Source organism: Streptomyces sp. NPDC006624, from assembly GCF_040611555.1.
In the GTDB taxonomy this organism is placed as follows: domain Bacteria; phylum Actinomycetota; class Actinomycetes; order Streptomycetales; family Streptomycetaceae; genus Streptomyces.
This window is the reverse complement of sequence record NZ_JBEXOM010000005.1, coordinates 395911-451057: the sequence shown is the minus strand read 5'-3', so window position 1 is coordinate 451057 and position 55147 is coordinate 395911. Positions and strand designations below refer to the sequence as shown.

At 73.3% G+C, this 55147-nt stretch carries 56 protein-coding genes and 2 pseudogenes (2 of these 58 running past the window's edge); 30 read left to right on the top strand and 28 right to left on the bottom strand.

What is annotated here, in order from left to right:
- Positions 1–1572 carry the 5' portion of an AAA family ATPase gene (locus ABZY20_RS12780; RefSeq protein WP_356440637.1) on the bottom strand. The gene continues 1113 nt to the left of window position 1, outside the view, so the window shows 1572 of its 2685 coding nt (coding positions 1–1572); the start codon lies at positions 1570–1572; its stop codon lies beyond the left edge, outside the window.
- A 36-nt stretch (positions 1573–1608) separates the two neighbouring features.
- Here ABZY20_RS12780 and ABZY20_RS12775 point away from each other — a divergent pair.
- Together ABZY20_RS12775 and ABZY20_RS12770 are read left to right on the top strand one after the other, a co-directional pair.
- Positions 1609–2172 (top strand): annotated as a pseudogene (locus tag ABZY20_RS12775) (hypothetical protein); the annotation flags it as partial.
- Between the two features lie 309 nt (positions 2173–2481).
- Entirely contained in the window at positions 2482–3465 is a 984-nt protein-coding gene (locus ABZY20_RS12770; RefSeq protein ID WP_356440750.1) for a hypothetical protein, read from the top strand.
- 150 nt (positions 3466–3615) lie between these two features.
- Here ABZY20_RS12770 and ABZY20_RS12765 read toward each other — a convergent pair whose 3' ends face one another.
- Positions 3616–4224 carry a TetR/AcrR family transcriptional regulator C-terminal ligand-binding domain-containing protein gene (locus ABZY20_RS12765; protein ID WP_356440636.1) on the bottom strand — a complete coding sequence of 203 codons (609 nt, stop codon included), beginning with the start codon at positions 4222–4224 and terminating at the stop codon, positions 3616–3618.
- Positions 4225–4406: 182 nt separating this feature from the next.
- Here ABZY20_RS12765 and ABZY20_RS12760 point away from each other — a divergent pair, with 182 nt between their 5' ends.
- Entirely contained in the window at positions 4407–5219 is an 813-nt protein-coding gene (locus tag ABZY20_RS12760) for a phosphatase PAP2 family protein (protein WP_356440634.1), read from the top strand.
- Positions 5216–6163 carry a hypothetical protein gene (locus tag ABZY20_RS12755; RefSeq protein ID WP_356440632.1) on the top strand — a complete coding sequence of 316 codons (948 nt, stop codon included), beginning with the start codon at positions 5216–5218 and terminating at the stop codon, positions 6161–6163. The genes ABZY20_RS12760 and ABZY20_RS12755 overlap by 4 nt, the downstream gene beginning before the upstream one ends.
- Here ABZY20_RS12755 and ABZY20_RS12750 read toward each other — a convergent pair.
- Positions 6147–8204 carry a phosphocholine-specific phospholipase C gene (locus ABZY20_RS12750; RefSeq protein ID WP_356440629.1) on the bottom strand — a complete coding sequence of 686 codons (2058 nt, stop codon included), beginning with the start codon at positions 8202–8204 and terminating at the stop codon, positions 6147–6149. The genes ABZY20_RS12755 and ABZY20_RS12750 overlap by 17 nt on opposite strands.
- 188 nt (positions 8205–8392) lie before the next feature.
- Here ABZY20_RS12750 and ABZY20_RS12745 point away from each other — a divergent pair.
- Positions 8393–8773: pseudogene (locus ABZY20_RS12745) on the top strand (MFS transporter); the annotation flags it as partial.
- A gap of 77 nt (positions 8774–8850) precedes the next feature.
- Here the strand turns inward: ABZY20_RS12745 and ABZY20_RS12740 are convergent.
- The 4 genes from ABZY20_RS12740 to ABZY20_RS12725 all read right to left on the bottom strand — a co-directional run bounded on the left by ABZY20_RS12740 (position 8851) and on the right by ABZY20_RS12725 (position 11547).
- Positions 8851–9804, bottom strand: coding sequence for a hypothetical protein (locus ABZY20_RS12740; RefSeq protein ID WP_356440626.1), 954 nt, complete (start codon positions 9802–9804; stop codon positions 8851–8853).
- Positions 9805–10085: 281 nt separating this feature from the next.
- Positions 10086–10487 (bottom strand): peptidoglycan-binding protein, encoded by a 402-nt coding sequence (locus ABZY20_RS12735; RefSeq protein WP_356440625.1) that lies wholly within the window; start codon positions 10485–10487, stop codon positions 10086–10088.
- Positions 10488–10667: 180 nt separating this feature from the next.
- Positions 10668–11225 (bottom strand): NADPH-dependent FMN reductase, encoded by a 558-nt coding sequence (gene ssuE / locus ABZY20_RS12730; RefSeq protein ID WP_356440622.1) that lies wholly within the window; start codon positions 11223–11225, stop codon positions 10668–10670.
- A gap of 241 nt (positions 11226–11466) precedes the next feature.
- Positions 11467–11547: a putative leader peptide gene (locus ABZY20_RS12725; RefSeq protein ID WP_356440747.1), complete on the bottom strand. Its 81-nt coding sequence runs from the start codon at positions 11545–11547 to the stop codon at positions 11467–11469.
- Between the two features lie 480 nt (positions 11548–12027).
- Between ABZY20_RS12725 and ABZY20_RS12720 the strand changes: the two genes are divergently transcribed.
- From ABZY20_RS12720 to ABZY20_RS12655, 14 genes are all read left to right on the top strand, one after another.
- The gene (locus tag ABZY20_RS12720; protein WP_356440619.1) at positions 12028–12600 is read left to right on the top strand and encodes a winged helix-turn-helix domain-containing protein; all 573 of its coding nucleotides are present in this window, start codon (positions 12028–12030) and stop codon (positions 12598–12600) included.
- Positions 12601–12613: 13 nt separating this feature from the next.
- Positions 12614–13843 (top strand): acyl-CoA dehydrogenase family protein, encoded by a 1230-nt coding sequence (locus ABZY20_RS12715; RefSeq protein ID WP_356440616.1) that lies wholly within the window; start codon positions 12614–12616, stop codon positions 13841–13843.
- Between the two features lie 72 nt (positions 13844–13915).
- Positions 13916–14698, top strand: coding sequence for a sulfite exporter TauE/SafE family protein (locus ABZY20_RS12710; RefSeq protein WP_356440613.1), 783 nt, complete (start codon positions 13916–13918; stop codon positions 14696–14698).
- A gap of 143 nt (positions 14699–14841) precedes the next feature.
- Complete coding sequence (locus tag ABZY20_RS12705; protein ID WP_356440610.1) at positions 14842–14937, top strand: putative leader peptide; 96 nt, start codon at positions 14842–14844, stop codon at positions 14935–14937.
- A 201-nt stretch (positions 14938–15138) separates the two neighbouring features.
- Positions 15139–16209, top strand: a complete 1071-nt coding sequence (locus tag ABZY20_RS12700; protein ID WP_356440607.1) for an ABC transporter substrate-binding protein — start codon at positions 15139–15141, stop codon at positions 16207–16209.
- A 5-nt stretch (positions 16210–16214) separates the two neighbouring features.
- Positions 16215–17063, top strand: a complete 849-nt coding sequence (locus tag ABZY20_RS12695) for an ABC transporter ATP-binding protein (protein WP_356440604.1) — start codon at positions 16215–16217, stop codon at positions 17061–17063.
- Complete coding sequence (locus tag ABZY20_RS12690) at positions 17060–18022, top strand: ABC transporter permease (RefSeq protein ID WP_356440602.1); 963 nt, start codon at positions 17060–17062, stop codon at positions 18020–18022. The genes ABZY20_RS12695 and ABZY20_RS12690 overlap by 4 nt, the downstream gene beginning before the upstream one ends.
- 63 nt (positions 18023–18085) lie before the next feature.
- Entirely contained in the window at positions 18086–19417 is a 1332-nt protein-coding gene (locus tag ABZY20_RS12685; RefSeq protein ID WP_356440600.1) for an LLM class flavin-dependent oxidoreductase, read from the top strand.
- Positions 19418–19473: 56 nt separating this feature from the next.
- Positions 19474–20373 carry a TauD/TfdA family dioxygenase gene (locus tag ABZY20_RS12680; RefSeq protein WP_356440597.1) on the top strand — a complete coding sequence of 300 codons (900 nt, stop codon included), beginning with the start codon at positions 19474–19476 and terminating at the stop codon, positions 20371–20373.
- Positions 20374–20460: 87 nt separating this feature from the next.
- Positions 20461–20919, top strand: a complete 459-nt coding sequence (locus ABZY20_RS12675) for an Rrf2 family transcriptional regulator (protein WP_356440594.1) — start codon at positions 20461–20463, stop codon at positions 20917–20919.
- A gap of 461 nt (positions 20920–21380) precedes the next feature.
- A complete protein-coding gene (locus ABZY20_RS12670) occupies positions 21381–22487 on the top strand; it encodes an aliphatic sulfonate ABC transporter substrate-binding protein (RefSeq protein WP_356440592.1) in 1107 nt (368 codons plus the stop codon).
- Between the two features lie 153 nt (positions 22488–22640).
- The gene (locus ABZY20_RS12665; RefSeq protein WP_356440589.1) at positions 22641–22901 is read left to right on the top strand and encodes an SHOCT domain-containing protein; all 261 of its coding nucleotides are present in this window, start codon (positions 22641–22643) and stop codon (positions 22899–22901) included.
- 233 nt (positions 22902–23134) lie between these two features.
- Positions 23135–24001 (top strand): DUF5134 domain-containing protein, encoded by an 867-nt coding sequence (locus tag ABZY20_RS12660; RefSeq protein ID WP_356440586.1) that lies wholly within the window; start codon positions 23135–23137, stop codon positions 23999–24001.
- A gap of 267 nt (positions 24002–24268) precedes the next feature.
- Positions 24269–24679, top strand: coding sequence for a RidA family protein (locus tag ABZY20_RS12655; protein ID WP_356440583.1), 411 nt, complete (start codon positions 24269–24271; stop codon positions 24677–24679).
- 134 nt (positions 24680–24813) lie between these two features.
- Here ABZY20_RS12655 and ABZY20_RS12650 read toward each other — a convergent pair whose 3' ends face one another.
- The 5 genes from ABZY20_RS12650 to ABZY20_RS12630 all read right to left on the bottom strand — a co-directional run bounded on the left by ABZY20_RS12650 (position 24814) and on the right by ABZY20_RS12630 (position 30226).
- Positions 24814–26109, bottom strand: coding sequence for an MFS transporter (locus tag ABZY20_RS12650; RefSeq protein WP_356440580.1), 1296 nt, complete (start codon positions 26107–26109; stop codon positions 24814–24816).
- The gene (locus ABZY20_RS12645; RefSeq protein WP_356440577.1) at positions 26106–27212 is read right to left on the bottom strand and encodes a PLP-dependent cysteine synthase family protein; all 1107 of its coding nucleotides are present in this window, start codon (positions 27210–27212) and stop codon (positions 26106–26108) included. The genes ABZY20_RS12650 and ABZY20_RS12645 overlap by 4 nt, the downstream gene beginning before the upstream one ends.
- Positions 27213–27348: 136 nt before the next feature.
- Entirely contained in the window at positions 27349–27813 is a 465-nt protein-coding gene (locus ABZY20_RS12640) for a hypothetical protein (protein ID WP_356440574.1), read from the bottom strand.
- Between the two features lie 183 nt (positions 27814–27996).
- The gene (locus tag ABZY20_RS12635) at positions 27997–28539 is read right to left on the bottom strand and encodes a hypothetical protein (protein WP_356440573.1); all 543 of its coding nucleotides are present in this window, start codon (positions 28537–28539) and stop codon (positions 27997–27999) included.
- A gap of 253 nt (positions 28540–28792) precedes the next feature.
- Entirely contained in the window at positions 28793–30226 is a 1434-nt protein-coding gene (locus tag ABZY20_RS12630) for an MFS transporter (protein WP_356440570.1), read from the bottom strand.
- A gap of 152 nt (positions 30227–30378) precedes the next feature.
- On the opposite strand from ABZY20_RS12630, the gene ABZY20_RS12625 reads away from it, so the two are divergent.
- The 4 genes from ABZY20_RS12625 to ABZY20_RS12610 all read left to right on the top strand — a co-directional run bounded on the left by ABZY20_RS12625 (position 30379) and on the right by ABZY20_RS12610 (position 33335).
- Positions 30379–31026, top strand: coding sequence for a TetR/AcrR family transcriptional regulator (locus ABZY20_RS12625; RefSeq protein WP_356440567.1), 648 nt, complete (start codon positions 30379–30381; stop codon positions 31024–31026).
- Between the two features lie 127 nt (positions 31027–31153).
- On the top strand, positions 31154–32224 hold the full coding sequence (locus ABZY20_RS12620) for an aromatic ring-hydroxylating dioxygenase subunit alpha (RefSeq protein ID WP_356440565.1): 1071 nt from the start codon (positions 31154–31156) through the stop codon (positions 32222–32224).
- Positions 32221–32400 (top strand): hypothetical protein, encoded by a 180-nt coding sequence (locus ABZY20_RS12615; protein ID WP_356440563.1) that lies wholly within the window; start codon positions 32221–32223, stop codon positions 32398–32400. Before ABZY20_RS12620 ends, ABZY20_RS12615 begins: the two co-directional genes overlap by 4 nt.
- Positions 32397–33335 carry a PDR/VanB family oxidoreductase gene (locus ABZY20_RS12610; protein WP_356440561.1) on the top strand — a complete coding sequence of 313 codons (939 nt, stop codon included), beginning with the start codon at positions 32397–32399 and terminating at the stop codon, positions 33333–33335. The genes ABZY20_RS12615 and ABZY20_RS12610 overlap by 4 nt, the downstream gene beginning before the upstream one ends.
- A 31-nt stretch (positions 33336–33366) precedes the next feature.
- On the opposite strand, the gene ABZY20_RS12605 is transcribed toward ABZY20_RS12610, so the two are convergent.
- The 7 genes from ABZY20_RS12605 to ABZY20_RS12575 form a co-directional block, all read right to left on the bottom strand.
- The gene (locus tag ABZY20_RS12605) at positions 33367–34038 is read right to left on the bottom strand and encodes a GntR family transcriptional regulator (protein WP_356440558.1); all 672 of its coding nucleotides are present in this window, start codon (positions 34036–34038) and stop codon (positions 33367–33369) included.
- A gap of 42 nt (positions 34039–34080) precedes the next feature.
- Positions 34081–35082 (bottom strand): proline racemase family protein, encoded by a 1002-nt coding sequence (locus ABZY20_RS12600; protein ID WP_356440556.1) that lies wholly within the window; start codon positions 35080–35082, stop codon positions 34081–34083.
- A gap of 13 nt (positions 35083–35095) precedes the next feature.
- The gene (locus tag ABZY20_RS12595; protein ID WP_356440553.1) at positions 35096–35986 is read right to left on the bottom strand and encodes a dihydrodipicolinate synthase family protein; all 891 of its coding nucleotides are present in this window, start codon (positions 35984–35986) and stop codon (positions 35096–35098) included.
- Complete coding sequence (locus tag ABZY20_RS12590) at positions 35983–37374, bottom strand: FAD-dependent oxidoreductase (protein WP_356440550.1); 1392 nt, start codon at positions 37372–37374, stop codon at positions 35983–35985. The genes ABZY20_RS12595 and ABZY20_RS12590 overlap by 4 nt, the downstream gene beginning before the upstream one ends.
- A complete protein-coding gene (locus tag ABZY20_RS12585) occupies positions 37364–37678 on the bottom strand; it encodes a (2Fe-2S)-binding protein (RefSeq protein ID WP_356440547.1) in 315 nt (104 codons plus the stop codon). Before ABZY20_RS12585 ends, ABZY20_RS12590 begins: the two co-directional genes overlap by 11 nt.
- On the bottom strand, positions 37675–38829 hold the full coding sequence (locus tag ABZY20_RS12580; protein ID WP_356440544.1) for an FAD-binding oxidoreductase: 1155 nt from the start codon (positions 38827–38829) through the stop codon (positions 37675–37677). The genes ABZY20_RS12585 and ABZY20_RS12580 overlap by 4 nt, the downstream gene beginning before the upstream one ends.
- Positions 38830–38922: 93 nt before the next feature.
- Positions 38923–39582: a hypothetical protein gene (locus ABZY20_RS12575; protein WP_356440541.1), complete on the bottom strand. Its 660-nt coding sequence runs from the start codon at positions 39580–39582 to the stop codon at positions 38923–38925.
- Between the two features lie 237 nt (positions 39583–39819).
- On the opposite strand from ABZY20_RS12575, the gene ABZY20_RS12570 reads away from it, so the two are divergent.
- From ABZY20_RS12570 to ABZY20_RS12560, 3 genes are all read left to right on the top strand, one after another.
- Complete coding sequence (locus tag ABZY20_RS12570) at positions 39820–40479, top strand: helix-turn-helix transcriptional regulator (protein ID WP_356440538.1); 660 nt, start codon at positions 39820–39822, stop codon at positions 40477–40479.
- A gap of 32 nt (positions 40480–40511) precedes the next feature.
- A complete protein-coding gene (locus ABZY20_RS12565; RefSeq protein WP_356440744.1) occupies positions 40512–41042 on the top strand; it encodes a toxin-antitoxin system, toxin component in 531 nt (176 codons plus the stop codon).
- A gap of 156 nt (positions 41043–41198) precedes the next feature.
- Complete coding sequence (locus ABZY20_RS12560; protein WP_356440535.1) at positions 41199–41423, top strand: hypothetical protein; 225 nt, start codon at positions 41199–41201, stop codon at positions 41421–41423.
- Positions 41424–41470: 47 nt separating this feature from the next.
- Here ABZY20_RS12560 and ABZY20_RS12555 read toward each other — a convergent pair whose 3' ends face one another.
- Together ABZY20_RS12555 and ABZY20_RS12550 are read right to left on the bottom strand one after the other, a co-directional pair.
- Positions 41471–42130: a 4'-phosphopantetheinyl transferase superfamily protein gene (locus tag ABZY20_RS12555; protein WP_356440532.1), complete on the bottom strand. Its 660-nt coding sequence runs from the start codon at positions 42128–42130 to the stop codon at positions 41471–41473.
- Positions 42127–42984 (bottom strand): metallophosphoesterase, encoded by an 858-nt coding sequence (locus ABZY20_RS12550; protein ID WP_356440529.1) that lies wholly within the window; start codon positions 42982–42984, stop codon positions 42127–42129. Before ABZY20_RS12550 ends, ABZY20_RS12555 begins: the two co-directional genes overlap by 4 nt.
- Positions 42985–43245: 261 nt before the next feature.
- Between ABZY20_RS12550 and ABZY20_RS12545 the strand changes: the two genes are divergently transcribed.
- A complete protein-coding gene (locus ABZY20_RS12545) occupies positions 43246–44406 on the top strand; it encodes an ATP-grasp domain-containing protein (RefSeq protein ID WP_356440526.1) in 1161 nt (386 codons plus the stop codon).
- Here ABZY20_RS12545 and ABZY20_RS12540 read toward each other — a convergent pair.
- The 3 genes from ABZY20_RS12540 to ABZY20_RS12530 form a co-directional block, all read right to left on the bottom strand.
- The gene (locus ABZY20_RS12540; protein ID WP_356440523.1) at positions 44403–45023 is read right to left on the bottom strand and encodes a YrhB domain-containing protein; all 621 of its coding nucleotides are present in this window, start codon (positions 45021–45023) and stop codon (positions 44403–44405) included. The genes ABZY20_RS12545 and ABZY20_RS12540 overlap by 4 nt on opposite strands.
- A 62-nt stretch (positions 45024–45085) precedes the next feature.
- Entirely contained in the window at positions 45086–48166 is a 3081-nt protein-coding gene (locus tag ABZY20_RS12535) for a glycoside hydrolase family 38 C-terminal domain-containing protein (RefSeq protein ID WP_356440520.1), read from the bottom strand.
- A 55-nt stretch (positions 48167–48221) separates the two neighbouring features.
- A complete protein-coding gene (locus tag ABZY20_RS12530; protein ID WP_356440518.1) occupies positions 48222–49562 on the bottom strand; it encodes a 6-phospho-beta-glucosidase in 1341 nt (446 codons plus the stop codon).
- A 263-nt stretch (positions 49563–49825) separates the two neighbouring features.
- On the opposite strand from ABZY20_RS12530, the gene ABZY20_RS12525 reads away from it, so the two are divergent.
- Entirely contained in the window at positions 49826–50653 is an 828-nt protein-coding gene (locus ABZY20_RS12525) for a PaaX family transcriptional regulator C-terminal domain-containing protein (RefSeq protein ID WP_356440515.1), read from the top strand.
- Here ABZY20_RS12525 and ABZY20_RS12520 read toward each other — a convergent pair.
- From ABZY20_RS12520 to ABZY20_RS12505, 4 genes are read right to left on the bottom strand one after another with little or no spacing between them, the layout of a single operon-like run.
- On the bottom strand, positions 50644–51099 hold the full coding sequence (locus ABZY20_RS12520; protein ID WP_356440512.1) for a MaoC family dehydratase: 456 nt from the start codon (positions 51097–51099) through the stop codon (positions 50644–50646). The genes ABZY20_RS12525 and ABZY20_RS12520 overlap by 10 nt on opposite strands.
- A gap of 8 nt (positions 51100–51107) precedes the next feature.
- Positions 51108–52610, bottom strand: coding sequence for a long-chain fatty acid--CoA ligase (locus tag ABZY20_RS12515; protein ID WP_356440509.1), 1503 nt, complete (start codon positions 52608–52610; stop codon positions 51108–51110).
- 11 nt (positions 52611–52621) lie between these two features.
- Positions 52622–53497, bottom strand: a complete 876-nt coding sequence (locus tag ABZY20_RS12510) for an amidohydrolase family protein (protein ID WP_356440506.1) — start codon at positions 53495–53497, stop codon at positions 52622–52624.
- Between the two features lie 11 nt (positions 53498–53508).
- On the bottom strand, positions 53509–54426 hold the full coding sequence (locus ABZY20_RS12505; protein ID WP_356440503.1) for an SDR family oxidoreductase: 918 nt from the start codon (positions 54424–54426) through the stop codon (positions 53509–53511).
- Positions 54427–54612: 186 nt separating this feature from the next.
- Between ABZY20_RS12505 and ABZY20_RS12500 the strand changes: the two genes are divergently transcribed.
- Entirely contained in the window at positions 54613–55038 is a 426-nt protein-coding gene (locus ABZY20_RS12500; protein ID WP_356440502.1) for a MarR family transcriptional regulator, read from the top strand.
- An 82-nt stretch (positions 55039–55120) separates the two neighbouring features.
- Positions 55121–55147: the start of an MFS transporter gene (locus ABZY20_RS12495; RefSeq protein ID WP_356440500.1), read on the top strand. The gene runs 1299 nt beyond the window's last position; 27 of the gene's 1326 nt are visible here — the first part of the coding sequence; the start codon lies at positions 55121–55123; the stop codon falls past the right edge of the window.

Sequence of the window (55147 nt, the reverse complement as noted above, 5' to 3'; positions counted from 1 at the left end):
CATCCGGGCGGGCCCGGGCCGGAGCCGGGCCGCCTCCGCCTCGACGGTGCGGACGGCCTCGTCCAGCTGGTCGTTGTGCAGCAGCGCCTGGGAGAGCCGGAAGACGGCGTCCACCCGCTGGTCGCCGTCGAGGCCGGGCATGCCGAGCGCGCTGCGCAGATGGCCGATGGTGCGGGAGGGCGCGGTGAGGAAGGTGGCCTCGGCCAGTTCGAAGAGCACCTGGGGGTGCGATTCGGGCCGGGGCGGTTCCTTCAGGGCGCGTTCCAGGCAGCGGCGGGCGGCGTCCGGGGCGCCGACGGCGAGATGCTCGCGGGCCGCCTCGCGCAGCTGCCCGACGAGTTCCTCGTCGTCGTCCGGGTGGACTTCGAGGAGGTGGCGGGCGGCGACGGCGGCGCCGTGCCCCTCGTCGGTGACGATGCGGGCGGCGATGCCGTGCATGGCGGTGCGCAGGGCCTCGGGGATGGAGTTGTAGACGGCGGTGGCGATCAGCGGGTGGACGAACTCCAGGTCGCCGTCGGCGGTGCGGCCGGCCGTGGGGTCGGGCGCGGTGAGGATGCGGGCGGTGCGCAGCAGTTCGGCGCAGCGGCGGGCGTCCTCGGGCTTGAGGGTGGCGAGCTTGGCGACCAGGTCGGTCGAGATGCCGGTGCCGAGGATGGCGGCCGCCCAGGCGAACCGGGTGGCGTCGATGCCGAGTTCTTCCAGGCGGGCGACGAGGCCGCCGCCGCGGGCGGAGCGGTTCAGTTCGCGCAGTTCCCCGGCCCGGGCCTCGACCGGTTCCAGTTCGCTGTCCTGGACCTTGGCGAGGAGCTCGACGGTCTCGTAGGGGTTGCCTGCGGTGACGGCCCAGACCTCGCGGCAGAACGCGGCGTCGGCGTGCCGGCCGAGGGTGGCGCGGGTGAGTCCGGCCGTGGCGTCCGGGGTGAGGGCGCTGAGGGTGGTGACGGGGCCGTTGGCGGCGGTGGTGACGGCGTCGAGGTGGCGGGCGCCGGCGCCGGGGGCGTCCTCCGGGCGGCGCGTGACGACGACGAGGACGGACATCTCGTCCAGCCGCTCGGCGAGTGCGGCGAGCCAGCGCAGGGTCTCCTGGTCGGCCCAGTGGGCGTCGTCGATGAGCAGCACCAGCGGCCAGTCGCGGCGGGAGAGCCGGCGCACCGCGGCGACCAGACCGTCGCACACGCCCTGCGGGTCGGCCTGCCGGTCTCCGGGGTCCGCTATGCCGAGGGCGGGGCCGGCGATGTCGTACCAGTCGCCGAGGTACTCCCGGGCCTCCTCCGGCAGCATCGACACCAGGGCCGGCTGCAGCAGTTGCCGTACCACGTTGAAGGGGACGGACCTGAGGGTCTCGCCGCCGCGCGCCGACCAGACCGTGCAGCCGCGTGCCTCGGCGATGCGTCGGGTTTCGGCCAGCAGCGCGGTCTTGCCGAGCCCGGACTCGCCGCGGAAGACGAGCAGTCCACCGGTCGAGGAGCGGTCCGCGCACAGACCGTCGACCGCCCTTGTGACGGCGGCCACTTCCGCGTCGCGCTCCCACAGGGAAGCCGAGGCGGCGGCCGTGGGCCGTACCTGCGTCATCCCGCTACCTCCCCAAGTCGCCCGAACGACGTACAGATGTCGAGCGTAGCCCTCCGATTGCCTCAGTGGAGGATGCTCGCGGCACCTCTTGCCGTGACGGGTGACACGGGGTACGGCCGGACGACGCTCCCAACCCCTCACCAGCCTCCTTTCGGTCAACACCGCGCAAAGGAAAGGTATGTGACGCTCACTCACCGCTCATGCGGCCGCTCGGCGGCACGGCCGCCGGGCGCAGTCGCGGTGCCGGCGGGCGAATCCGCCGGCCCGTGCGGGCCGGGGGGCCACGGTCACCTCCGCGACGATCACCGCGGCGGCCCCGCGCCGGAGCGCGACCGCGGCCGAGGCGCTCGTGCGCGCGTGCGCGCCGTCATGCCCCGGCGTGCTTGTGCGCCCCTGCCGAAACGACGCTTTTCAGCCGCTTCGGTGCGGTGGGCGCCCGGCATGCGGCGCCAGGGCTGGAACAGTCGGTTCCGGCCCTCTCATGTCTCTTTCACCGACGCCTCATACGGTGGGGGCATGACGCAGGAGACACCTCAGGGGTGGTACCCGGACCCCGGCCAGCAGAGCGACGGGCCCGCCACGGAACGCTGGTGGGACGGCAGGGCGTGGACGGACCGCGTCCGCCCCAAGCAGCCGCCGGCGGCCTGGAGCCCTCCGGCCGGAGCGCCCTCGGCTCCGGCCCCGGCCCAGGAGCACCCGGCCCCGGAGGGGAACTCCGTGCCGGGGGCGGGCTCGGCACCGGAGGGCTCCGCACCCCGGGCGGACGCGGCACCGGTGGGCGATTCCGCGTCGGGGTCGGCACCGGCACCGGCACCGGAGGGGAACTCCGCGCCCAGGGCTGACTGGGCGCCGGGGGAAAATTCCGCACCCGGGCCGGCCCCGGCAGCGGGGAGTGACTCTGCGCCCGGCGTGGCCCCGGCCCGGTCCGGGGCCGACACCGCGGCGCCGGCCCCGGAGTCGGCATCCGCCGCCCATCCCGCCGCCGCACCCCAGCCGGGAGCGCCAGCGGCTCCCGGGTATCCGTCCGGCCCCGGACACCCCACTGGCGCCGCGCATCCGACCGCCTACCCCGCCTACCCCGCCCACGCCGGCTACCCCGGCTACCCCACCGCCCCCCAGCCCGGCCGGGGCCGAGGTCTGCGGACCGGTATCGCCGTCGCCGTGGCCGTCGTGGTTCTCTCGTGCGTCGGGGTCGGGGTCTACGCGCTGACCGACAACGGCGGCGGAGGGGGCTCGGCCACCTCTCAGGGGCCGGGCGCGCCCGGGGGCCAGGGCGGGCCGTTCGGCGGGCCCGGGGGCAACGGCGGATCCGGCGGAGACGGCGGTCAGAGTCCGCAGCCCGACCGGTCCGAGCCCCCGAAGATACGCAGCGGCTCCGTGACCGACACCGTGAACGGCATCAGCCTGCCGGTCCCGAAGGGCTGGTACGGCCAGCAGATCACCGCCGGCGCGCAGGTGATGTCCGACGAGTCCTACAAGTGCCCCGGCGACACCTCCTCGACCTGCACCGAGGGCGGCGCCTACTCCGCCCCGGCGCTCGCCCTCGGCACCCGGGGCGACACCCCCGAGGAGATCGCGAAGGCGGACATCGCGGCCAACGCCGAGGAGTCCTACGGCGGCAAGTCCTACGGCGGGATCACCTCGCATGACGTACTGGCGTCCAGGGCCGTGACCGTCGCCGGGCAGAAGGGCTTCATGGTGCGCTGGAAGGCCGTCACGAGCAAGGGCGCCGACGGCATCGTGGAGTCGCTCGCGTTCCCCTCCCCCGCCAACTCCCGGCAGATGGTGGTCGTCCGGTTCGGTGTCGACGCCGGCCAGGACGAGTCCGTGCTCGACGACATCACCGAGGGCATCAAGGTGTCCACGGGCGGCGGCAACGGCCAGGACGTCTGACCCCGCGCACCGCACGGCGATCGGCCGGGTGGGGCGCCCCCGCCGCTCACAGGGGCACCCCACCCGGCCGGGGGGTGCGCGCCGCCCCCGTCCCCACGGGTCGGCGCGGTCGGGTCGCCGCCGGTCATCCCGCGGACGGCGGCCCGGGTCTCATTTAAGGCCCAGTGCCGGGAGCACGGCGGCCTCCACGAACCGCACCAGGTAGTCCGGATCGGCGGGCCGGCCCTCCAGCACGGGCCGCAGCCGCAGCACGCCCAGGATCTGGGCCGGGATGTACTCCAGCGCCGGATGGCCGGCGGGCACCTCTCCCCGCTCGACGCCGCGCCGGATGATCTCCTTCAGCGCGGCGATCTCCGGTTCCACCACCGCCTCGCGCAGCGCGCGCTGCAGTTCGGGGTCCTGGCCGGCGGCGTGGGTGAGCGCGTGCAGGAGCTGGGTGTCCCGGCCCGACAGGTCGCCCGCCGCCCGGGCCGCCTCGCGCAGGTCGCCGGCGAGCGATCCGGTGTCGATGCAGCGCGTGCGCCGGTGCGAGCGCAGCGCGGCCGCCACGAACTGGGGCTTGGTCTTCCACTGCCGGTAGAGCGTGGACTTGCTGCAGCGGGTGCTGGCGGCGATCCCCTCCATGGTGAGCGCGTCGTAGCCGCACGCGCGGAGCTGGTCCAGCACGGCGTCGAAGAACTCCTGCTCACGCTCCGGCGTGATCTTGGAGCGGCGCGAGGTACCGGCCGGCTCGGGCCGGTCCGCAGCCTGCGACGTCATGCGGTGCTCCTGGCGTTCGTCGGGCGGCCGGGCCCTGCCCGGCCGGCGGTGTGCCGTTCGTCCATCGATACGCCAGTGTACCGGTACGCGCCCGTACCGGTACGCGTGCGTATCGGTACACTGACGTATCGGTACGCTCCCGTACCGATAGCAGCACCACTCGTCATCGAAGGGGCCGGGGGATGAATGCCCGTACCGAGCCTGCGCCGGCGGGGTCCGACGCGACAGCGCGACCACCGCTCGTCCGGGAACTCCTGCTCGTCGCGGGGTTCTTCCTGGCCTACAAGGCCGGCCGGCGGCTGGCCACCGGCCACACCGGTGACGCCTTCCGGCACGCGCACCGCGTGTGGGACCTCGAACGAGCCGTCGGGCTGCCCGGCGAGGGCGCGGTGCAGTCCCTGCTGCTGCACGGCGACGGACCGGTGCACCTCGCCAACACCTACTACGCCGCGGTGCACTTCCCCGCCACCGCCGCCTTCCTGATCTGGCTCTATCTGCGCCGCCCCGCGCACTACGTCTGGGCCCGCCGGGTCCTGGCCGCGGTCACCGCCGCCGCCCTGGTGCTGCACCTGCTGTTTCCCCTCGCCCCGCCGCGCATGCTCGCCGCGACCGGCCTGGTGGACACGGCGCGGGTGCACGGGCCCTCCGTCTACGGCAGTCCCGCGACGGACTCCCTGTCGAACCAGTTCGCGGCGATGCCGTCGCTGCACTTCGGCTGGGCGCTGATGGTGGCGATCGGGCTGATCGCCGCCACGCGTTCGCGGTGGCGCCCGCTGTGGCTGGCGCATCCGCTGCTGACGCTGCTGGTGATCGTCGGCACGGCGAACCACCTCTGGCTGGACGCGATCGTGGCGGCGGCCCTGCTCGCCGTCGCGCTCGCCGTGATCCGCCCGCCGCGCCGCACGGCGACCGCCGGGAGCCGCACGCAACCGGGCCCGGTGGGTCCGCTACCCGCTCCGCGGGACGCGGGGTCCCTGGCGGGGGCGGGCCGATGAGCGCCGGGGCGGTCGCCGTCGCCCTGTCGTTGGTCTCCGCCGTCGCCTACGCGGCAGCGGCGGTCGCGCAGGAGCGGCTGGCGGCCCGCTCCCCCGGCCCGGGTGCGCTGCGGCTGCTGTCGAGCGGCGCCTGGTGGTGGTCGGTCGGGCTGAACGCGGCGGCCGCGCTGCTGCACGTGGTGGCACTGAAGTACGGGCCGCTGACCCTGGTCCAGCCGCTCGGCGCGCTCACCCTGGTCGCGGCGGTGCCCCTGGGGGCGCGGCTGGCGGGCCGGCGGGTGAGCGCGGTCGAGTGGAAGGGCACCGCGCTGACGCTGCTCGGCCTCGGCGCGATCCTGGTCACGGCGTCCGGCCCGGCGCCGGACGGGGTGCTGAGCGTGCCGGAGGCGCTGGCGGTCGCCGGTGCCACCGCCGCCGTCATCGGAGTGCTGTCCCGGCCGGGCGCCCGGCCGGGGCTGCGGCACGCGACCGCGTCGGGTGTCGCCTCGGGGGTCGCCTCGGCCCTCACACAGACGGTGACGGTGGCGGCGACGGACCGCTCGGGTCCGCTGCTGAGCGTCCAGGTCGCCGGTGTGGCGCTGCTCGTGGCGGCCTTCGCGGCCGGCGGGCTGCTGTTGTCGCAGACGGCGTACCGGGGCGGTCTCGGCGGGCCGCTGGCGGTGGTGACGCTGGCCAACCCGCTGGCGGCCGCGGTGGTCGGCCTGTCGCTGCTGGGCGAACGCCTGCAGGGCGGTCCGGCGGGCGTCCCGCTGGCGCTCGCGGGTGCGGGTCTCGCGGCCTGGGGCGTGGTACTGCTGAGCAGGCCGCAGCCCGCGAGGGTCCCGGCGGACGACGGCCGTCCGGTGGCCGCCGTCCTGGCCCTGGAGACCGGCCCGGCGGCGGCCGAACCGGTCTGGGTGCCCCGGCCGCACGATCCGGGGCAGCTCACTACGGCCGGCCGGTGATGAGGGCCGGGTCACTCACCCCCGGCCTGCCGTTCTCGACATGGCCCGCGAACCGCCGCAGGAACGCCGCGTCGTCCTCGGCGGTCACGGTCAGGTCGTACCAGCGGTGGCTCGCGGCCAGGTCCACGGTCCGGCGCACGGTCGCGCCCGGGCGCACGGTGACCCTCGCGGGCCGTCCGCCGTAGCCGTCGGAGATCTTCAGACGGGCGCTGCGGGAGCCCTGGTTGGTGAAGGTCAGCTCGATGTCGTCGCCGGTGTGGCGTGCGGTGACCTCGCAGCCGGGCGTCCTGTTGGAGCCCTTGAAGAAGCGCACGAAGCCGTTCGGTCCGTGCACCGTCAGGTCGTACGACCCCGCGGAGTACGCCGAGTTCCAGGTGTCGGAGAGCGTCTTGCCGGCCTCCGTGGTGTACGTCCAGGGGCCGTCTGTGCGGTTGCCCGAGGTGACGTGGAAGGCGGCGCCCGCCTTCGGCCCGGAGGCGAAGACGAGCGTGAGCCTGCCGGCCGCCGCGTCGACCGAGGCGTCGACGTGCGGGGCGTACTTCAGCGGGCGGGAGCGGCGCAGGCCGGGCTCCTGGCGGGGCATGCGCGGGTCGGCGGGCGGGGCCGGCCGGTAGTCGGGGTGGCGTTCGCGGTCCTGCGGCTCGTAGGCGTCGGTGCCGGGCAGCGGGGCCGGGCGCGTGTCCTTGCGGGAGAAGTCGAAGGCGGCCGTCAGGTCCCCGCAGATCGCCCGGCGCCAGGGCGAGATGTTCGTCTCGCGCACGCCGAAGCGGCGCTCCATGAACCGCAGGATGGAGGTGTGGTCGAGGGTCTCGGAGCAGACGTAACCGCCCTTGCTCCAGGGCGAGACGACCAGCATCGGCACCCGGGGGCCGAGTCCGTAGGGGCCGGCCGTCTTCCCGCCGCCGCCCGGGAAGAGGTCGGGCGCGACGTCGACGGTGGACAGACCGCGGGAGGCGTCCTTCGGCGGCAGCGGCGGCACGACGTGGTCGAAGAAGCCGTCGTTCTCGTCGTAGGTGATGAACAGGGCCGTCTTCGACCAGACCTCGGGGTTGGAGGTGAGGGCGTCGAGGACCTGGGCGATGTACCAGGCGCCGTAGTTCGAGGGCCAGTTGGAGTGCTCGGAGAAGGCCTCGGGGGCGGCGATCCAGGAGATCCGGGGCAGCTCGCCTGCCTTGACGTCGGCCCTGAGCCGGTCGAAGTAGCCGTCGCCGTTCTTGACGTCGGTGCCGGTGCGGGCCTTGTCGTACCAGGGGTCGCCCGGCTGGGCGTTGCGGTACTTGTCGAAGTACAGCAGCGAGTTGTCGCCGTAGTTGCCGCGGTAGGCGTCCTCGATCCAGCCCCAGGAACCGGCCGCGTCGAGGCCGTCGCCGATGTCCTGGTAGATCTTCCACGAGATGCCGGCCTGCTCCAGGCGCTCGGGGTAGGTCGTCCAGCCGTAGCCGAGTTCGGCGTTGTCCAGGACGGGGCCGCCGCCGGTGCCGTCGTTGCCGGTGTACCCGGACCACATGTAGTAGCGGTTGGGGTCGGTGGAGCCGATGAACGAGCAGTGGTAGGCGTCGCAGACGGTGAAGGCGTCGGCGAGGGCGTAGTGGAAGGGGATGTCCTCGCGGGTCAGGTACGCCATGGTCGTGGTGCCCTTGGCGGGCACCCACTTGTCGTACGCGCCGCCGTTGTAGGCCTGCTGGCCGTCGGGCCAGGAGTGCGGCAGGCCCTCCAGGAACTGCATGCCGAGGTCGTCGGCGTCCGGGTGGAACGGCAGGATCTCCCGGCCTTCCTTCTCCTGGTGCCAGACCGGTTTGCCGTTGCCGAGGGTGACCGGACGGGGGTCGCCGAAGCCGCGGACGCCCCTCAGGGTGCCGAAGTAGTGGTCGAAGGAACGGTTCTCCTGCATGAGGACGACGATGTGCTCGACGTCCTCGATCGACCCGGTGCGGTGGTTGGCCGGGAGCGCGGCCGCGCGCTGGATGCTGGCGGACAGCGCGCTGAACGCCGTGGTGGCGCCCGCGAGTTGGAGGAAGCGGCGCCGGTTGACGTCGGACATGAAGGACAGACCTCTCATCCTGAGGTGCGGGACGGCCGGAGCGTGACGGAAGCTGCGCGGAAGGAGTGTTTCAGGGACACCAAACGGCAAGGAAGGGGCCGGTGACCCTCGTGTGAAAGTCGCCGGTACGCGAGGTGTGCCGAGGCGTTCCAGGGGGAGGGTGCGGGCGTGAGAAAGACGCAGACGGCTTCCTCGCCGACAAAACGGCCGTCGCCGAGCAGGTCTTCCCGGCGAGCGCGGACGGCTCGCTGGTGCCGCCGCTGTCGGCGTTCGCGGTGTTCGCGGTGGGCTTCTTCTTGCGTCCGGGGGGCGGGCTGCTGATGGGCGCGGTGGCGGACCGGCACGGGCGGCGGACCGCGCTGACGGTCACCATCCTGCTGATGGGCGGCAGCGGCCTGCCGGTCGGGCTGACCCCCACGTACGCGACCGCGGGCATGTCGGCACCGGTGCTCCTCGTGCTCGCCCGGCTGCTGCAGGGCCTGTCGGTGGGAGGTGAGTTCGCGGCCTCGACGACCCTCCTGGTCGAGTCGGCGGCGCCCGGCCGGCGCGGGGTGTTCTCCAGTTTCCAGTCGTCGGTGGTGTACCTGCGACTGCCGGAGACGGCTCACACGGAGCTGCGGCGGTGAGCGGGGCGGCGGGCGGCGGGTCAGGAGGGCGCCGGCCGGCCGGACTCCGCCGCGCGCTCCTCGTCCTGCGCGCTCTCCTGCCTGCCGGGTGGCGGCCCTTCGTAGTGCCCGTCGCCGGCCGGGCCGGCGGTCGGCGCGCCGGACGGCGGCGCGGCCGCGCCCTCCCTGACGGCCGTCCGCTCCGGCTCGGTCACGGCCTCCGTGGGCCGGCCCACCTCCGACAGCGTCATCTGGGCGCGGTCGTCGACCAGCCGGGTCACCAGGTGCTGCGCGGCACCGAAGGCGGCCGCCCAGCCGAGGACCTGGGCGCGGCTGTCCAGGTCGCTCAGGCCGGGCACGAACGCACCCCTGATCAGCAGCAGGCCGAGGAAGGCGGACAGGGCGCCGGTGGGGAACTTCAGCACGGCCGACGCCAGGGGCAGCATGTACGGGGAGTCGGTGCCGCGGATGCGGCGCAGTGAGGCGATGACGGTGAGCGCCGCGCCGGCGAGCCCGGCGATCTCCACGGTGAGGATGTCCCGCGGGTCGGCCAGGCTGCTGGCGTCGGTGCCCGCCGACACGTCGTGGTGCTCGGCGGTGGGACAGACGACGGTGACGCTGTCGGCGGCACCGGGCCTGTCGGGCGTGAAGCACAGGCTCAGCGAGCGGGGCGAGAACCAGCCGTAGAGGGCGAGGCCCGCCACACCGAGCAGGACGAGGACGGTCGCGGTCCACAGGATGTTGCGCAGGCTGCGCACCCGGGCCAGTTCGTCGTCCAGGGCGTTGTAGGCGGCGTCGAGCGCCCGGACCATGAGGTCCCGGTCGGTGGGCGTCATGCCGCCGGAGGTGATGGCGCGGAACCTGCGGGCGAGCCTGACGCGGCGCGGGTCGTCGGGGTCCAGATGCTCCTGGACCAGCGCCATGACGTCGCTGGCGCTGCCGGCGGCTTCCTCGTCGGAGACGAGTTGCAGGAGCAGCACTTCCGCACTGCGCACATTCGACCAGACGCCCTCACGGGCAGCCGAACCGGACCACGGTCTTCGCCATCCGAAATCCTCGTCGGCGGCCCGGCGGGCCTTCTCCAGATGCCTCCGCATTCCCTCGATGAGCGTCATCCGGCCCTGGGGGCAGGGCCCGCTGCTTTCGTGCTGCAGTTGCGCTTCGAGATAGGCGATGCGGGTTTTCGCCCGGGCGCGCCACGCGGTCCGGGCCGGCCCGTCGCGCGGCCGGGCCGGCTTCCGGTCACGCGCGGGGGCCGTCCGGCCGCCGGCTCCGATCACCGGTAGACGGCGGGTACATGCAGCTTCTCCCAGGACTGCGGACCCGGGTCGCCGTCAGCGTCCTCACCCCGGTAGCCGAGCTTGTGCTGCCACTTGGAGTAGGACCTCCGGTCCGCCTCGCTCCACTGGGAGTCGGGGCCGCCGGAGTAGGCCGAGCAGTTCTCCTCGATGAGCCGGTAGCCCATGGCCTCGATGATCGGACTGCTCACGGACGACTGGAAGAAGTCGGAGCCCGGGAACGGTTCGTAGTCGCCGTACATCTCCGGGGCGGCCACGCGGATCTGCTGGCCGGGGAAGATGACATCGGGATTCTTGATCTGGGGATTCCACTCCAGGATCTGGTTCAGCGTCACACGATGTTTGGCCGCGATACCACCGAGCGTGTCGCCGCGTTTCACTACGTAGAATTCTGCCCTCTTATTCATATGTCCAGAATAGGTGAATCACGGGGGATGAAGAAATGCAGGGCTTCGTTTCGGTTTCATTCTTTTCTCTTGCACTTCTTGAGGGGGAAACGGCCCGGAGCCGTATGCGGCGGTGAGGGCCGGTGCGTCGGGCGGCGGTCACGGCCGGCGCTCTCAACCGCCGGCCGCCAGCAACGCCGTGCGGCCGCCCAGTGCGCGTGAGAAGCGGTCCGTCACCTCGGCCAGGGCCGCAGCCGAGCCCGGCGCGACGGTCAGCGTGCCGTCGTCGCCCACCGCGAGGTCCCGGTCGAGGGTGAACCAGCCCGGGACGATGTGCGCGGCACCCATGGAGCTCAGCACGGGGCGCAGGGCGTAGTCGATGGCCAGGACATGGGCGGTGGAACCACCCGTGGCCAGCGGAAGGACCGTCTTCCCGGCCAGCGCGTACTGCGGCAGCAGGTCCAGCAGTGCCTTCAGCAGCCCGGAGTAGGCGGCCTTGTAGACGGGGGTGCCGACCACGACCCCGTCGGCCTGCTCGACCAGAGCGGTGGCGCGGACGATCGCCGGGTGCCGGAAGTCCGCGCCGAGAAGGGCATCGGCGGGGAGGGTGCGCACGTCCAAGGGGATCACCTCGTGCCCCTGCGCGGCGAGACGGGCGTCCAGTTGGCGCAGCAGTCGTGCGGTGCGGCTGGTGGCGGAGGGACTTCCGGAGACGGACAGGATCGTGGCCATGGGGAGACCTTTCGGTGCTGGGCGTGGTGCGGGCAGCGAAGGAGGCGGGCGGCACCGGGCCGAATGTGGGAACGCCGGACGAGGTCGTCGCCTGTGAAGTCCTCGCGGAAGGACCGGCGAAGGAAGTCAGATGGAGGCAGGGAACGACGGTCGCGGGACCTGTTCCGTCACGGGAGAAGAAGGCCCGGAGGGGAATGCACGGGGGAGACCGGCAGGAGGGCCGGAGCTCTTCTCGGGGTGCTCAGGCCTGGCAGCGACAGCAGGAGCTGGCCACACGCCCGAGGTCGACGTGGCGTCGCCGCGTGAGGTCCTGTCGCTTCATGGCGCCGATCCAAGCAGCGGGAGTCCGGCCGGTCAAGAACTCCCGTACGGCGTTCCACATGCTGAGAGCCGGCTTCACGAGGCGCTGACCGGAGGTTTCCCCGAGCCCGGCGAACGACGTCAACGCCTCCTCACCGTCGCACGGTTGAGGACCTGCGGGGCCCACCTTCGCCGCCCCCGAAGCGCCGGACCGTCGGATCACACCCCCTCCCCCGATTTCCTACCGTTTCACTAGGAAAGCCTTGACGGGGCCACGGCACGGTGCGCAGGATGATGCACATGTCCCGTACGCAGCAGCGACTCGTTCGTCGTCGGCATGTCGACTTTGGTCACGTCGTCAGCGCCGCCTGCTGTCACGCGTAAGGCACGCGACCCACTCGTCCGCCCGTGCCGCTCCGCTGCTCCTTTCCCCGTCGACCAGTCGTCCGCGTCTTCGTTCAGCGCGCCTGACGACCCGACACACCTCTGAGGGACAACCGCCATGACCACGGCATTCCAGACCGCCCAGCCCACTTCCCACGATCCGACACCGTCCGGGACGCGCCGTCTCCGCCTGGTGGGCGAGACCGCTCACGACGGTGCTGACGGACGCGCCGCCGCGCCGCTCGTCGGATACCTCCTGCTCGTCCCCGAAGGCACCGATCCCGCCGAGCTGTTCGTCGAGGACAGGCCGCGGCCCGAGATCCGGCCGGTCCTCGCCACGGACCCGCCTCCCGCCCGGCCCGCGGAAGAGGACGCCGTCCGCATCGATCCCGTACGCCGGACCGCCGAGGTGGACGGACGTGAACTCGACCTGACCTACCTGGAGTTCGAGCTGCTGGCGCGGCTCGTTCGGCATCCGCACCGGGTGCACTCGCGCGACGGGCTGGTGAGCGCCGTCTGGGGCTACGACCACATCGGCGACGGCCGCACCGTGGATGTCCATGTCGCCCGGCTGCGCCGCAAGCTGGGCAGGGCTCACCGGCACCGGATCGTCACCGTGCGGCGCGTGGGCTACAAGTACGTGCCCGACCGGGCCGAGAGCGCCGGCACCCCACCGCGCGACCAACCGTGAGGAGACCACCCCCATGGGCGTTGCCACGGCGCCGTCCGGCCCCGCCCCGGAATCCGGCCCGGCCGGGCCCGGCCGCGCGCACTGGCTGCGCGTGGCCCGCGAGGCGGCGGACGACCTGGCCACCGGCGCGGTGGCCCGGGAGCAGGCGGGCAAGCCCCCGTTCGACGAGGTGTCCCGGCTGCGCGAGGCAGGGCTGCTGACGCTGCTGCTGCCCGCCGAGCACGGAGGAGGGGGCGCCGACTGGCCCACCGCCTACGCGGTCGTGCGGGAGATCGGCGCCGCCGACGGCGCGATCGGGCAGCTGCTGGGCTGCCATTACTTCGTGTCGTGGAGCGCCCGCTTGCTCGCCGAGCCGGCTCGCGCCGCGCGGGTCGAGCGGCTGTCCGGGTCGGAACGGTGGTGCTGGGGCGGCGGCTTCGCCGGTCAGGAGCCGCCCCTGACCCTGTCCGGGACGGCCGGGGGCCAGGTGCTCGACGGCCGGCAGAGCCATGCGACCGGGGTGCTGGTCGCCGACCGTCTGGCGGTGCGGGCCGTGCGGGCCGGCAGCGGTGAAGCGGTGGCCGTCATGGTCGATCCCGCCCGGCACGGGGTGCGGATCGACGCGGACGCCGACCCCTTCGGGCAGCGGCTCGCGGCGGGCGGCAGCGTGGAGTTCGACGCCGTGCCGGTGGCCTCCGGTGACGTCCTCGGGTCCCTGTCCGCGGACGAGGAGGCCCTGTCGCCCTCGGCGGCCCTGGCGTCCCCGGTCGGGCGGCTCGTCTCCGTCCAGCTGCTCCTCGGCATGGCCGAAGGGGTGCTCGCCGAAGCCCGTGAGTACAGCAGGACGGGCCACACGCCCTGGCATCCCTCCTGGCCGGCCGGCACTCCCCACGACCCGCAGGTGCTGGCCTCCTACGGGGAGCTCACCGTCCTCGCCCGCTCCGCGTCCGCGCTCACCGACCAAGCCCTGGAAGCCGTGCACGGCGGGCTGACGCGCGGCGACGACCTCTCGTACGACGAGTACGCGGAGATCTCCGTGCTCGTGGCCGTGGCCGAAGCCGCCGCCTCCAGAGCCGCGCAGGAGTCCACGACCCGTGCCCTGGACATCATCGGCACCCGCTCCGCCTCCGCGCGGCTCGGCTTCGACCGCTTCTGGCGCAACGCCCGGACCCACACCCTGTACGAGCCCGTCGCACCCCGGCTCCGCGAGGTCGGGGACTACTTCCTCAACGGCGCGCACCCCCCGTTCACCCTGCCCGCCTGACCCGGTGGAAGTGATCGGCTGTGGCGGGGAGGGCCGCCCCTCGGGCCGGGCCGGTCGCATCAGGGAGCTGCCGTGACCTGGCCGACGGGGCTCGCCGGTTTCACCGCCGGCCTGCTGATCGCGATGGTGACCGCGCCGGTGGGGGTGTCGGGCGCGGTGTTCCTGCTGCCCGTGCAACTGAGCGTCCTGGGGGTGCCCGGTCCGGCGGTCACGCCCACGAACCTGCTGTTCAACGTGGTGGCGGGACCCGGCGCCCTGCTGCGCCACCGCCGCGCGGGCCTGCTGCGCAGCCCGCTGACCCGTCTCCTGGTGGGCGGCACGCTGCCCGGAGTGGTCGTCGGCGCGATGCTGCGGGTGTTCGCCGTGCCGGGGGCGACGGCCTTCCGTCTCCTGGTCGCCGCACTGCTGATGCCCCTGGGCCTGTGGCTCGTCGCGCGCACCCTGCGGCCCGCCCGGCCGGTCCCGTCCGGGGACCTCTCGCCCCGGGCCGTCACCGGACTCGCCCTGGTCGTCGGGGTCGTCGGCGGGATCTACGGGATCGGCGGCGGATCCGTCCTCGGCCCCGTCCTGGTCGGCCGGGGCATGCCCGTCGCCCGGGTGGCGCCCGCCGCCCTGGCCTCCACGTTCGTCACCTCCGTGGCCGGTGCCGCGACCTTCGCGCTGCTGTCGCTGACCGGCTCCGGCGGCATCGCCCCCGTGTGGGAGCTGGGCCTGGCCTGCGGCATCGGCGGGCTGATCGGCGGCTACCTCGGGGCAGTGGTGCAACCGCGCCTGCCCGAACGCGCGCTGCGACTCGTCCTCGGCGCCCTGGCCACCCTCCTCGGCGCGTTGTACGCCGTGCAGTCCCTGCTGTGACGTCGGGGCCGGCAGACCGGCGTCTCACCACAGCCGGGCCATTGTGAACGCCGTACTGCACCCGCATGTCGGACTGTTGAGAACATGAGACGGATACGCAGGCCGCATTGACCGGGCAGGAATGCGCTGCGAGTCTCGTCGTCGTGAGCAATTCCGAGAACCTCGCCGCGCGCCTGCACGTCGACCTGCGACGTCAGGCCAGTGCCATCTGTGCGCGGTCTCTTCGTCGCGGATTCTGAGCGCTCCTTTCCCGGAAGGCCCGCGCACACGCCGGGAAGATCTCCTGGCCTCACTTCTCCTCCCTCATGGAATGCGTGCCGCGCGCACGGCTGACGTTTTCCGGTGCCCTTTTCGCCTCTTCCACCGCCCAGCGGAACAGGCGGGCCCGGAAATCCTCCCCGCATTCCTGCCCCTCCATCGATCTCGAACAGGACCAGCCCATGGCCACGACGGCATCGAACCGACGCCAGTTCCTCTCCCTGCTCGGTCTTTCGGCGGTCGCCGTCAGCTGCGGTACGACCGCGACCGGAGCCCCCGCCGGCGAGAGCGGGACCAGGACCCTCCGCTACCAGGGCTGGGCGGGTCAGGTCATCCTGCCGGAACTGGCCGAAGACCTCGGCTACTTGGAGGACGTGAAGCTGGAGTGGGTCGGCAACACCATCAGCGGCCCGCAGGACATCCAGTCGGCGGCCACGGGCCAGACCGACTTCGGCGGCGCCTTCAACGGCGCGGTCGTCAAACTGGCCGCGAACAACGCCCCCGTCAAGGCCGTCATCAGCTACTACGGCGCCGACAGGTACGCCTACAACGGCTTCTATGTCCTCGAGGACAGCCCCATCCGCTCGGCCCGGGACCTGATCGGCAAGAAGGTCGGGATGAACACCCTCGGCGCCCACTCCGAGGCCATGCTCGACATCTACCTGCAACGGGGCGGTCTGTCCCGGGCGCAGATCGGCAAGGTCGAGCCGCTCGTGGTGCCCCCGGTCAGCACCGAGCAGACCCTGCGCCAGAAGCAGATCGACGTGGCCGTGCTCGGCGGCATCCTGCGCGACAAGGCCCTGGCCACCGGCGGCATCCGCCCGCTGTTCACGGACCACCGGCTGCTCGGCTCGTTCAGCGCCGGCACGTACGTGATGACGGAGCGCTTCCTGCGGCAGAACCCCGGCACGGCACGGACCTTCGTCACCGGCGTGGGGCGGGCCATCGAGTGGTCCCGCTCCACGCCGCGCGAGGAGGTGATCGCCCGGATGACGGACATCGTCACCAAGCGCGGCCGCAACGAGGACACCGCTCCCCTGCGCTACTGGCGCTCCTACGGCGTCGCCGAGACGGCGGGACGGATCACCGGCGAGGAACTCCAGCTGTGGATCGACTGGCTGGCCAGGCGCGGCGACATCAGGAAGGGCCAGGTCAGGTCGTCGGACCTCTACACCAACGAGTACAACGCCGCGGGCAGGGGCGACGCGGCGCCGTCCCCGGCGTCCTCCTCCGCCTCGAAGAGCGGGAGCTGATCCCCATGCCGGACCCCACCACCCGAGCCGCCACGCCCAAGATCGTGTTCGAGGACGTACGGAAGGACTTCACCGTCAAGGACCGCAAGGGCGCGGGGCGGACCACCCGGTTCACCGCCCTCGACGGCATCGACCTGGAGATCGCGGCCGGCGAGTTCACCGTCCTGGTCGGCCCCAGCGGCTGCGGCAAGTCGACGCTGCTGGAGCTGCTCGGCGGTCTCGCCCGGCCCACCGCCGGACGGATCCTGCTGGACGGCGTCCCCGTGACCGGCCCCGGGCTGGACCGCGGCATCGTCTTCCAGCAGTACGCGCTGCTGCCGTGGCGCACGGCGCAGGGCAACGTCGAGTTCGGCCTGGAGGCCACCGGCGTCCCACGGCGTCAACGCGCAGCTCAGGCACGGGAGTTCCTCGACCTGGTCGGTCTCACGGGGTTCGAGGACCGCCATCCGCACGAGCTGTCGGGCGGGATGCGGCAGCGGGTGGCGATCGCCCGCAGCCTCGCCTACGACCCCGACGTGCTGCTGATGGACGAGCCGTTCGCGGCGCTGGACGCCCAGACCCGGGAGTCGCTGCAGGACGAGCTGCTGCGCATCTGGCAGCGCACCGGCAAGACCGTCGTCTTCATCACGCACGGCATCGACGAGGCCGTCCGCCTCGGGCAGCGCGTCGCCGTCATGACGTCCAGGCCCGGCCGGATCAAGCAGATCGTGCCGGTCGCCCTCGGTGCCGGTACGGCCGCGGACGACCCTCGCTCCAGCCCGGAGTTCGCGCGCCACCGCCACGAGATCTGGTCGCTGCTGCACGACGAGGTGGCCAGAGCACAGCAGTTGGAGAAGGAGGAGGCTTCCGTATGAGCCCCGTGACCGGCACGACGTCCGAGAAGACCACGGCCGCGGACTCCGCGCACACCGCGGGGCCCGTCCGGGCCCCCTCCCCCACCGGACCCGCCGCTGGTGCTCCTGCCGGAGCGCCACCGGCGAACGGACGCCGGGTCGCCTCCGCGTCGGCCCGGATCCGGCGGACCGCCCACCGCGCGGTCCGCCGGCTGCCGTACCTGCTGCTGGGCGCGGCGACCAGGTCCGCGGCGATCGCGGCCCTGTTGCTGCTGTGGGAGACCGCGCCGCGGCTCGGCCTGGTCGACCGGACCTTCCTGCCGCCGTTCGGTGACGTCGCCCGCGCCTGGTGGGAGCTGGCCGCGACAGGCCGGCTGGCCGACGACGCGCAAGCCAGCCTGGTGCGCTCCTTCAGCGGATTCGGTCTCGCCGTGGCCCTCGCCGTGCCGCTGGGGCTGCTGATCGGCTGGTACCGGCCGGTCGCCGATCTCCTCGGCCCGCTGCTGGAGGTCTTCCGCAACACCGCCGCGCTGGCCCTGCTGCCGGTGTTCGTGCTGCTCCTGGGCATCGGCGAGACGTCGAAGATCGCCCTCGTGGTGTACGCGTGCACCTGGCCCGTCCTGCTGAGCACGATCAGCGCGGTCCGCACCGTCGACCCGACCCTGCTGAAGCTGGCGAAGTCGATGGACCTGTCGGCGCCCCGGCTGTTCCAGAAGGTCGTCCTGCCGTCCGCGGTCCCGGTGATCTTCACCGGTGTCCGGCTGGCCGGAGCGGTGTCGATCCTGGTGCTGGTCGCCGCCGAGATGATCGGCGCCAAGGCGGGCCTCGGCCATCTGATCAACGCCTCGCAGTACAACTTCGCGATCCCACAGATGTACGCGGGGATCATCACGATCTCCGCCGTCGGCGTGGCCTTCAACCAGTTCCTGGTGGCCCTGGAGAAGCGCCTCAGCTCCTGGCGCGTGCCCGGCGGCGGCTGACGCCGGACCGTAGCGCCTCCCCTGCCCCGCCCCTCTCGCCCGCCTCCGTGATCCGAGGAGACCATGAGCCCGCCCCGCCCCCGTCATCTGCACCTCAACGCCTTCCTGATGAACGCCGGCCACCACGACGCCGCCTGGCGGCATCCGCGCACCCGGCCCGAACGCGTCACCGACCTGCGCTACTTCCAGCACCTCGCCCTGACCGCCGAACGCGGCCTGCTGGACTCCGTCTTCCTCGCCGACGGCCTCGCCCTGGGCGACCGGGTCCGGTACAACGCGCTCGGCGGGTTCGAACCGCTCACCCTGCTGTCCGCCCTGGCGGCGGTCACCGAGCACGTCGGCCTGATCGCCACCGTCTCCACCACCTTCAACGCGCCCTTCCACACCGCCCGGAAGTTCGCCTCCCTGGACCACCTCAGCGGCGGCCGGGCCGGCTGGAACATCGTCACCTCCGGCAGCGTCGAGGAGGCCGGCAACTTCGGGCTCGACGAGCATCTGGAGCACCGGCTGCGCTACGACCGGGCGCGAGAGTTCGTCGACGTCGCCACCAAGCTGTGGGACAGCTGGGAGGACGACGCGATCCTGCTCGACCGTGAGCGGGGCGTCTACGCCGACACCGGCAAGGTGCGCGCGATCGACCACCGCGGTGAGCACTTCGCGGTCCGCGGCCCCCTGAACGTGCCGCGGGCCCCTCAGGGCTACCCGCTGCTGGTGCAGGCCGGCTCGTCGGAGGACGGCAAGGAGTTCGCCGCCCGGTACGCCGAGGCCGTCTTCACCGCCCAGCAGACCCTCGCCGACGCCCAGGCCTTCCACAAGGACCTCACGTCGCGTCTGCCCCGCTACGGGCGCACCGAGGACGAGCTGCTGGTGCTGCCGGGCATCGCCCCCGTCATCGGCTCCACGGAGGCGGAAGCCCGCGCCCTGGAACAGGAGTTGACCGACCTCCAGGTGCCCGAGTACGGGCTCGCGCAGCTGTCCGGGATGCTCGGCACCGACCTGACCGGGCTGCCGCTGGACGGGCCGCTGCCCGAGCTGCCCGACGAGCGGGACATCAACGGCAACAAGAGCCGTTTCACGCTCGTCGCCGAACTCGCCCGGCGCGACGGCCTCACCCTGCGCGAGCTCATCGCACGGCTGGGCGCCGGACGCGGCCACCGCGTCCTCGCCGGAACCCCGGAGCAGATCGCCGACGAGCTCGAGGAGTGGTTCACCGAGGGCGCGGCCGACGGCTTCAACATCATGCCGCCCCATCTGCCGGGCGGCCTGGAGGACTTCGTCGACCACGTCGTGCCGATCCTGCAGCGGCGCGGCCTGTTCCGCACCGAGTACACCGGCCGCACCCTGCGCGAGCACTACGGCCTGGCCCGCCCCGCCAACCGGCTGGCGGCACCCTGAGGGGCGCGCCCTCCCGCGCCGCCCCCACTCACCCACCTCCCGAAAGGAACCCGCCCATGACCACCGGCACCGGCTTCGACATCCGCAGGATCGGCGGCCGTATCGGCGCCGAGATCCTCGGCGTGGACCTCTCCGCCGCGCTCGACCCCGCCGTCGTCACCGAGATCAACTCCGCGCTCCTGGAGCACAAGGCGCTCGTCTTCCGCGACCAGCACCTCGACGACGCGGGCCAGCTGCGTTTCGCCTCCCTCTTCGGCGAGCTCACCACCGCGCACCCCACGGTGGCGTCCGTCGAGGGCGAGCCCAGGATCCTGCCCGTCGACGGCGACGAGGGGATCCGCGCGAACCAGTGGCACACGGACGTCACCTTCGTCCGGACACCCCCGAAGGCCTCCACGCTGCGCAGCATCGTCGTCCCGCCCTACGGCGGCAACACCCTCATCGCCAACTCCGCCGCCGCCTACCGCGACCTGCCCGAGCCGCTGCGCGAGCTGGCCGACCGGCTGTGGGCGGTGCACACCAACGACTACGACTACGCCGCCCCGAGGAGCGAGAAGGCCGCCGAGCACCGCAGGCGGTTCGTCTCGCGGAAGTACCGCACCGCCCACCCGGTCGTGCGCGTCCACCCCGAGACCGGGGAGCGCGGGCTGTTCATCGGCGGCTTCGTCCAGAGCATCGTCGGACTCGGCCCGTCCGACTCCCGGGACCTGCTGCGGATCTTCCAGTCGTACGTCACCCGTCCCGAGAACATCGTGCGTGTGGCCTGGGCGCCCGGTGACCTCGTCCTGTTCGACAACCGCATCACCCAGCACTACGCCCCCGACGACTACGGCGACCTCCCGCGCCTGCTGCACCGGGTGACCGTCGCCGGCGACGTCCCGGCCGGTGTCGACGGCGCCCTCAGCCACATCGTCGAGGGCGACGACGCCTCCCACTACACGCCCGCCGCGGCCTGAGACCGGTGGCCGCCGGGCGGGGACCGCCCCCGCCCGGTGGCCCGCCCGCCGCGGGTGCCGGTCGAAGCCGTGCGGGATACTGGGCGCATGCGGATCTCAGCCAGGGCGGACTACGCGGTACGCGCCGCGCTGGAGCTCGCCGCGTCCCGGGACGACAGCCCTCTGAAGGCCGAGGCCATCGCCGACGCCCAGGACATCCCGCACAAGTTCCTCGAAGGCATCCTGAACGACATGCGCCGGGGCGGTCTCGTCGTCAGCCAGCGCGGCGGCAACGGCGGCTACCGGCTGGCCAGACCCGCCGAGTCCATCAGCGTCGCCGACGTCATCCGCGTCGTGGACGGGCCGCTCGTCTCGGTGCGGGGGGTCCGGCCCCCGGAGCTGTCCTACACCGGCCCCGCCGAGTCCCTGCTGCCCCTGTGGATCGCCCTGCGGTCCAATGTGCGCGAGATCCTCGACGGCGTGTCGCTCGCCGATGTCGCCTCCGCCCAACTGCCGTCGGCGGTCTCCGCGTTGACCCACACACCGGACGCCTGGGTGAACCCCTGACGCGCCGGGCCTCGCCCCTCCCGTATCAGTGGGCGAGATGAGGTCGTCCATCATGTGATCCCCCTCTTGGGGGCGGCGCGACCTTCTGCCAAGATCCCTATCACTCAGGTAGGAAAACTAGGGAATGCAGGAGGTGCGGCCGTGAGAACACGCCCTCGCACCGTCCTGCCGCTGCCCTCCCTGACCTCGCGTCGCCATATCGACTTCGGCCACGCGTCCAGCGCCATCTGTCAGCCTGCCTGAAGCACTCCGCGACCCCGCCGGCACTTCGTGGGAGACCGCCGGTCTCCACCCGGCACGCGTCGAGACGCCCCCCCACTCCACGATCCGCTCGCCAGAACCCGGGACGCCCTTCCGGCGCTCCGGGCCGACGAGCGGCGGACCGGCGCGCGCCCACCCACGAGCCCCACCGCTCGCTTCCCGCACGTCTCTGCTCGCTCATCCCCCGGGAGGACATCCCCGTGTCTGCCTCAAGACCGCTCACCACCCTGCGCGCCCTCGCCGTCGCCGCGGCGCTCCCCCTCCTGCTGACCGCCTGCGGGTACGGCTCCGAGGCCACCGACGACAGCAGCCGGAACGAGGTCGCCGCGGACGCCGGCAAGCTCTCCGCAGACGAGGTGAAGATCGGCTACTTCCCCAACCTCACCCACGCCACCGCCCTGGTGGGCGTCCAGGAGGGCCTCTTCCAGAAGGAGCTGGGCGGCACCAGGATCAAGGCCTCGACCTTCAACGCCGGTCCCTCCGAGATCGAGGCGCTGAACGCAGGGTCCATCGACATCGGCTGGATCGGCCCCTCCCCGGCCATCAACGGCTACACCAAGTCGAGGGGCAAGAACCTGCGCATCATCGGCGGTTCGGCCTCCGGCGGGGTGAAGCTCGTCGTCAACCCGGACAAGATCAAGTCGCTGAAGGACGTCAAGGGCAAGAAGATCGCCACGCCGCAACTCGGCAACACCCAGGACGTGGCGTTCCTCAACTGGATCGCGGACCAGGGCTGGAAGGTCGACGCCGCCAGCGGCGGGGGCGACGTCTCCGTGGTCCGCACCGACAACAAGATCACACCCGACGCCTACAAGTCCGGCTCCATCGACGGAGCCTGGGTGCCCGAGCCGACCGCCTCCAAGCTGGTCGCCGAGGGCGGCAGGGTGCTGCTCGACGAGTCGACGCTGTGGCCGGACAAGAAGTTCGTGATCACGAACATCATCGTGTCGCAGAGGTTCCTCAAGGCGCACCCGGACGTCGTCGAGGCCGTGCTGCGCGGTGCGGTGCGGACCAACGAGTGGATCAGCACCCATCCGGAGAAGGCGAAGGCGTCCGCCAACGCGGCACTCAAGGAGCTCTCGGGCAAGGAGCTGCCCGCCGAGGTCCTCGACCCCGCCTGGAAGTCCGTCGCCTTCCTCGACGACCCGCTCGCCGCCACCCTCGACACCCAGGCGCGGCACGCGGTCAAGGCCGGCCTGCTGCAGAAGCCGGACCTCAAGGGCATCTACGACCTCACGCTCCTCAACAAGGTCCTCAAGGCCGACGGCAGGGAACTGGTCGACGACGCCGGTCTCGGCGTCGGATGACGACAGGGGCCGCGTAAGGGCTGAACGGCCCAGGGGACGAGGGCCGTCCGCCCCCGGACCGCCTCGCCGGGCGGAGGGACAATGAGGCGAAGAGGGATGCTCCGCAGCCCCACGACGCCCGGTCGCCGGTGCAGCCGAAGCAGGTGAGTGGCGATGATGTTCTGGTACACCCACGGCATGAGCGGATGGGGCTGGTTCGGGATGTCGGTCGGTATGGTCGCGTTCTGGGCACTGATCATCACAGCCCTCGTGCTGGTCTTCCGCGCCGTCAACCAGCCCCACGAGCACACGCACGCCCCTGCCGCCCCCACACCGCAGCAGATCCTCGCCGAGCGGTTCGCCCGCGGGGAGATCGACGAAGAGGAGTACCGGCGCCGGATGGACGCCCTGCGCCCCGGTCCCCTCACCAAATGATCGACCGGACGACCGGGGCCGCACCGGCTGCGGTCTCCGGCCGTCTCCGGCCATCTCCGGTCACCACGCCGGGCCCGGGCGGTCCGTACCGTCCGGGCCCGGCGTGGTGACCGGGACGCCCTTTTACGCCAGGCCCTTTCACGCCAGGCCCCTTCATGCCGGGTCCCTGAACGCCTCCCGCACGTCCTCCGTACTAAGGGCTCAGTAGTGGTCGGCCCGATGCGGAGGCAGCCATGGGAAGTCCTGCCCTGACCTGGTCTCTGGTGGCGGTCGCCGTGCTCGTCGCCATGGTGAGCCTGGCCCGGCTGACGGCGGCCGACAGCGGAGAGGCCCGGTTCGCCGCGGGAGGCGACCTGGTCATGGCCGGGGGCATGGTCGCCATGTTCCTGCCCGCCACCTCGGCGTCGTTCGGGGACCACGGCGTGTTCTGGGTCGCGGTGTTCGCCGCCGTCGGCCTGGGCGGAGTCGCGCTGTCAGCGCACCGGACGCTGCGGCACGGCTGGCGACAGGGCCGGCGCTGGGCCCATCACGTCATCGGCAGCGCCGCCATGGTGATCATGACGCTCGCCATGCCCGGCAGCACCTCCGGCCCCGTGCTCGCCCTGGGCACGACCGGACACGGTCACGGCCACGGGGCCGGAGGCACGGCGGCGCCGGACCACTCCATGGCGGGGATGCCGGGTCACGGGTCGGGCCACGGGCACTCCGGCGCAGCCGGTCACGACATGGCCTCCGCCGTCTCCCAGGCGTCGGCGCCCTCCGACTCGGCCTCGCTGTGGCGTCTGGTCCTGGCCGGACTCGCCGTGTACTTCGTCCTGTCGGTCGCCGCGTCCCTGTGGACACGCTTCCACGGCGCCGAGCGCTCCGCCGCGGCACCGGGACGCCGCGGTGGCCGGTCCCGCTGGACCCACCGCCTGCTGGCGCTGCCGGACGCGGTGGTGGTGTTCATCGCGTCGCTGGCCGTCTCCGTATGGGACAGGACCCGGCTGCGGAACGAAGGGCACCGGCGGGCACCGGGGACCTCGGCCGGTGCGGCGCTGCTGGCGCACATCGGCATGGGCGCCACGATGTCCGCGATGCTGGTCATGATGGCCGCCTGAGGTGCGCGGACGGCCGCGCGTCGGCGTGGAGGTGCGGGTGGGGTCCGGCTCGGTCGCACGAGCCGCGTGCCGCGGTTCGGCGCCCGCCCGGCGGAACCACCCGGTCCGCCTGGTCCGGCCGGCCCGGACAGTCCGGCCGGTCCGCCGTGGAACGACTCGGCGGGCCCGCCCTGTCCTTGTCCTGTTCCTCAACCTCGCGACGCGTCGGACGGTGCGGTGGGGCGAAATTTCGGTGCGCGTCGAGGGCAGAGTGGTCAGACTCGCGGCATGACAGCGAAGATCAGCCGCATCAACCCCGGTCAGTTGCACGAGACGCCGGGCTACCACCACATCACCGTGGTGGAGACCGGCCGAACTGCGTACCTGGCGGGGCAGTGCCCCCTCGACCAGGGCGGTGATCTCGTCGGCCCGGGCTCCCTGGAGACGCAAGTCGATCAGGTCGTCGTGAACGTACTCGCTGCCCTTTCGGCGGTGAATGCCCGGCCGCAGCACGTGGTGCGGTCGGTGATCTACGTGCGGAGCGACGACAGGGCGGACCTGGGCCTCGCCTGGCACCGGCTCACCGCTTCCGCCCTCGGGCCGGCCTTCACGTCCGCCAGCACGCTCTTGGGGGTCGCACAACTGGGCTTCGCAGGGCAGCTGATCGAGGTGGACCTCACCGTCGCGCTGCCCGACTGAACACCGCCTCCGCCGCCACCGTCCGCGGCAGCGGATCGTCGCATTCCCGGCAGTACCGCCGCCGACCCGGCGCACCGAGTTCCCCGCCGGGCGGGCACCGTCCGGTGCCCGCCCCTGTGAGTCGGGAGCCGGGGTCAGGCCGTGGCGGGCTGCGGCTCGGAGGCGGGAGCCTTCAGCCGGCCGGTGCTGTGCAGGGCGTACAGCGCGGCTCCGCAGGCGAGGCCGAGCGCGGTCAGGGCGATCCACGGCAGTGCGGGCATCCCGGCGGCGCGGGACGCGTCGAGCGCGGCGCCGGTGAGGAGGTTGCCCAGGGTGATGCCGAGGCCGCAGATCGTGTTGTAGAGCCCGTAGTGGGTGGCGACGAGCCGGTCGCCGGAGAGACGGACGATGGTGTCCATCTCGAACGGGTACGCGATCATCGTGCCGATGGCCAGCAGCAACGCGGCGAGCGTCGGCGGCACCGCGGCGAGCAGCCACAGGCCCACCCCGGATGCGGGTACGGGCACGGCGGTCGCGGCCAGCAGCGGCACGAACGCCAGACCCGTCAGGGCCAGGCCCCGCGCGAGTGCCTGGCCGGGCTCGTAGCGGGCCTTGCACCACGCGGTCACCCGGGTCTGGCCGAGGATGGTGCTCAGTCCGGAGACCGCGAAGAGCAACGCCACCGCCGCCGTGCCGAACTCCCCGTCCCCGCCGAGCCGCCGCACCTCCAGGGGCAGGGACAGGTAGACCTGGAAGGTCAGGACGTACGAGCCGATCATGGCCGCGGAGAAGAGCAGGAACGCCCGGTTGGCGAGGATGCTCCGCCACTGGGCGAGCACGCCGTCCCGCTCCCCGCCGGTCTCCTCCCCCGCGTCCTTGCGCCGGGCGGGCAGGGCCCGGATCTGGACGACGGACAGCAGCGCGAAGATCCCGGCCGACACCAGGCAGGTGACGCGGAAGTCCACCCCGGTCAGCACCATCCCCACCAGCGGGCCGAGCAGGATCCCGGCCTGGTAGAAGACGTTGAACAGCGCGAACGCCTCCACCCGGCGCTCCCCCGCGTCCGCGGCGAGATAGGCGCGTACGGCGGGGTTGAACAGTGCGCCGGCCAGTCCGGTGGCCGCCGAGGCGGCGAGCAGGGCAGGCAGCGAGTCGACCAGGCCGAGCGTGGCGAAGCCGACGGTGCGCAGGACGCACCCGGCCACGATCATCGGCTTGTAGCCCAGCCGGTCGGCGAGCGTGCCGCCGACGAGGAACATGCCCTGCTGGCTGAAGTTGCGCACGCCCAGGACGAGCCCGACGATCCAGCCGGCCAGTCCCAGGGTGCCGGAGAGGTGGGCGGCCAGATACGGCATCAGCATGTAGAAGCCGAGGTTGATGGTGAACTGGTTGACCATCAGCAGCTGGACGCTGCCCTCGTACGAGCGGACCTGCGTGTACAGCCCTTTCACCGGTCCCCCTCCGCCCTGCCGGGGAGCGTGAGGGGGTCGACCACGGTGGTGCACCGGGTCCAGCGGGCGACCTCCTTCTCGTCCGGGCGGCCGATCAGCTCCGGCTCCGGGGCCGGGCGGGAGTCCAGCAGGCCGTGGGCGGCGCAGTAGTCGTCGTCGTACACCGTTCCCAGGTAGCGCTGCGGGCCGTCGGGGAAGACCGCCACGATCCGGGCGTCCGCGGGCATCGTCCGGGCCAGCCAGCCGGTCACCAGGGCGACCGCGCCCACGCTCCACCCCCCGGTCGCGTAGTGCGAGGCGGCGAGCTGGCGGCAGGTCCACACCGCCTCGTGCGGGGCCACCCAGTGGACCTCGGAGAAGTTGTCGTAGGCGACGTTGCGGGGGTGGATGCTGGAGCCGAGTCCGCGCATCAGGCGGGGCCGGGCGGGCTGGCCGAAGATCGTCGAACCCGTGGTGTCCACGCCGACGACCGTCAGGTCGGGGTACAGCTGACGCAGCACCCGCGATACGCCGGCGGAGTGGCCGCCGGTGCCGACGCTGCACACCAGGACGTCGATGTGGCCCAGCTCGGAGGCCAGTTCGAGGGCCAGCGGGGTGTAGGCGGCGACGTTGTCGGGGTTGTTGTACTGGTCCGGGCACCAGGCGTCCGGGTGCCGCTCCTGCAGCCGCCGCACGCGCTCACGGCGGGCCTGCTGCCAACCGCCCGTGGGGTGCGGCTCGGAGACGACGTGGACCTGGGCTCCGTACGCGGTCAGCAGCCGGGTCATGGCCGGCTCCAGTCCCGGGTCGGTGACCAGGGTGACCGGGTGGCCGTAGACCATGCCGGCCAGCGCCAGTCCCAGGCCCAGCGTTCCGCTGGTGGACTCGATGATCCGTCCGCCGGGCCGCAGATCGCCGCGGGCCCGGGCCCGCTCGACCATGTGGAGCGCCGGACGGTCCTTGATGCCGCCGGGGTTGAAGCCCTCGAGCTTCGCCCAGAAGCCGCGCCCGGCCGGGGTCAGCGGCTCCGAGACCCGCAGCAGCGGGGTGTTGCCGACCAGTCGTGACAGCGCGGACTGGCCGGAGGGGGAGGTGGTGTTCTGCGGGGAGGTCGGTGATCGCATGCTTTCGCTCTCGCTCGATGAACGCACAGGGCGGGATTCATCACGCGCGCACCACGGCGACGGGCGCGGACCGGGGGTCCGTGCTCGGCGCCGTCCGGCGCGCGGCAGCCTGCCGAGCCGGCTGCGGGCGGGAGGTCTAGAGGCGCAGCCGGGCCGTGCGGGCGAGCCGGGTCCGGCCGGTGGTGCGTGCCGGGCGGCGTCTGCGCGCCCCGGGCGCCGCCCACAGCCGCGCGAGGACGGCGGCTCCCGCGAGAAGCGGTGCCGGGGTGTCCGCGCCCGGGGACGGCTGCTGCCCAGGCGACTCCGGCGACTGCGGCGCCGTACGGACGACCGCCTCGTCCGCGCAGCTCTCGGCACCGTGCCGGGGATGCGGAGGGTGCGGTCCGTGCTCGTCCGCCTCGCCCGGCATCACCTGCGCCACCGCACCAACGGGGGTCATGGGCCCGTGCGGTTCCTCGTCCGCTCCGCGCCCGTGTGCGACGGCGCACAGGACGACCGACACGAGCAGGACGGCGCGGACCAGGGCGCCGAGCCGGCGCGGCCACGAGGGGCCGGCCGAGCTGCCTCGCGTGTACGGCGGCATCCGGAAGGGTGACGGCACAGGTCCTCCGTGCGGCTGCCGTCTTCCCGGCCGGGCCGGGAGGGCGGCATGCAGGGGTGGGGGGTGGGACGGCGAGAAGGGAACGCGGCCTGGATTTCCATGGTGTCGACGGAATCCGTAACCCGCCGCGCAGGCCAGGCGAACCGGTGAGGACCGCAAGGCCGGATGGGGAATGCCGGCTCTCTAGACCTGCTGGATCACGGAGGTTCTCAGCGCCGCGAACGACGCGCCGCCGGAAGGGCCCGGGCCGGGCCTGCCGCGCTCGGCGGGTGCGCGTCCCGAGGTGACGGACGCACGCACGGAGGCCGCGAAGCAGGGCCAGGTGACGGTCGGGGCCTGGGGCGGCTGCCCAGAGGCGCACTGCTGACCCGGATGTGACGGCCCGTGACCGTCGTGGTGGTCGTGGTGGTCGCCCTCCGCGGCCGCCGTCCGGTACGCGGGCGGTGCCTCCGTACCCTCACGGACTTCCGCACCTTCACGGACTTCCGCACCCTCACGGACTTCCGCACCTTCACGGACCTCCGTGCCCGCGCGGACCTCCGCACCCGGCAGCGGCGCGCCCGGTGAGGTCGCGCCGGTCACCAGGTGGCCCCCGGCGCTCTCCACGGGTATGCCGTGCGTGACCACGACGCCGAAGAGCAGCACGGCCAAGGCGAGCACGCGCAGCAACGGCACCGGGACCATGCCGGTCCGCAGGGTGCGCCGAGGCGGGCGAGCCGTGACCATGCCGTGATCCTAACGGCTCCCCAGCGATGATCGACGCACTCCGGGGAAACGCCGGGCAGCGCCGCCCGGCATCACCCCGCGAGACTCGGACACGCGCAAGCAGGCTGCAGGGGTCGGAAGTTGGCGCATACCACGCACCCCCTTGAGCGAACAGACGAACAGACGAAGACCCCAGGAGGCGAGGAGACGAAGAGACGAAGAGACGAACACGGTGCGGCAAGGTCATCCGGCCGTTCCCCTGCGGGGCGCCGGATCAGTGCACGTGCGGACCGCCGGTCATCCGCGGCTTCCCGCGTGGCACGAGCCCGAGGGCCACGGCCGCACCGGCGGCGGCCGCCACCGCGCACACCGTGAACCCGTCGGCGAAGCCACCGGCCGTGCCGCGTTCGATGCCCGAGGCCGCGACGGTCGAGACGACCGCGACACCGATGGAACCGCCCACTTCGTGGAAGGTGTTGACGACGCCGGAGGCCAGCCCCGCCTCATGTTGCTCGACCATGGCGAGCGCCGTGGTGGTGGCGGTGACGAAGACGGCGCCGATGCCTAGGGAGGCGACCGCGAAGCCCGGCAGCAGGGCGGCGTACACACTGCCGGTGTCCGGGAGCCGGGTCAGGGGCACGGTCCCGGCGGCCGCGATCGCCATGCCCGCGACGGCGGTGGTGCGGCTGCCGATCCTGCCGACGAGCCGGGACCCCAGATGCGCGCCGACGCCGGTGGCGACGGCCACGGGGAGGAAGAACAGGCCGGTCCGCAGCGGGCTGAAGCCGCGCACGTGCTGGAGGTAGACGGACCCGAGGAAGAAGAAGGCGATCAGCAGCGCCGTGGCGACGAGCATCAAGAAGGCACCGGCGAGGACGGCCCGCCGGGTGAACATGGCCAGGTCCATCAGCGGGGCCCGGCTCGCCCGCTCGACGACGGCGAACAGCCCGTAGGCCACGACCGCGCCGGCCAGCGGCAGCAGGGCGGCGGGGTCGGCCCAGCCCGAGTCGCCCGCCTCGACGAGTCCGTAGATCAGCGCGCCCGTGCCGCCGGTGACGAGCAGCGCGCCGGGTAGGTCGAGCCGGGCGGGCCGCGGCGCCCGGGCCGCCACGACGGCCGGGAGGGCCGCCATGACGAGGAGGCCGACGGGAACGTTGACGTAGAAGACCCACTGCCAGCCGGGCCCTGTCGTGAGCGCCCCGCCTGCCAGGACTCCGGCGGCGGCACCGGATCCGCCGATCGCGGCCCAGACGCCCAGGGCCCTGTTGCGTTCCGCGCCGTGGAAGGTCGTGGTGACGATCGACAGCGCGGACGGCGACACCAAGGCGGCGCCGACGCCCTGGGCGATGCGTCCGCCGAGCAGGACCGGGGCGTTCCCGGCCAGTCCCGCGACCAGGGACGCGGCGGTGAAGACGGCGAGTCCGGCGAGCAGGGTGCGGCGCGCGCCGAGGGCGTCGGCGAGCCGGCCGCCGAGCAGCATCAGGCCGCCGAAACAGAGGGTGTACGCGGTGACGGCCCAGGTCAGCGTCGTGCGGCCGAGGTCCAGGTCGGCGGCCATGTCGGGCAGGGCGACGTTCACCACCGTGACGTCGAGGATCAGCATGAACTGGGCCAGGCAGACCAGCGCGAGGGCGGTCCAGCGGCGCGGGTCGGGAGGCGGGGCGGTGGGTGCGAGCGTGTGCGCGGCACCTGCGGCGGAGTGGGTCATGACCGGGTCCTTGAGGCGAGAGGCGAGAGGCGAGAGGGGTGTGCGGGTGCGGGGCGGAAGGCGTGCGGGAGGACGCCACCGCCGGACACCTGTGAACTGTACCGTTCAGTTCATGTGAACTCAACAGTTCAGGTAGCTGCTAGGGTCGTGCCATGAGCAGGGAAAGCGCCAAGCAGCCCCCCGGCGGTCCCCGCGCGGAGCGCAAGCGGCAGGCCATCGTGCGGGCCGCCCGCGAGCTGTTCCTCCGGGAGGGCTTCGGCGTCGGCATGGACGCCATCGCCGCCGAGGCGGGCGTGTCCAAGGTGACCGTCTACAACCACTTCGGCAGCAAGGAAGCCCTCTTCACGGCGGTCATCACCGGTGCCCTCGACGAACCCCTCACGGGGGACGCGTCCGACGCGCTGGAACGGCTGGCGGAGGCGGAGGATTTGCGCCCGGCCCTCCTAGACGCCGCCCGCACCTGGGTGCGCTCGGTGCGCACCGACGACAAGGTGGCGGCCCTGCGCAACCTCGTGGCCGCCGAGGCACACCGCTTCCCCGAGCTGGGACGGGCCTGGCAGCACCACGGCCCCGAGGGACACCACCCCGCCGTCGCGAAGGCCCTGCGCACCCTGGCCGCCCAGGGCAGGCTGGTGATCCCCGACCTGGAGGCGGCCATCATCCAGCTCTACGCACTCGTGGTCTTCCCCCACCTGGTGTTCGGTTCCTACGGCACCCGCATCGACGACAACCTCACCGAACGCCTCGTCACCAGCGGTGTCGACATGTTCCTGGACCACTACGCCCCCCGCCCCGACTGACGGGCGCGCCCGCGAAACGCTTCCGCCTGGCAGAAGCCGCCTTGTGCGGCGGCCGCGCCCGTCAGGACCCTGAGTCCGACCACGGCACGCGGGGCGACGCCGCCCCGCCGACAGGGACGGGAAGCCCATGGCCCACATGACCGCCTTCGCCAGGAACCAGTGGTACGTCGCCGCCTACCGTGACGAGGTCGGGCGGGAGTTGCTCGGCCGGACGATCCTCGGTGAGCCGCTCGTGCTGTACCGGACCGAGTCGGACGGCACCCCGGTCGTGCTGCACGACCGGTGCGTGCACCGCCGCTACCCGCTGTCGGAGGCGCCGACCCGGCTGGACGGGGACCGGATCGTGTGCGGCTACCACGGGTTCACGTACGACACGACCGGCACCTGCGTGTCCGTGCCGGGGCAGAAACGGGTGCCGCGCACCGCCCGGGTCGCCTCCTACCCGGTCGTCGAGCAGGACTCGCTGGTCTGGGTGTGGATCGGCGACCCGGCGCTCGCCGACCCGCGGAGCATCCCCCGGGCACGGCACCTGGACTCCCCCGGCTGGGTCACCGTGCGCGGCATGGAGCCCATCGACTGCGACTACGGCCTGCTCGTCGACAACCTCCTCGACCTGTCCCACGAGACGTATCTGCACGGCGGTTACATCGGCACCCCCGAGGTCGCCGAGACGCCGATCACCACGGAGGTCGACGAGGGCGCCGGGATCGTCCGGGTCAGCCGGCGCATGGACGACGCCGCGTGCCCGCCCTTCTACGCCAGGTCCACCGGCATCGAGGGCCGGATCACCCGCTGGCAGGACATCGAGTACCACGCGCCCTGCCTGTACCTGCTGCACAGCCGTATCGCCCCCGTCGGTGTGCTGCCGCGGGCCGACGGCAGCGACCCGGACGGCTTCCACACCGAGATCACGTACGCCATCACCCCGTCCAGCGACGGCCGGGTGTACGACTTCTGGGCGGTCTCGCGCGACTGGGCGACGGACGACACGGAGGTCACCGAGTTCCTGCGCGGCAACAACCACACGGTCGTCATGCAGGACGTCACCGCGCTCGACCTGCTGCAGCGCACGCTCGGCACCGAGCGCACCGGCTACCAGGAGCTGAGCATCAACATCGACACCGGCGGCCTGGCCGCCCGCCGTATCCTCGCCCGGCTGGTGGAGGAGGGCGCCAAGCCCGTGGAGCGGGTCCGGTGAGCGGTCCCACGGGCGAGGTCTACCGCATCGACTGGCTGCCCGGCACCGACACCCTGCGCGGCAGCTGCCACTGCGGCCGTGAGCACACCGCGCAGGACCCGGCCGAGATGTGGGAGTGGATGCTCGCCCACCCCCGGGGACACATGACCGGCGCACCGCGGGAGGACAGCGCATGAGCGGGTACGGATCCACCGAACTCGTCGTCGATCGGCGCGAGTTCGCCGCCGACGGCGTGCTCGCCCTCACCCTGCGCCACCCGCTGGGCGAGCCGCTGCCTGCCTGGGAGCCGGGCGCGCACCTCGACGTCGTGCTCGGCCCCGGGCTGGAGCGGCAGTACTCGCTGTGCGGCGATCCGGCGGACCGGTCGGCCTGGCGGATCGCGGTACTGCGCGAGCCCGCCGGGCGGGGCGGTTCGGCCCATGTGCACGCGCACCTGCGCGAGGGCGACAAGGTCCGGGTGCGCGGCCCCCGGAACACCTTCCGCCTGGAACCGGCCCCCCGCTACCGCTTCGTCGCGGGCGGCATCGGCATCACCCCGATCCTGCCGATGCTGGCGGCGGCGGAGGCGGCGGGCGCCGAGTGGACGCTGCTGTACGGCGGACGCACCCGCCGCTCGATGGCCTTCGCCGGGGAACTGGCCCGCTACGGGGACCGGGTGACGCTCGCGCCGGAGGACGAGACGGGCCTGCTGGACCTGCCGTCGGTGCTGGACGACGTACCCGAGGGCACGCTCGTCTACTGCTGCGGCCCCGGGCCCCTGCTGGACGCGGCCGAGGCCCGGTGCCCCGCCGGGGTGCTGCGCGTCGAGCGGTTCCGGCCCGAGCGGCGGGAGACCGGCGGTGACACGGCGTTCGAGGTGGAGCTGGCGCGCAGCGGCAGGACCCTGACCGTCGCACCGGGCGTGTCCGTGCTGGACGCGGTGCGCGCCGCCGGGGCCGAGGTGCTGTACTCCTGCACCGAGGGCACCTGCGGCACGTGCGAGACGGACGTCCTGGCGGGCGAGCCGGACCACCGGGACTCGGTCCTGACCGAAGAGGAGCGCGCGGCGGGCGGGACCATGCTCATCTGCGTGTCCCGCTGCCGGGGCGGGCGGCTGGTGCTGGACCTGTGACGGCGCTTCCGGGCCTGCGGCACCGAGCCGGTCAGGGTGCTGCCCACAGGCCCCGGACGTGCCCCAGGTGCCGGGTCATCGCCGCCCGGACGGCCTCCTCGTCGCGGGCGAGCAGCGCGTCCAGGATCTCCAGGTGCTCCTCGGCGGACGCCTCCAGCCGCCCTTGCTCCACCAGCGCGGTCAGCCCGTACAGCCGGGAGCGGCGCCGGAGGTCCCGTACGACGTCGACGAGATGGGCGTTGCCGGCGAGGGCGAGCAGACCGAGGTGGAAGCGCAGGTCGGCCTCGACGTACGCGATGAGGTCGCCCGACGCGGCCGAGGCGACGATCTCGTGGGCGACCGGCCGCAGCGCCTCCAGGGCCACCGGGTCGGCCGTGGCGGCCAGGCCCGCCGTGGTGGGGATCTCGATCAGCGCGCGGATGTGCGTGTACTCGTCGAGCTGCTGGTCGGAGACGGCGGTGACCCGGAAACCCTTGTTGGGGACGGTGTCGACCAGGCCCTCCTTGGCGAGGTCGAGCATGGCCTCGCGGACGGGGGTGGCGGAGACGCCGAAGCGGGCGGCGAGGGCGGGGGCCGAGTAGACCTCGCCGGGGCGCAGTTCACCCGCGATCAGCGCGGCCCGCAGCGCGTCCGCGACCCGTTCCCGGTGGCTGGGCTTCCTGCTGCCGAGCACGGGCAGGGCGGGGGTGTGCTGCGGGGCCATGACGGTCGGGGTCTCCTCGTGGTGGACGGGCGGGGCCGGGGTCTACAGGACGAACCCGGCCGGGAAGGGGTCCTCGGGGTCGAGCAGGTACTGGGCGGTGCCGGTGATCCAGGCGCGTCCGGTGAAGCTGGGCAGGACGGCCGGGTGTCCGGCGACCTCGGTGGTGCCGAGCAGTCTGCCGGTGAACCGGGTGCCGATGAAGGACTCGTTCACGAACTCGGTGTGCAGCGGGAGTTCGCCGCGCGCGTGCAGCTGCGCCATGCGGGCGCTGGTGCCGGTGCCGCAGGGCGAGCGGTCGAACCAGCCCGGGTGGATGGCCATGGCGTGCCGGGAGTGCCGGGCGGTGGAGCCGGGGGCGGCCAGGTAGACGTGGTGGAGGCCGTGGATGGAGGGGTCCTCGGGGTGGACGGGCGGATCCTCGGCGTTGACGGCAGCCATGAGGGACAGGCCCGCGGCGAGGATCTCGTCCTTGCGGGACCGGTCGAAGGGCAGGCCGAACCGCTCCAGCGGCAGGACGGCGTAGAAGTTGCCGCCGAAGGCGAGGTCGTAGGTCACCGTCCGCCCGTCGGCGAGGGTGGCCCGGCGGTCGAGGCCGACGGCGAACGAGGGCACGTTGCGCAGGGTGACCGCCCGGGCGGCGCCGTCCTCGACCGCGACCTCGGCGACGACGGGGCCCGCCGGGGTGTCGAGCCGGATGGTGGTGACCGGTTCGACGGCCTCGACCATGCCGGTCTCGACCAGCACGGTCGCCACGCCGATGGTGCCGTGCCCGCACATCGGCAGATAGCCGGAGACCTCGATGTAGACCACGCCCCAGTCGCAGTCGGGCCGGGTCGGCGGCTGGAGGATCGCGCCGCTCATGGCGGAGTGGCCGCGCGGCTCGTTCATCAGCAACCGCTTGACGTCGTCGCGGTGTTCGCGGAACCACAGCCGCCGCTCGTTCATGGTGGCGCCGGGGATGGTGCCGATGCCGCCGGTGATCACCCGGGTCGGCATGCCCTCGGTGTGCGAGTCGACGGCGTGCAGGACGAGTCTGCTGCGCATGACCGTTCCTTCGTTAGGCGAGTCCGGCCGCGACGGCCTTCTCGGTGGCGGCCCGGACGGCGGCTGCCTGCCCGGGCAGCAGCGGCACCCGGGGCGGACGGCAGGGCCCGCCGTGCCGCCCGACCACGTCCATGGACAGCTTGATGGCCTGGACGAACTCCACCCGCGAGTCCCAGCGCAGCAGCGGGTGCAGCTGCCGGTAGAGGGGCAGCGCGGCGGCGAGGTCGCCGCCGGCGGCCGCGCGGTACAGCTCGGCCGAGGCCCGGGGCAGCGCGTTCGGATAGCCCGCCACCCAGCCCTTCGCGCCCGCGACGGCCAGCTCCAGCAGGACGTCGTCGGCGCCGGCCAGCAGGTCCAGTTCCGGGGCGAGTTCGGCGATCCGGTAGGCGCGGCGGACGTCGCCGGAGAACTCCTTCACCGCCCGGATGTGCCCCTCGCCGTGCAGCCGGGCGAGCAGTTCCGGCACCAGGTCGACCTTGGTGTCGATCGGGTTGTTGTACGCCACGACCGGCAGGCCCGCGGCGGCGACCTCGGCGTAGTGCGCGACGACGGACCGCTCGTCGGCGCGGTAGGCGTTCGGCGGCAGCAGCATCACCGCGTGGCAGCCGGCGTCACCGGCCTGCTCGGCCCAGCGCCGGGCCTCCGCGGACCCGTAGGCGGCGACGCCGGGCATCACGCGCTCGCCGCCGACCGCGGCGACGGCCGTCTCGACGACCCGGGCCCGCTCCTCGGGCGTGAGCACCTGGTACTCGCCGAGGGAGCCGTTCGGCACGACGCCGTCGCAGCCGTTCGCCACGAGCCAGGCGCAGTGCTCGGCGTACCGGTCGTGGTCCACGGACAGGTCGTCGGTCAGCGGGAGCGCGGTGGCGACGAGGACGCCGCGCCAGGGGCGGTGGTCGGTCATGACAGTCCCTCCTGGAGGTGGTGCCGGGCGAGGACGCCGAGCGGTACGGGACGCGCGAACGGCCGTGCGGGCGGGGCGGGTTCACAGCCGGCGAGCCCGGCGACGGCCGTGTGGCACATCCGGCCCTGGCACCAGCCCATGCCGGCCCGGGTCAGCAGCTTCACGGTCCGCTCGTCGCCCGCCCCGAGGTCCAGCGCGTCGCGCACGGCCCCGGCGGTGACCTCCTCGCAGCGGCAGACCACGGTGTCGTCGGTGACCTGCTCGGGCCAGTGCGCGGGCGGCGCGTAGGCGGATGCGAGGGCGCGCGCGGCCGCACCGAGCCTCGTACGGGCCTTGAGGGCGGCCGGGGCCGGGGCGAGGGCGGTGTCATAGGTGGACGAGCCGGGTTCCGTGCCGTGGAGTCGGGCCGCGGCGGAGCAGCCGGCGATGTGGCCCTCGGCGAGGGCGAGCGCGGCGCCGCCGATGCCGGTGGCCTCCCCGGCCGCCCACACGCCGGGGACGTCGGTGCGCTGCTCGGCGTCCACCGCCACGGCGAGCCCGTCGAGGCGGCAGCCGAGACCCCCCGCGAGGTCGGTGTGGGGGAGCATGCCGTGGCCGACGGCGAGGGTGTCGCAGGGCAGCCGCCGTTCGGTGCCGGGCCGGACGCGGCCGTCTGCGCCGAGCGCGGCGACGGTGACGCCGGTCAGCCGGTCGTCGCCGTGGGCGCGGACGACGGTGTGGCGGGCGAGGTACGGCACGCGGTGGCGCAGCAGCCGGGCGGCGTGGCCGGCGCCCTCCGGGAGCTTGCCGGCCAGGGCCGGGCCGTGCCGGGCCAGGCGCAGCGCACCGGTGGACTCCACGAGCGCGGCGACCTCCACCCCGGCTGCGGCCAGTCCGGTCGCGGCGGGCAGCAGCAGCGGGCCGGTCCCGGCCACCACCGCCCTGCGACCCGGCACCACCAGTGCGCCTTTGAGCATCGCCTGCGCTCCCCCGGCGGTCACGACGCCCGGGAGGGTCCAGCCGGGGAAGGGCAGCACCCGTTCGTAGCCGCCGGTGGCCAGGAGCACGGCCCGGGCGCGCACCTCGGCGGGGTCGCGCTGCTCCGGTCCGCGCAGCGCGTGCACGGTGAAGCCCCCGGGCCCGTTCTCCACGCACCAGACGTGATGGTCGGTCAGGACGCGTACGGCACTGGCGGCGAGCCCGTCCCGCAGCCGCTCCCAGGTGCGCCACCGGTGGTGCAGCGCCCCGGGCCGCTCGGCGCCGAGTCCGGCGGCGGGCTGCCGGTAGAACTGGCCGCCCGGTTCGGTCGCGGCGTCGACGAGCGTGACGCGCACGCCGCGCGCGGAGGCCGCCAGCGCCGCGGCGAGCCCGGCCGGGCCGGCCCCGATCACGGCGAGGTCAGTGCGCATCGCCCACCTCCGCGTGTCCTGTTGCGTCCTGCGTCTCGATGACGTCACCCGGCCGGGCCGGCACCAGGCAGGCCCGCTGGCCGGGGCGCGCGTTGACGGTGACGAGGCAGTCGAAGCAGACGCCGATGCCGCAGAACACCCCGCGCGGACGGCCCCCGCCCCGCGTGGTGTGCCAGGAGGTGACCCCGGCGGCCCACAGCACGGCGGCGATCGTCTGCCCGGGCAGTGCGTCGACCGGCCGCCCGTCGAAGGTGACCGTGAAGGCGGGGCCGGGTCTCGCCCCCGCCAGCTCCAGCGGGTTCACTCGGCCTCCTCGTGGAAGCGGTCGGGGCGGAACGGCGTGAGGTCCAGGCCGGGTTCCCGGCCGGTCAGTGCCCGGGCGATCAGCCGGCCGGTGCCGGTGGCCAGTCCGACGCCCGCGCCCTCGTGCCCGCAGGCGTGCAGGAGCCCTGGCACCCGGGGGTCGGGGCCGATCGCGGGCAGGTGGTCCGGCAGATACGGCCGGAAGCCGGCGTAGGCCCGTACGGCCCGGACGTCGGCGAGGAACGGGAAGAGCCCGGTGGCGCCCGCCGCCAGGGCCCGCAGGGCGGGGAGCGACAAGGACCGGTCGAAGCCGACCCGTTCGCGGCTGGCGCCGATGAGGACGGGCCCGGCGGGGGTTCCCTCCACGACCGGGGAGGTCTGCAGCGCGGCGGAGTCGCTCGCGACGTCGGCCACGTAGTCCGCGGCGTACACCTTGTGCCGGATGCGGGGCGGCAGCGGCTCGGTGACGAGGACGAAACCGCGCCGCGGCAGCACCGGCAGCGGCGCCCCGGCCCGGGCCGCCACCTCGCCGCCCCAGGTGCCGGCCGCGTTGACGACCGCGGGGGCGTGGAGGTCGCCCCGTTCGGTCCGTACGCCCCGCACGCGGCCGTCGGTGCCCCGGAGCACGTCCGTCACCTCACGGCCGGTGACCAGCCGGGCGCCCGAGGCGCGCAGCAGGTGGGCCGCCGCCAGGGCGGGCATCACCTGGGCGTCCTGCGGGTAGTGCATGCCGCCCGCGAGGCCGGGGGCCAGGTGCGGTTCCAGGTCGGGGAGCCGGTCGGGCGACACCGCGACGGCCTCGACCCCGGCGGCGCGCTGGCCCGCCGCGAGCTTCTCCAGTGCGGCCAGCGCCGTCTCGCTGCGGGCGACGACGACACCGCCCTTCGCCTCGTACTCGACGGCCCGGCCCAGCCCTTGGCCGGCCAGCTCGGCCCAGAGCCGGGCGGACAGCAGGGCCAGGCCGAGCTCCGGTCCGGGTTCCTTGTCGGAGACGAGGAGGTTCCCCTCCCCCGCGCCGGTGGTGCCGCCGGCCACCGCGCCCCGGTCGACCACGACGACGTCGAGGCCGGCGCGGGCCGCGTACAGGGCGCAGGCGGCGCCGACCACTCCGGCTCCGACCACTACGACATCGCAGGTCAGCGACTCGCTCACGCCAGTACCATGTCACACACCACACGGGCTGGGAAGGGTGCCGACAGGCAGGACGGGCCGGGTGGCCTCCTCGGCGGGCGGCGCCGGACGCGGTCAGTCGGCCGCCGGGACGACCCTCAGGTGGGAGGCGCCGCGGCGCGTCCGGCGCTCCCGGGAGGGGGTGCGGCGGGCGTCGCGCAGGACGAAGGTGAGGCGGGTGCAGCCCAGTTCCTCGAGCGTCCGCGACGACTCGACGACGACACGGCAGTCGGTGGCGCCCCAGCGGGGATCCGGGTGCAGCAGCGGCCGTACGGCTCCGTCGAGCTCGGCGGCACCCTCCCCCACCGCGCGGATCCAGTGCGGCAGGCCGTGCCGGTAGGCGGCTTCCATGATCGGGTCCTGGGCGATGTCCCGGCGGAGGGACTGCAGCCCCTGGTCGGGTCCGTAGGTCTCCACGGTCCGGGCGAAGTGCGCGAGCATCGGCAGGCACCAGCTCGCCTCGTGCTCGCCGAGCACCGTGGGGGCGTCGGGGTGGAAGAGCACGAACCGCAGGAAGTTGTCCCCGGGCATGGCGGTGGGGTGCGGGCCGACGCCGCCGAAAAGTGACCGGAAGGCACTGTTGGTCAGCACCGTGTCCCAGCAGTGGTCGACGACGAGGGAGGGCAGGGAGACGGCCTCCAGAAGCGCGGCGCAGTCCTCCAGGTAGGCCTGGGCCTCGGGAGTGTCGGGGACGGGCCGCGGTGCCGGCCGCTGCCCTCCTGCCTGGTATGCCATCGGGAGGTCACCCCTCTTGCCTGTGCGGCCCTACGCGGCGCCCCGATCCTGGTGCCCCGGCCTGAGGTGTGTCAACTATCGTGGCATTTCCTGTCTGTTGACGGCTGAAATTGGCCACAGTTGTGGCGAGACCTGGATGTGAGTTCGAGGCACCGGCTACGCTCCGGGAAGTTCACGCCGGGGTAGTTCACGGCATCCTCATGTGAGAAGCCTGTGAGAGACGTAGGAGATCTGTCGGTGACGGGTGGCTTCGTCGAAGGTCCGGGCGCCACGCCGACGGCCGTGCCGGCGGCCGTCGTCTCCCGTGTCACCGCGCTCGCCGACCGGCTCGGCGTGCCGCACGCCGAGGTCTTCGACACGGGCCGGCTCTCCGTCGCCTCCGGCGTCCCGGAACCGGTGGTGAAGGCCCTGCTGAGCGGGCGGCCCGCGGGCGAGCCGGATGTGCAGGCCCGGTTCCTGCAGCGTCTTGACCTGCTGCGCCGGACCCGGCTCAAGCCCAACGGCCGCAAGTACACCCAGCAGGAGATCGCCGACGGCGCGGGCATGTCCCGGCAGCAGGCCGGCGCCCTGATCAACGGCGACCGCCGGCCGACCATGGAGCACTGCGACGCGCTCCAGCGGTTCTTCCGGGTGCACGCGGGCTTCCTCACGGCGGAGGACCCCGAGGCCCTGGTGAGCGCGCTCCAGCACACCGAGCAGGAGTTGCTGCAGAAGCTCGCCGACCGTGAGCGGGAGGCCGCCGCGGCGGCGGACGACCCGCTGGAGCGGCTGTTGCAGGACCACGGCGTGCGCGGCATCGCCTGGCGGGCCGCGCAGCTGCCCACCGACCAGCACCGCGACAAGGTCGCGGAGTGGCTGGACATGCTCCTGGAGAGCGTCAAGCGGCCCGAGTCGTGACCGTGGGGAGAACTGTGGGCATCGGTAAGCACATGCGCCGCCTGTGCGGCGAGCTGGTCGCGGAGCTGACCCTCCCGGCGCCGGCGCGGCCCGACGAGCTGTACACCGCGCTGTGCGACGCCATGAGCAGACGCCGCGGCCGCCCCGTCCGCTTCCGTACGGCCCCCTTCCCGCCCGGCACCGCCAGCGGGCTGTGGCTCGACATGGCCGAGCAGGACCTGGTGGTGATCGAGGAACGCACCGCCCCCGACCACCAGTTGGTGATCCTGGGGCACGAGCTGTGGCACATGAACGCCGGGCACTGCTCCCATCACGTCGAGGGCGCGGCCGTCGCGGCCCGGATGCTCGACGACGGGGCGGACCTCCAGGCGACCGTACTGAAGGTGGCCGCGCGGACCCGGTTCGACCTGGACGACGAGCGGGAGGCGGAGAGCTTCGGGTTACTCCTCGCCAGCAAGTGCCGTGCCTGGCTGACCGGTTCGGCGTCCAGGGGGCCGCTGCAGCGGGACCATCTGGCGGGGCGGATCGAGGCGTCGCTGGGGTACCGGGGACAGCAGGGCTGACGGGGCGGCCGGGTCTGCGCCGAGCGGGCGAACCGGGCGGCGGCGGGACCGGATTGTCAGTGGTGGACGGCAAGCTGGTGGTGCGGCCCCGCTGTGCGGGGGCGCGCGCGCCGCGAGGCGCGGCACCGACGACGCCGACACGGGGAGAGCCGACCGATGCCCACCGCCGTACTGACCGACCGTGAACGCACCGCCGTCCAGGCCTATCTGCGGCTGCTGCACACCGTCCGGGCCGCCTTCGACCTGGAGACCGGCCCCCCGGTCGTCCCGCCCGCCGTACTCGCCGACGCGGAACAGGCCTTGGAGCGCGCGGGCCTGACGGGCAACGAGGAGGCGTTCTTCCGCCTGCTGCAGACCTGGGTCCCGGAACCGCGTTCCTGAGGGGGCTGGGGACGGGGTTGCCGGATTCCTGACGGGCTTGGACCAGGTCAGGGGTGCGGTACGGCGATCGCCGTCGCGACCAGGCCGCGGTCGGTCGTCCAGCGGCCGTCGAAGTGGTCGAGGCGGCGGCCGCCGACCAGCGGTCCGGGGACGAGGAGCGTGGCGCGCAGCCCGCCGTCCGCGGTGAGCTCGATGTCGGCCTCCATGAAGTCCAGCCACTGGCCGGTGAGGGGGAACCACGCCTTGTAGACGGCCTCCTTGGCGCTGAACAGCAGCCGGTCCCAGTGGACGTCGGGGTGACCGGCCGCCAGCCGCCGCAGCCGGTCGGCCTCGGCCGGCAGGGCCACGGACGACAGGACGCCTTCGGGCAGCGGTCCGTGGATCTCGGCGTCGATCCCGAGGGAGGCCAGGTCGGCGCTGCGGACCAGGGCGGCGGCGCAGTAGCCGTCGCAGTGGGTCATGCTGCCGGCCAGACCCGCCGGCCAGAGCGGGGCGCCGCGCTCCCCGGGCAGGATCGGCTGCGGGGGCACCCCGAGCTTGTCCATGGCGCGCCGGGCGCAGGAGCGTACGACGGCGAACTCCCGCCGCCGTTTGGCGACCGCCCGGGTCATGAGCGCCGCCTCCTCCGGGTACAGCGGGCTGTCCGCGTCCTCGTGGCCGTAGGCCTCCACGGTGACGACGGTGCGGGGCAGCAGTTCCTCGATCACCGTTTCTCGCCCTCCCTCGGCAGGATGCGCCGCAGTCGCCCCGGCGGCTCGGACCGCTTGCGCCACTCGCGGGGGTAGCCCACCGACACCTCCTCGAAGCGCACGCCCTCGTGGAAGGTGGTGCGGGGGATGTGCAGATGGCCGTAGACCATGGTGTCCACGCGGAACCTGCGGTGCCAGTCGGCGGTCAGGCCGGTGCCGCACCACATCGCGAACTCGGGGTGCCACAGGACGTCCATCGGGTGCCGGTGCAGCGGGTAGTGGTTGACGGGGACGACCGGCAGGTCCGCGGGCAGCTCGGCGAGTCGGCGTTCGGTCTGCGCGACCCGGGCCCGGCACCACTCCTCGCGGCTCGGGTACGGATTGGGGTGCAGGAAGTACTCGTCGGTGCACACGATGCCCGTGCCGTGCGCGTACTCCAGGCCCTGCTCCTTGGTCGTGCACCCGGCCGGCAGGAAGGAGTAGTCGTACAACAGGAAGAGCGGGGCGACGACCACCGGGCCGCCGGGGCCGTCCCAGACGGGGTAGGGGTCCTCGGGTGTCGTGACGCCCAGTTCCCGGCACAGGTCGACCAGGTGCGCGTAGCGGGCGGCGCCGCGCAGCGTGACGGCGTCGCTCGGATGGGTCCACAGCTCGTGGTTCCCGGGCACCCAGACGACCTTGCGGAAGCGGCCCGCGAGTGTGGTGAGGGCCCAGCGGATGTCCGCGACGGTCTCGGCGACGTCACCGGCGACGAGCAGCCAGTCGTCGTCCGACCCGGGCCGCATGCGCTCGACCAGGGCGCGGTTCTCCGGATATCCGATGTGCAGGTCGCTGATGGCCAGCAGCTGTCCGGCTCCCCCGGCCGTCGGCATCGCCTCTCGCCCCCTCCGCGCTCGCTCGAGCCTCCCCAAGAGATCACATCCACGTGCCCGGGGACAAGGGCGGCCGGCCGGCGCCGGGCGGAAGATACGTTCACACGAGCGTTGCACGGGAACGGTCGCCCAGGCCGTATGATCTGGCCCAACACCACCGCCTGGAATTTCCCTTCAACGGGGCGGTTTGGTGTCCCTCCATTCCCCCTGCCCGGGCACGGGCCGCTGAGCCCTGCCCGCGAACCGTGAAAGGCGGCCTGCATGGTCTCTCGCGTACGCGTCTGGCTCAACCGCACGTACGCGGAGAACGTGTTCTTCATGGATCAGCTGCGGAGAAATCCCAGCGACCGGGCCGTCGAGATCCACGCCACCCACGGCGACCCCGACTCCCCCGTGCTGGCCGCCGCCGACACCGCCGAGCTGGAGCCCGAGGGGCTGTCCCCGGCCGGATACGTCGAATACGCGCTGGCCCAGTGCGCGCGGCGCGGCATCGACGTGTTCGTGCCGCGGCTGCACCAGTCGGCGATCGTGGCGCACCGCGCGGAGTTCGAGGCGGCCGGCACGGCCGTGCTGGCGCCGCCGCCCGAGGCGGTGGCCGTCTTCCACGACAAGGTGATCGCGTACGAGGCGGTCCAGGCGATCGGTGTGCCGGTGCCGCCGTGGTGGCGGGTCCGCACGGGTGACGAACTCGTGTCCGCAGTCGAGCAGCTGGAGGCCGCCGGTCACAAGGCGTGCTTCAAGCCGGCGTCCGGGGCGGGCGGGGTGGGGTTCCGTGTGATCACGCGTACGCCCTTCTTGCTGACGCAGCTGAACGGGTTCCCGAGCCCGTACGTACCGCTCGACCTGGTGCTGGAGGCGCTGGGGCAGGCCGAGGAGCCGGTCGACTGGCTGGTGATGCCGCGCCTGGAGCAGCCCGAGGTGTCGGTGGACTGCCTGACCGGTCCGGACAACCGGGTCCGGCTCGCCGTGGGCCGCACCAAGAACGGGCGCCGGCGTGGCTTCACCCTGCACGAGCGGTGGCTGGACCCGGCCCGGCGGATCGCGGAGGGCTTCGGACTGCACTACCTGTCCAACATCCAGTTCCGGATGCTCGGCGAGCAGCCGGTCCTCATGGACGTCAACACCCGCCCGGCCGGCGGGTTGCACCAGCTGTCCCTGTGCGGTGTCAACGCCCCGTGGGCGGCCGTGCAGCTGGCGCTCGGCGAGGACCCGGGCGAGATGGCCCCGCCGTTCCTGGGCCAGGACTACACGGTGGTGTCCGGACCGCGCCCGCTGCGGCCGGTGTCGCTGCCGCAGCAGCGGCCGGAGACGACGGCGGACGTGCAGCGCCCGGACCCGGCGGCGCACCCGCTGCCGGCGGTGGCGGCGGGCCACGTCACGACGGCCCCGCAGGCGGGGGCGGTCGAGGCCCTGCGCCTCTAGCCCGGCCTTCCGCCCTCGGCGTGCCGACCGGCTGCCGGCTCGTCCTCGGGGCTCCGGCCGGCAGCCGCACCGCTCAGGACGGTCCTCATCCGGAGCACCGGATTGAGGGGCTCGACGAGTTCCTTCGTGACGACGGCCACGAGTGGCGCGGGTGCCTCACCGTCCGGCAGCGCGCCGACGTAGGCGAGGGCGTCCGCGGGCGAGAGCACGGGCAGCTTCCGGCGCAGGGCCCGGGCGGCGTGCGTGCGTCCCCGGGCGGCGGCGAGTTCGCGCAGCTCGTCGTGCAGATCGTCCACCGCGGTGCGCACCGGAAGCCCGCGTATCCGGGCCCGGTAGTCGGCCTCCCACGCCCCGGTCACCGCGGAGACGGCGCCGATCGTGTGCAGTCCGCCGTCGACGCGGTCGACCAGGTACGGCCCGTTGCCGGCCAGTCCGCACGCCGGGTTCCCGGTGCGCAGGTACTCCTCGGAGTCCCAGCTCACGAGCCACACCAGTTCGTGCTCCTCGACGTCGGCCACCGCCGTGCGCAGCGCGTCCACACCCTTGGCGCGCCACTCCCGGTACTCACGCTCCAGCTGTTCCCGGACGGCCCGGACGGCGGCCTCTCGCTCGATCACCTGTGCAGCATGCCGTACGGCCGCCGCCTCCGGCCGGCGCATACGGAGGCGGCGGCCGGGGATCAGCCCCGGCGCAGACGCAGCGTGAGGATCTGGAAAGGTCGCAGTGCGAGTGCGACGGCGTCGCCGGTGTGGTCCGCGTCGGCCAGCGGGCGTTCCAGCAGATCGGTGACCTGGGCGGAGGCGAGGGGGAAGCCGGTGCGCAGGGTGCCGGTGGCGCGGCCGCCGCGGGATTCGTAGAGCCGTACGACGACGTCGCCCGAGGTGTCGTCGGCGAGCTTGACCGCCTCCACGGTCACGCCCTCGCCCTCGACGGAGACCACCGGTGCGGGCGCGCCGGCCGCGTCGGCCGTCCGGAGCGGGAGGTTGAGGGCGTAGCCCTCGGCGACGGCGTCCTCGATGCGCGCGCCGGGCAGCAGCGCGTAGGTGAAGCGGTGGCGGCCCTGGTCGGCCTCGGGGTCCGGGATGCGCGGGGCGCGGACCAGGGAGAGGCGCACGGTGGTCGTGGTGCCTCCCCCGGCCTCCGGCCGGGCTGACCCATGACTCGCTTCGCTCGCCTCGCGGACCGTGCGGGTGACGTCGTGGCCGTAGGTCGAGTCGTTGATGACGGCGACGCCGTAGCCGGGTTCGCCGAGGTGCACCCAGCGGTGGCCGCAGACCTCGAAGCGGGCCGCCTCCCAGGTGGTGTTGGTGTGGGTGGGGCGCTGGACGTGGCCGAACTGGATCTCGGCGGAGGAGTGCGCGGCGCGGATGTCGACCGGGAAGGCGGCCTTGAGGATCTTCTCGGTCTCGTGCCAGTCGATGTCGGTCTCGAAGTCGACACGGGGGCTGCCGGCGCGGACGGTGATCGTCTGGGTGATCCTCGATCCCTTGCCGAACTCCCGCTCGACGCGGATCGCGCCGATGAGCGGGTCCTGCTCGACGACGGTGACGGACGAGGCGTCGAGGAGGTCGGTGTAGCGGTTGCGGTAGTGCTTGTCGATGTCCCAGGCGTCCCAGTGGTTGGGCAGGTCGGTGTGCAGGCGGAGCAGGTTGCCGGGCGCGGCGAGGACCTCGCGGCCGGCGCGCAGGTCGTACACCGAGGCCAGGGTGCCGTCCTCGGCGACCTCCACCCGGACGAGCCCGTTGTCGAGGACCCGGCCGTCCACCGTCACCGGGTGTGCGGGCTCGGCGCCGGTCAGGGGCGCCGAGCCGTTCGCGGGCACCCGCACGTACACCGGGGTGCCGTCGAGGGCGCGGATCACCTCGGCCCGGTCGTGGGGAGCGGCGTTGAAGACGCGGGGTCCGCCGGTGCCCAGCGCGGCCACCGCCTCGGCCGTCAGCGCCCGCAGCTCGCGCGTGACGCGGGCGTACTCGGCCTCGGCCTCGCGGTGCACCCAGGCGATGGAGGAGCCGGGCAGGATGTCGTGGAACTGGTGCAGCAGCACCGTCTTCCACAGCCGGTCCAGCTTCTCGTACGGGTAGTCGTAGCCCGGCGCGTGCAGGGCGGCCGTGGTCGCCCACAGCTCGGCCTCGCGCAGCAGGTGCTCGCAGCGGCGGTTGCCCTGCTTGGTGCGGGCCTGGGAGGTGTAGGTGGCGCGGTGCAGCTCCAGGTAGAGCTCGCCGACCCACACGGGTGCGTCCGGGTACTCCTCGCGGGCCTTGGCGAAGAACGCGTCGGGGTGTTCGACGACGACCTTCGCGGAGCCCTCCAGGTCGGCGAGCCGGCGGGCGCGTTCCATGATCTCGCGGGTGGGGCCGCCGCCGCCGTCGCCCCAGCCGAAGGGGGCCAGGGAGCGGGAGGCGCCGCCCTTCTCCGCGTAGTTGCGGACCGCGCGGGCCATCTCCACGCCGCTGAAGCGGGCGTTGTAGGTGTCGACCGGCGGGAAGTGCGTGAAGATGCGGGTGCCGTCGATGCCCTCCCACCAGAAGGTGTGGTGGGGGAACCTGTTGGTCTGGTTCCAGGAGATCTTCTGGGTGAGGAACCACTCGTTGCCGGCGAGCTTGGCGAGCTGCGGGTAGGCGGCGTTGTAGCCGAAGGAGTCCGGCAGCCACACGCCCTTGGTCTCGATGCCGAAGTGCTCGATGAAGAACCGCTTGCCGTGGACGAACTGGCGGGCGACGGCCTCGCCGCCGGGCATGTTGCCGTCGGCCTCCACCCACATGCCGCCGACCGGCACCCACTGGCCCTTCTTCACGGCCTCCTGGATGCGGGACCAGACCTTGGGGTAGTGGTCGCGCACCCACTCGTACTGCTGGGCCTGCGAGCAGGCGAAGACGAAGTCGTCGTACTCGTCGGCCAGCGAGGTGACGTTGGAGAAGGTGCGGGACGTCTTGCGCTTGGTCTCGCGGATCGGCCAGAGCCACGCGGAGTCGATGTGGGCGTGGCCGACACCGGAGACCGTGTGCGCGCTGGCGTGCGCGGGCTTGGACAGCACCGGCTTCAGCGCCTCGCGCACGGCGGGGGCGGAGCCGGAGACGTCGTCCAGGTCGAGCAGGTCCATCGCCCGGTCGAGGGCGTGGGCGATCTCGTGCCGGCGCGGGTCGTGCTCGCCCAGCTCCAGCATCAGCTCGCGCAGCACCTGGACGTCGAGGTCGAGGTGGAAAACGTGCTCGTCGAGGACGGCGACGTCGGCGCTGCGGAAGGTGTAGAGGGGCCGGTCACCGGCGGTCAGTTTGTCGCCGAGGAGGGTGGGCGCGGCGAAGCCGTCGGCGAGGATGTCGGGGTTGGAGGCGGCCTCGACCAGGTAGTCGACCGTCTCGCCGCCGGTGGCCGGGTTGGCGACGGCCACGTACTGGTTGAGCGGGTTGACGGCCTTGAGCGGGGTGCCGTCGGGCAGGTGGACCAGGGCCTCGGCCTGGTTGCCGGGCCAGTCGCCGGTGAAGCCCAGGTCGATGACGGCCTCGACGCGCCGGCCGGCCCACTCCCCGGGGACGCGGCCGCGCATGCGGAACCAGGTGGTGCCCCAGGGCGGGCCCCACGGGGTGCCCATGGCGAAGGGCTCGTAGGGGGCGGCGGCCGCCTCCTCGAACGGGACCGGCTCCCCCGGCGCCTGCCAGGCCTCGACCTCGAGGGGGACCCTGGCCGCGTGGATGGCGGACTTGATGCGCTGGTCGTGAAGGCGCTGCACGCGCTCCTCGATCCGGTGGCGTTCGTCGTGCATGCGGTGTCTCCAGGGAACGGGAGGAGCGGTTGGGAAAGCGCTTACCGAACGGCGCTCACCTAAGGTACGCGAGCCCGGGATGCACCTGGCAATAGCCGTCCACCAGCCGGCGGGCCACGGTGACGGAGTCGACGAGCGGGTGCAGCGCGAAGGCCTTCACCGCCGTCGCGCGTGAGCCGGAGCCGGCGGCGGCCAGCACCTCGCGCTCGACCGCCTTGACCGCGCAGACCAGGCCGGTGGCGTGGCCGGGCAGCGGGTCGACGGTGACGGGGTGGGCGCCGCCCGCGTCGACGAGGCAGGGCACCTCGATGACGGCGTCGGTGTCGAGGACGTCCAGGGTGTGCCGGTTGCGCACGTTGAGGATCAGGGTGGTGCGCTCGTCGCGGGCGATGGCCCGCATCAGGGCGAGGGCGACCTTCTCGTAGCCGCCGGACAGGTCGTCCTCGTCGCGTTCGCCGGCGCCCGCGCTCTCGCGGTTCTCGGCCATGTAGGTGGCCTCGCGCTCGGCGCGGGTGTCGTTCCAGAGGCTCAGGGCGGGGGCGTCGGGGTCGCGCACGGCGGCGTAGAAGCGGGCCTGCTGGTCGTGCAGGAAGGCGCCGCGGGTCTGCTCGGCCTCCTGGTAGGCGCGGACGGTCTCGCGGTTGAAGTAGTAGTAGTGCAGGTACTCGTTGGGGACGGCGCCGAGGGAGCGCAGCCAGTCGGCGCCGAAGAGCTTGCCCTCCTCGAAGGAGCCGAGCAGGCCGGGGTCGGCGAGCAGGCGCGGGAGTTCGTCCCGGCCGGCGACGCGCAGGCCGCGGACCCAGCCGAGGTGGTTGAGGCCGACGTAGTCGACGAACGCCTCGCCCGGGTCGCGCACGCCCAGCACGCGGGCGATGCGGCGGCCGAGGCCGACCGGGGAGTCGCAGATGCCGATGACGCGGTCGCCGAGGTGGCGGGACATGGCCTCGGTGACGAGCCCGGCCGGGTTGGTGAAGTTGATGACCCACGCCCCGGGGGCGAGCCGGGCGACCCGCCGCGCGATGTCCACGGCGACCGGGACCGTGCGCAGGCCGTAGGCGATGCCGCCGGCGCCGACCGTCTCCTGGCCGAGGACGCCTTCGGCCAGGGCCACGCGCTCGTCGTGCGCCCGGCCCTGCAGACCGCCGACGCGGATCGCGGAGAACACGAAGTCGGCGCCGCGCAGCGCCTCGTCGAGGTCGGTGGTGGCGGTGACCTCGGGCGCGTCGGGCACACCGGCCGCCTGCTCGGCGAGGACCCGGGTCACCGCGGACAGCCGCCCGGCGTCCAGGTCGTGCAGGACGACACGGGTCACGCGGCCCTCGGCGCGGTCCGTCAGGAGCGCCCCGTACACCAGCGGCACGCGGAATCCTCCGCCGCCCAGAATCGTCAGCTTCACCGGGTTCCTCCGATCGGGTGGGACGCGCGGACCGCGTCGCGGGGACCGGGCACGCGCCGTGAGCCTGCTCCCCGCCCCCGGGCCGGTTCCGGTGCCGAGGGTGCGCGGCCTCGCCCGGAGGGCTCGGACGTCCGGGCGGCCGGCGCCGGGGATCTCCCGCGCCGGGGGACCGTTGCGCCGGCACGCCGTGCACCCTACCGACGATATCCGCCGGCACGTACCGGCTGGTCATCCCCCGATCGAGCGGAGGTACGGTGGGCCGCGTGACCGGTGAAGAGTCGCTGCGGCCCCAGTCCCTGATGCTGACGTTCCTGGGCGACCAGGTGCTCGGCCGTGACGTGTGCGTGTACTCGGGCAGCGTCATCGACGTGTTCGCCCGCGCCGGGATCGGCGAGCAGGCCACCCGCTCCACGCTGTCCCGGATGGCCGGCCGTGACCTGCTGCGGCGTCAGCGCGAGGGCCGCCGGATGTACTTCGGGCTGACCGAGCGGTCCGAGGCGGTGCTGCGCGACGGCGAGCGGCGCATCTGGCGTACCGGCGCCGTCAACCGCCGCTGGGACGGCACCTGGACCCTGCTCGGCTTCTCGCTGCCGGAGTCCTGGCAGCGCCAGCGCCACGACCTGCGCTCCCGGCTGACCTGGAGCGGCTTCGGCCCGCTGTTCAACGGCCTGTGGATCGCCCCCGGCGAGGTCGACGTGTCGGCCCTCGTCGCCGAGCTGGGCCTGTCCGCCCATGTGAAGGTCTTCCGGGCGCACGCCGACGCCGGTACGGACATCGGGCAGATGATCGAGGAGACCTGGGAGCTGTCCGACCTGGCCGGCCGCTACGCGTCCTTCGTACGGCGCTGGCAGCCCTGGGAGGACGACCTGCCGGACGCCGACGACGCCCTCGTCCTGCGCCTGCGGCTGCAGACGGAGTGGCTCGGCATCGTCCGCCGCGATCCGCGTCTGCCGGTGAAGCACCTGCCGGACGACTGGCCGGCGGAACAGGCCGAGAAGACGTTCCGGACCGTGCACGAGAGGCTCTCGCCCCTCGCCCGCGAGGCCTCGGAACGCCTTTTGGACATGGTGCCGGCGCGGCCTCAGGCGTAGAACCGCGACAGGCTCTGCAGTACAGCCGCCGGCTTGCCGCCGCCCTCGATCTCGATGGCGCCCTCGACGGTGATCTGCGCACCGCCCGGCACGTCCTCGACCTCGGCGAGCCTCGCCGTGAGCCGGATGCGGGAGCCCACCTTCACCGGGGCGGGGAAACGCACCTTGTTGAGGCCGTAGTTGACCTTCGTCGTCACGCCCCGGACGTCCAGCAGTCCGGTGAACAGGGGGATGAAGAGGGAGAGGGTGAGGTAGCCGTGGGCGATGGGGGCGCCGAACGGGCCCTCCTTGGCGCGCTCGGGGTCGACGTGGATCCACTGGTGGTCGCCGGTGGCGTCGGCGAAGGTGTCGACGCGCTCCTGCGTGACCTCGATCCAGTCGCTGGTGCCGAGGTCGCTTCCGGCGAGCTTCCTCAGTTCGCCGAGGCCGTTGACGGTGATGCTCATGCGGTTCCTTACGGGTTGCCGTAGCGGGTACGGACGCGGGACTTGAGGAGTTTCCCGGAGGCGGTGCGCGGGAGTTCGTCCGCGACGACGACCGACTTCGGGATCTTGTACTTGGCGAGGCGGCCCGCGAGCGAGGCGAGCACCTCGTCGGGGTCGAGGGCGGCGCCCTCGCGGGGGACGACGACCGCGCGCGGCACCTCGCCCCACGTGTCGTCGGGCACGCCGATCACGGCGCACTCGACGATGTCGGGGTGGGAGAGGAGCCGGTCCTCGATCTCGGCGGGGTAGACGTTCTCGCCGCCGGAGATGATCATGTCCTTGATGCGGTCGACGATGTGGACGTAGCCGTCCTCGTCGACCCGGGCGGCGTCGCCGCTGCGGAACCAGCCGTCCGCGAAGGACGCGGCCGTCTCCTCGGGCAGTCCCCAGTAGCCGGGCATGACGTGCGGCCCGCGCACCACGACCTCGCCCGTCTCGCCGACGCCGGCCGGGGTCAGGTCGGGGCGGACCACGCGCACATCGCTGAAGAAGTGCGGGACGCCCGCCGAACCCGCCTTGCTGACGGCGTGCTCGGCGTCCAGGAAGAGCGTGCCGGGCGCGGCCTCGGTCATGCCGTAGCCCTGCAGGAACGTCAGGCCGCGTTCCTGGTACGCGGCGATCAGGGCGGTGGGCACCGGGGAGCCGCCGCAGGTCAGGATCCGCAGCGAGGAGAGGTCCGCCCCCGGCCAGCGCGGGTGCCGCGCCAGCTGCTCGAACATCGTCGGGACGCCGAACATGAAGGTGACGCGGTGCCGTTCGACGAGGTCGAAGGCGGCGCCCGGGTCGAACGCCTCGGCCAGCACGCAGGCGCCGCCCTTGAGCAGCACCGGCAGCGTCAGCATGTTCAGGCCGGCGGTGTGGAACAGCGGGGCGCAGACCAGGGCGCGTTCGTCGGCGACGAGGTCGGTGTCGACGAGGACGTTGACGGCGTTCCAGGTGATGTTGCCGTGGGTGAGCATGGCGCCCTTGGGGCGGCCGGTCGTGCCCGAGGTGTACATGATGACGCAGGTGTCGTCGGGTTCGACCGGTTCGTCGATCGGTTCCGCGTCCGCCCCGGCGAGGGCCGCCTCGTACTGCGCGCCGGCCTCCAGGAAGACGCGGACGTCCGTGCTGCCGGGCAGGCCGGCGACCAGGCCGGTCTGGGAGGGTCCGTGGACCAGGGCCTTCGCCCCGGAGTCGGCGAGCTGGTAGGCGATCTCCGGTCCGGCGAGGCGGGTGTTGAGCGGGACGAAGACCGCGCCGAGGGTGCCGGCGGCGAACAGGGTCTCCAGGTAGGACGGGTGGTTGGGGCCGAGGTAGGCGATGCGGTCGCCGCGGCGCACGCCCCGGGCGCGCAGGGCGTGGGCCAGGCGGGTGGTGCGGGCGTGGAGCGTGCCGTAGGTGGTGGCCTGTCCGCCGTGGATCAGGGCGGTGCGGTGCGGGGTCTTGCGGGCCCGGCGTGCGGGCCACGACCCCAGTCCCTCGTTGCGCATGTCGGGGCCCCTTACGGTGTGGTCAGCCCGAGCAGGCGGGCGGCGTTGTCCTTGAGGATCTTCGGCCGGACCTCGTCCTTGATCGTCAGCTTGCCGAAGTCGGCGAGCCAGCGGTCGGGGGTGAGCACGGGGAAGTCGGAGCCGAAGAGGACCTTGTCCTGCAGCAGGGTGTTGGCGTACTGCACGAGCTGCGGCGGGAAGTACTTCGGCGACCAGCCGGACAGGTCGATGTGCACGCCCGGCTTGTGGGTGGCGACGGCCAGCGCCTCGTCCTGCCAGGGGAAGGACGGGTGCGCCAGGATGATCTTCAGCTGCGGGAAGTCGGCCGCCACGTCGTCGACGTGGAGCGGGTTGGAGTACTTCAGCCTGATCCCGCCACCGCCGGGGACGCCCGCGCCGATGCCCGTCTGTCCGGTGTGGAAGAGGGCGATCGTGCCCGTCTCCTCGATCACCTCGTACAGGCCGTACGCCACCGAGCGGTCGTCGGGGAAGAAGCCCTGGATGCTGGGGTGGAACTTGAAGCCCCTCACCCCGTACTCCTGGACCAGCCGCCGGGCCTGCCTGACCCCCGCCTTGCCCCGGAAGGGGTCGACGGAGGCGAAGGGGATCAGCACGTCGGCGTTGGCGGCGGCCGCCTCGGCGACCTCCTCGTTCGGCACGGGCGGGGTGCCGGTGGCGGACTCGGCGTCGACCGTGAAGATCACGGCGGCCATGTTCCGCTCCCGGTAGTAGGCGGCCGTCTCCTCCAGCGTCGGCTTCCGCCTGCCCTCGACCTTGAAGTAGGCGGCGGAGGCGTCGTGCAGGCCGTCGTCCAGGGAGGAGTGGCCCCGGGAGGAGACCTCGGCGTGGGTGTGGACGTCGATGGCGACGAGGTCCTCGGGCTTCATGGCGGGGTCCATCACGCCTCCGGGAGCTTCGGCGCCGGGATGCCGACCGGCTGCGGCTCGGCGCCGACCGAGGTGGGCCAGGCGTCCGCCAGGGTCTCGGGGGTCCAGCCGCCGTCGGCGTACGCGGTCCTGATCTCCTGCGGGTGCGACCAGAGTGCCACCTTGTCGCCGCCGATGCCGATGCACTGGCCGGTGACGCCGCGTGCCGCCTCGGAGGCGAGGAACGGGACCAGGGCGGCGCAGTCCTCGGGGGTGCCGAAGCCCTCGCCCTTGCGCAGGAAGTCCGGCAGCGGCTCGCCGCCGCGCAGGGCCTCGACGTAGGGGGCGAAGGCGGGGATGGTCTCGGTCATGGCGGTCGCGGCGACCGGCACGATCGCGTTGACCGTGATGCCGGCGCGGCCCAGTTCCATGGACCAGGTGCGGGCCATCGCGGCGATGCCGGCCTTGGCGGCGGCGTAGTTGGTCTGCCCGAAGTTGCCGCGCTGGCCGGCCGGGGAGCCGACCAGGATGAGCGAGCCGCCCTCGCCCTGCTCGCGCATCCGGACGGCCGCCGCCCGGGCGCAGGTGAAGGTGCCCTTGAGGTGGGTGGTGATCACCGCGTCGAAGTCCTCGTCGGTCATCTTCCACAGCACCCTGTCGCGCAGGATGCCCGCGTTGGTGACCAGGACGTCGAGCCGGCCGAACTCCTCGACGGCGCGGTTCACCAGCCGCTCGGCGGCTTCGGCGGTGCCGACCGGGACGACCTCGGCGACGGCACGGCCGCCCGCCTCCCCGATGGACTTCACGGCCGCCCCGGCCACCGCCTCGTCGACGTCGTTGACGACCACGGACGCGCCGTGGGCGGCCAGGGCGTGGGCGTAGGCGAGGCCGAGGCCCCGGCCGCCGCCGGTGACGACGGCGGCCTTGCCGGAGAGATCGATGCTGGGCACGGGCGGGTCCCTTCGTGCGGGGTCGACTGCGAGATCGAAGCTAAGAGCAATAATTGTTGACGTCAATAGTTGTTGATGCCTCCCGGGTGCGGGATGCTGGGTCCGCCAGGACGCACGGAGCACAGGGAGCCCGCCATCACACGCCAGAACGTCACCCCGAGGCCCATCGACGCGGACGAGCCCTGGATGCGAGGGCTGCACGCGGACACGGGCTACCTCCTGTACCGCCTGGGCCTGCGCTCGGGGCAGTTGTTCAACTCCTTCCTGCAGGAGTCGGGCCTGCGGCTGCGCCACTACGCGGTGCTGCGCTTCCTCGCCACCACCGAGGGCGCCCTGCAGCGCGAGCTGAGCCACCGGCTCGGCTACGACCCGAGCGCGATCGTCGGCCTGGTCGACGACCTGGAGAAGCAGGGCTTCGCCGAGCGCCGACCCTCTCCCGACGACCGCAGGAGCCGGATCGTCGTGCTGACCGAGCACGGCCGCACCTTCCTGCGCGACACCGACGAGGCCGGACTGCGGGTGACCAACGAACTGCTGGACCCGCTGGACGCCGCCGAACGCGAGACGCTGCACGCCCTGCTGCTGCGGATCGCGGAGGACGGACTGAACTGATGTTGTGCAAATGATTGACGGCTGCACGATGGATGCATAACTTCACGGACCAACCCCGCGCCCCGTCCCCAGGGAGCCCACCGTGCAGCCATCCCCCGATTCCCGGCAG

Coding starts and splice junctions, on each gene's coding strand:
- ABZY20_RS12765 (WP_356440636.1), bottom strand. CDS start 4,224: ATGACGTCGCAGGCTGCGGACCGGCCCGAGCCGGCCGGTACCTCGCGC.
- ABZY20_RS12760 (WP_356440634.1), top strand. CDS start 4,407: ATGAATGCCCGTACCGAGCCTGCGCCGGCGGGGTCCGACGCGACAGCG.
- ABZY20_RS12755 (WP_356440632.1), top strand. CDS start 5,216: ATGAGCGCCGGGGCGGTCGCCGTCGCCCTGTCGTTGGTCTCCGCCGTC.
- ABZY20_RS12750 (WP_356440629.1), bottom strand. CDS start 8,204: ATGTCCGACGTCAACCGGCGCCGCTTCCTCCAACTCGCGGGCGCCACC.
- ssuE (WP_356440622.1), bottom strand. CDS start 11,225: ATGGCCACGATCCTGTCCGTCTCCGGAAGTCCCTCCGCCACCAGCCGC.
- ABZY20_RS12725 (WP_356440747.1), bottom strand. CDS start 11,547: ATGAAGCGACAGGACCTCACGCGGCGACGCCACGTCGACCTCGGGCGT.
- ABZY20_RS12720 (WP_356440619.1), top strand. CDS start 12,028: ATGACCACGGCATTCCAGACCGCCCAGCCCACTTCCCACGATCCGACA.
- ABZY20_RS12715 (WP_356440616.1), top strand. CDS start 12,614: ATGGGCGTTGCCACGGCGCCGTCCGGCCCCGCCCCGGAATCCGGCCCG.
- ABZY20_RS12700 (WP_356440607.1), top strand. CDS start 15,139: ATGGCCACGACGGCATCGAACCGACGCCAGTTCCTCTCCCTGCTCGGT.
- ABZY20_RS12695 (WP_356440604.1), top strand. CDS start 16,215: ATGCCGGACCCCACCACCCGAGCCGCCACGCCCAAGATCGTGTTCGAG.
- ABZY20_RS12690 (WP_356440602.1), top strand. CDS start 17,060: ATGAGCCCCGTGACCGGCACGACGTCCGAGAAGACCACGGCCGCGGAC.
- ABZY20_RS12685 (WP_356440600.1), top strand. CDS start 18,086: ATGAGCCCGCCCCGCCCCCGTCATCTGCACCTCAACGCCTTCCTGATG.
- ABZY20_RS12680 (WP_356440597.1), top strand. CDS start 19,474: ATGACCACCGGCACCGGCTTCGACATCCGCAGGATCGGCGGCCGTATC.
- ABZY20_RS12675 (WP_356440594.1), top strand. CDS start 20,461: ATGCGGATCTCAGCCAGGGCGGACTACGCGGTACGCGCCGCGCTGGAG.
- ABZY20_RS12665 (WP_356440589.1), top strand. CDS start 22,641: ATGATGTTCTGGTACACCCACGGCATGAGCGGATGGGGCTGGTTCGGG.
- ABZY20_RS12660 (WP_356440586.1), top strand. CDS start 23,135: ATGGGAAGTCCTGCCCTGACCTGGTCTCTGGTGGCGGTCGCCGTGCTC.
- ABZY20_RS12655 (WP_356440583.1), top strand. CDS start 24,269: ATGACAGCGAAGATCAGCCGCATCAACCCCGGTCAGTTGCACGAGACG.
- ABZY20_RS12645 (WP_356440577.1), bottom strand. CDS start 27,212: ATGCGATCACCGACCTCCCCGCAGAACACCACCTCCCCCTCCGGCCAG.
- ABZY20_RS12635 (WP_356440573.1), bottom strand. CDS start 28,539: ATGGTCACGGCTCGCCCGCCTCGGCGCACCCTGCGGACCGGCATGGTC.
- ABZY20_RS12630 (WP_356440570.1), bottom strand. CDS start 30,226: ATGACCCACTCCGCCGCAGGTGCCGCGCACACGCTCGCACCCACCGCC.
- ABZY20_RS12625 (WP_356440567.1), top strand. CDS start 30,379: ATGAGCAGGGAAAGCGCCAAGCAGCCCCCCGGCGGTCCCCGCGCGGAG.
- ABZY20_RS12620 (WP_356440565.1), top strand. CDS start 31,154: ATGGCCCACATGACCGCCTTCGCCAGGAACCAGTGGTACGTCGCCGCC.
- ABZY20_RS12610 (WP_356440561.1), top strand. CDS start 32,397: ATGAGCGGGTACGGATCCACCGAACTCGTCGTCGATCGGCGCGAGTTC.
- ABZY20_RS12605 (WP_356440558.1), bottom strand. CDS start 34,038: ATGGCCCCGCAGCACACCCCCGCCCTGCCCGTGCTCGGCAGCAGGAAG.
- ABZY20_RS12600 (WP_356440556.1), bottom strand. CDS start 35,082: ATGCGCAGCAGACTCGTCCTGCACGCCGTCGACTCGCACACCGAGGGC.
- ABZY20_RS12595 (WP_356440553.1), bottom strand. CDS start 35,986: ATGACCGACCACCGCCCCTGGCGCGGCGTCCTCGTCGCCACCGCGCTC.
- ABZY20_RS12590 (WP_356440550.1), bottom strand. CDS start 37,374: ATGCGCACTGACCTCGCCGTGATCGGGGCCGGCCCGGCCGGGCTCGCC.
- ABZY20_RS12575 (WP_356440541.1), bottom strand. CDS start 39,582: ATGGCATACCAGGCAGGAGGGCAGCGGCCGGCACCGCGGCCCGTCCCC.
- ABZY20_RS12565 (WP_356440744.1), top strand. CDS start 40,512: ATGCGCCGCCTGTGCGGCGAGCTGGTCGCGGAGCTGACCCTCCCGGCG.
- ABZY20_RS12560 (WP_356440535.1), top strand. CDS start 41,199: ATGCCCACCGCCGTACTGACCGACCGTGAACGCACCGCCGTCCAGGCC.
- ABZY20_RS12550 (WP_356440529.1), bottom strand. CDS start 42,984: ATGCCGACGGCCGGGGGAGCCGGACAGCTGCTGGCCATCAGCGACCTG.
- ABZY20_RS12545 (WP_356440526.1), top strand. CDS start 43,246: ATGGTCTCTCGCGTACGCGTCTGGCTCAACCGCACGTACGCGGAGAAC.
- ABZY20_RS12535 (WP_356440520.1), bottom strand. CDS start 48,166: ATGCACGACGAACGCCACCGGATCGAGGAGCGCGTGCAGCGCCTTCAC.
- ABZY20_RS12520 (WP_356440512.1), bottom strand. CDS start 51,099: ATGAGCATCACCGTCAACGGCCTCGGCGAACTGAGGAAGCTCGCCGGA.
- ABZY20_RS12515 (WP_356440509.1), bottom strand. CDS start 52,610: ATGCGCAACGAGGGACTGGGGTCGTGGCCCGCACGCCGGGCCCGCAAG.
- ABZY20_RS12510 (WP_356440506.1), bottom strand. CDS start 53,497: ATGAAGCCCGAGGACCTCGTCGCCATCGACGTCCACACCCACGCCGAG.
- ABZY20_RS12500 (WP_356440502.1), top strand. CDS start 54,613: ATGCGAGGGCTGCACGCGGACACGGGCTACCTCCTGTACCGCCTGGGC.